A 57,384-nucleotide genomic window follows, 5' to 3' on the forward strand; every position below is an offset into this window, starting at 1 on the left:
GGCGATCCTCGCAGTGGCGCTCGGCGTGATGGGCGCTTTGGCGTGGGCTGTCGGGCTCGTGCTCGACGGCGTCCTCAAGGCACGGCGTGAGGCCAGCCGCCTCAACTACCTCCAATACGCGGCACCTGTCCACGAGGGCTGAGGACGCGTCCGTGTCGCGGACTAACACGGCGGCGCGCGCCATCCGCGGAATGAGCAGTGCCGGCGGTTGGCTGCTGGCGGTCATCGTCGTCACGGTCCTGGCCGCCTACGCCACGGCCGGCTGGCTCCGTCGGCGCTTTGAGGCGAGCCACGCGGGGGAGTACCCCCTTTTCACACAGCTCATCGGGGATGATCCACTGCTCACCGTCGCTGTGTTCGGCGGGACGGCGGCCGGCTACGCCTTCGTCCTCTTCATCATCCGGTGCGTCGCGACCCGCGCGCTCCGTCGGCGCGTCGGCGCGACCCCCAGCCCGGGGCGGGCTGCCGTCGCGGTCGAATGGGCGTTTGCGGCGTGGTGGCGGCTCGCGCTCATTCTGGTCGTCCTATGGTCGCCCCTGCTCGTCTTGCGCTGGCCGGGGGCGGTCAACCCGGACTTCGCGCTTATGGTGACGGAGATCACGACCGCTCGTTCTGAGTATGCGCCCGACGCCTTCAAGCCCTACGACGTCTATCCGATCGCCTACTCGCTGATCCCCGAGGGGGACCTCCTCTGGTCGAACCACCACAACGCGTTCCTGACACTGCTCTACGGGCTCGTGACGGGGGCGAGTGGCGTGTTGCTTCATTCGTACATCCCCGCGATCGTCCTGCTGGCCTCGTCCCAGGCCGCTTTCACGATCTTCGCCCTGGCGCGTGCACTTCAGCTGGTGGGGCGCCATGTTGCGAAGTCGTGGCCGAAGGCCGTTGCACTGGCGCTGACCGTCGGTTGCGTGATGACTCCGCTGTGGTCGATGGATCTCTCGAAGAACCCGCTCTTCGCCGCCGCGTTCGTGTGGTGGTTCGGCTTGGTGGTGCATGCCGTGCTGTCACGCGACGCCGTGCGCCGCGGTTGGGTGTGGGAGATCGCGATCGCGACGACCGTCATGATCGTCAGCGCGAAGTTCGCGGTGTACATCGCGGTAGTGGGCGCATTGTTCCTCGTGTTTCGCCGTCGCCGCTGGCTGGGCGTTGTCCTCGGCATGCTGCTACCGGTGCTCGTGTTCCAGATCGCGTTGCGCGGACTCATCGGGTTCGGTGTCGTAATCTCCGATGACCCTGTCGAGGCGAGAGTTCTGCAACTGCAGCAGGTCGCGCTCACCCTGCGCGAACACCCGGAGGCGTTGAACGACGACGAGCGAGCCGAAGTGGAGAAGATCTTCGACATCGAGCAGATGACAAAGGTCTACAATCCGGAGAACGCCGATCCGGTCAAGTCGAGCGGTTACGCGGACAACGGCAGTTACCGGTGGCGATCGGCTGAGCAGGACGACTGGGCCAGCTTCGATGCCGTTTGGGCGAAGCTGGCTGCACGCTACCCGGACACCTACCTCGACGCGCTGCTTCTGAAATCCGACCGCTACCTCGACAGTCGCGCGCTCGTCAACCCGGCACCCCCGCTCCATACGCTCGACTGGCAGCTCCGGTACACGTTCGACCTCACGGGGCTGAACGACGCAGGACGGAAGGCCTTGGCTCAAACCGTTGCCGCTGTCAATGACTCAGCCTTCCGATACCTCATCTCTTTCGCGCCGTGGGCGGTGCTGACAGTTCTGTTGTGCACTGCTGCCGTCATGATGCGACGCCGAGGAGCGTTGGCCTGGACCGTGCCGCTCGCCGTTCAGGTCGGCGTGGCGATCCTGTCTCCCCTTAATGGATCCGGCCGCTATCTCTTGGGGCTCACATACACCGCCGGAGCTGTCCTCTTGGCGCTCGTGGCGGGGCGCGATGACGAGCTGCCGTCTGCCGATGAGGCTTCGGCGGCGGAGGCAGAAAGCCGGGCCCCGCTGTCCGCAGGCGATGTCGCGGCCTGGGAGAATGGACCCCATGACTGATCTCCTCGTCGTCGGATCCGGCTTCTTCGGACTCACCATCGCCGAACGGGCCGCGCAGGCCGGCCGCAAGGTCACTGTGATCGAGCGCCGTCACCACATCGGCGGCAACGCCTACAGCGAGGCCGAGCCCGAGACCGGCATCGAGGTGCACCGCTACGGCGCGCACCTGTTCCACACCTCGAACGAGAGCGTGTGGGAGTACGTCAACCGGTTCACGACCTTCACGAACTACGTGCACCGCGTGTACTCCACGCACAAGGGCCAGGTGTTCGCGCTTCCCGTCAACCTGCACACGATCAACCAGTTCTTCCAGGCGGCGTACACGCCCGACGAGGCGCGGGCGCTCGTGAAGGAGCAGGCCGGCGAGTTCGACGTGAAGACGGCGCGCAACTTCTACGAGAAGGGCATCGCGCTCGTGGGCCGCCCGCTCTTCGAGGCGTTCTTCGCGCACTACACGGCCAAGCAGTGGCAGACCTCGCCCGAGAAGCTCTCGGGCGACATCGTCAGCCGCCTGCCCGTGCGCTACAACTACGACAACCGCTACTTCAACGACACGTACGAGGGGCTGCCGACCGACGGCTACACCGCGTGGCTCGAGCGGATGGCCGACCACCCCAACATCGAGGTCAAGCTGAACGTCGACTTCTTCGACGAGTCGCAGCCGCTCAGCAAGAAGGCCGTCGTCGGCCAGCTGCCCGTCGTCTACACCGGCCCGGTGGATCGCTACTTCGACTACGCCGAGGGCGCCCTGAGCTGGCGCACGCTCGACTTCGAGGAGGAGGTGCTGAACGTCGGCGACTTCCAGGGCACCCCGGTCATGAACTACCCGGACCCGGACGTGCCGTTCACGCGCATCCACGAGTTCAAGCACTTCCACCCGGAGCGCAAGGACGTCTACCCGACGGACAAGACGGTCATCATGCGCGAGTTCTCGCGCTTCGCCACGCGCGACGACGAGCCGTACTACCCCGTCAACACGGACGAGGACCGCAAGGGCCTGCTGGCGTACCGCGAGCTCGCCAAGGGCGAGAAGGACGTGCACTTCGGCGGGCGCCTGGGCACGTACCAGTACCTCGACATGCACATGGCCATCGGCTCGGCGCTGTCGATGTGGCGCAACGAGTTCGGCGGATCCGACGACTGACGCATGAGGGGTGGCACGCGCCGACGCGAGGCCTCGCTCGTCACCTCCGCGTTGCTCATCGCGGACCTCGACAGCACCGCGCAGCGTGAGATCTTCGAGCGCTCGTCGACGCGTGCGGAGGCGGTCGCCACGATCACCGGTCTGCTGCGCACCGCGTTGCTCATCGGCGACGCGATCTACGTGACTGACGCGATGATCCTGGACGGCGCGTACTTCTCGGAACTCGATCCCTTCGATGTCGCCCGCGAGCTCGGGATGAGTTCGCGCAATGTGCCGTTCGTCGTCCTCTGTCAGCCGGGCGAAGACGGCAAGGCCGATCTGGCTTGGAGCCTGGCGAGCCGATTGCAGAAGGGGGACGGGTTCATCTGGCAGCTTGCGGCGCTGGGCTGCTCGCGGGACGACATCGTGGCCCACGGGGAGCGATGGATCGCGGCGCAGCGCGCCGGGCTGTTCGAGGTGCGGCCGTGGGGCGCCGCGAAGGACGCACCGATGCGCGAGAAGGGCTTTCTCAGCGCCGCCGCGACGAACGGGATCCCCGACGGCCTCGTGACCGCAGCCGGTCGCGCGCTTGCCGACCGGATGCTGGGCGTCGCGGCGCGCAGCGACCTGCTGAGGGAGCTGAAATCGGCGGGCGCGAACGCGGACGACGCGCTGCGGAAGGACCTCGAGATCATCGAGGAATGGTGGCTCGACGCGTACCTGCGCGAGCTCGCCATCCGCAACGGCGCGGGCTGGGTGCGCTTCGTCGGTGATGAGGGGGAGCCCGGCGGCGACGCCAGACAGCGTGTGCTCGATGCCAGGAAGCGCGAGGACCGTGCGGGCGGCATGCTCGCCCTGCGCGGCAGGATCGTTGAGCTCGTCACCGCCGCGTCGCCTCCAGCGTTCGGCTCCATGCGGTTCGCCGTCAGAGCGCAGCGGGAGCGGCTGCAGGCCAGGCCCACGCGCTGGCACCTGACCTCGCTCACCTTCGCGGCCCTCTCGTGCCTCGAGGCGCCCGATCGCACGGCCACGCTCGCCGCCTCCGTGTTCCGGGCGGGGCTCGCCACGGCCGCCGCGCTGGCCTCGTCCACGCTGTTCGACATCCAGGACGCCGGGATCGCGTGGTTGGTCGGTGTGCTCGTGCTCGTCACGACCCTGCCATGGGAGGACTTTCTCACGGCCGTTCGCGTGCTGCGGGTTCCCCCGGCGGCGCGCGTCAAGCTCCATGAGCTGGGCAGCCCGCCGCGCTCTGCGAAACTGAAACGGTGAGCGACGCCGAGGCCGAGAGCCTGTACTCCTGGGACGGCCCGCCGCTGGTCCGGCTGTGGGGGCGGCGCGTGCGCGGAGGCGACGGGGACGACCGCATTCAGCATTGGCTGCAGGTCGGTGATCGTCCCGGTGCCGTCGTGATCGCGGAGTCGGAGGAGCAGGTGCTGTTCGTGTCCGTCCGGCGCCCTGCGGCGGGCGAGCGGCTTCTCGAGCTGCCCCGTGGATTCGGCGATCCTGCGGACGGTCCTACCGGTGCCGAGCAGACGGTACTCGCGACCGCGATGCGGGAGCTGTGCGAGGAGACCGGCTTCGTCGGGTCGCGCGCGCGGGTCCTGGGGTCATACGTCATCGACTCGGCCGTGTATCCCGCGACGACGTGGGTCGTGGTGTGCGATGTGGAGCGTGGGGCAGCCGAGGCCGCGGGTGACGGCGAGGTCGACGGCGTCAGCTGGGTGCCTGCGCGCGAGGTCGACGGCCTCCTCAGAAACGGCGCCGTCCGCGATGCACACTCGCTGAGCGCGCTGGCACTGTGGAGGGCGGCGTGACCTGGGTCGCCGCCGTGCCGTCGATCCTCGTCGCGGTGGCGCTCGCCGTCGTGCCGGGGCTCGCGGCCACGGCCCCGCTGCGCCTGGGCGTGCTCGCGCGCGTCGCGCTGGCCGGCCCCGTGAGCGTGTGCATCGCGGGGATCGCGGCGATCGCCTTCGGGGCGGCGGGCCTGCCGTACCAGGCATGGCAGCTACTGCCGGTCACGGCGCTCGCCGCGGGTCTGGCTCTCGCCGCCCGGCGGGCGGTGCCGCGCGTCGGGACGACGCGGCGCCTCGGGATGCGCTGGGCGCTGGGCGTCGTCTGGGCACTGTCGGCGCTCGCCGCGGCCGCCGTCGCGTTCTGGCGCGTGCCCGATCCGGATCGGATCTCGCAGACGTACGACAACGTCTTCCACCTCTCGGCCGTCGCCGCGATCCTCGACGGGTTCTCCGGGTCGTCGCTCACGCTGCGCTCCCTCAACGAGACCGCGGACGCGGGGATCGCGTACTACCCGGCGGCCTGGCACGATCTCGTGGCGCTCACCTCCCAGCTGTCGGGCGCGAGCGTGCCGGTCGCGTTCAACGCCGCGTGGCTGGCGATGGTCGCGGCCGTGTGGCTGCCGGGCGTCGCGTGGCTCGCGCACGTGCTCGGGCGCAACCGTCTCGCCGCCCTCGTGGCGCTCCCGCTCGGGGTGTCGTTCGGCTGGTTCCCGTACGGCCTGCTCACGTGGGGCACGATCTACCCGACGGCCCTCGCGCACGCGCTGCTGCCCGCCGCCGTGGCCGCGACGGTGGTCGCGGTGCGCGCGGCGTCGGCGGCCCGGCCGGGGCGGCGGGTGCGGGCCTGGCTCCTCGGGGCGGGCGCCGTGGCGCCGACGCTCGCGGCGATCGCCCTGGCGCACCCGCGCGTGCTTCCCACGTGGGCGCTGCTCGTCGCGCCGTTCGTGCTGTGGCGGCTCGGGTCCGGCTTCGCGCGCGCCTGGCGCGCGGGCGGCCACGCCCGGCGCAGGGCCGTCGTGGCGCTGTCGGCGTTCGGCGGCGCCGTGCTGCTCGCCGCCGCCGCCGCGTTCGCCTACGCTGTCGTGGGCCTCGGCCTGTTCGACGAGCCGCTCGAGGACCGCCTGAGCGGGCCGCAGGCTCAGGCCGTGCAGTCGGTGGGCGAGGGCGTCGCGCAGGTGCTGCTGCTGCGGTCCATGACGGGGGTCGACGGCATCGTGACGCTCGCGTCGCCGCTGCTCGCGCTCGCCGTCGCCGCGGGCGTCGTCGTCGCGATCCGCCGCCCGAGAGCCCGTTGGATCGTCGTCTCGTACGCGATCGCGGCGGCCCTGTTCGTCCTCGCCGCCGGATCGGACGACGTCGTCACGAAGCTGGCCACCGGCGTCTGGTACAAGGATCGGTTCCGGCTGGCGGCCGCCCTGCCGGTGCTCGCCGTGCCGCTGGCGGCGATGGGGATCCTCGCGGTGATGAGGCGCATCGTGCCCCGGGCGGCGGCTGCGCCGCGCCGCGCGTCGGTCGCGGCGGTCGGCGCCGCAGCGGTCATCGCGCTGACCGCGACGATCGCGCTGGCGGCCTCCGGGGTCACGCACTCGGTCGCTCGGGTGTTCCATCAGCCTGCGAGCGGCGCGCAGGGGGAGGTGGTGTCGACGGCGCAGATCGCGTTCATGCGCGATGTCGTCGCCGGCGAGGTGCCGCGGGACCAGCGGGTGCTCGGCGACCCCTGGGACGGCAGCGCCCTCACGCAGCTGTTCGCGGGGCGCGAGCCGGTCTTCCCCCACGTGAACGGCCAGTGGGACTCCGCGCGGCTCGAGCTCGCGTGGCGGCTGCAGGAGATCGAGACGAACCCGGCGGTGTGCGCGGCGCTCGACGAGCTGCGCGTGCGGCACGTGCTCTACAACCCGCACGAGTTCGGCGGGGGAGACCCCGCGGGCAACCACTTCCCGGGGCCCCATGCCGCCGTCGAGGCGGGGCTGTTCGCGCCCGTCGACACCGACGGGGAGTCTGTTCTCTACCGGATCGACCAGTGCGGACCGCTGCCCTGATCCGCGCCGAGTCTGAGCAACTCAGTCCTCGTCGGCGGATGGCCGTTCTGCTGCGATGCCATGCTGTCCCAGCGCCGGTGCCAGCAGCAGGAAGGGCAGCGCGACCGCGATGGCAAACACGTACCGAAGGCTGAATGCAGTGGGCGTCGCGGCGAGTCCGGCGAGCCAGAGCAGCACGAATGGAACGAAACCCACTGCGGCCCGGCGGCCGGGCGAGCGAAGCACCGCGAAGCAGGAGATCAGCAAGATCCATGCGAGGGTTCCGCTCCCGAGGAAGTCGACGCTCGCTGACAGGTCCTCATCGTCGACCCCGAAGATCGCGTCCACGCGCGGGGCGCGCTCGATGCCGAACGGATTCTCCGTCACGGCGGTGTCGATGAAACCGTAGTCATTCTTCACGCCCGGCGCCCAGAAACCGAAGGTCTCGAGAATCCACGCTTCGACGTAGTCGTCGAGGTTGCGTACTCCGACGCTTGCCCAGGCCTGCAGAAAAGCGCCGCGATTCTCGTCCAGATAGTCGTCGTTGAACTGTGGCGACCACTTGACAGCATCAACCCGTGCCGGTGTGTAGAGCGTCGCCCACTGCTCAACAGGCAGGATGCGAGTGAGGACGTCCGCCTCGGCTTCTGAGAGTGAGCCGCCCTCGTAGATGACTCGCGCGACCTGCTGAAGAGGGATGGCCAGTTGCTCAGCCGACGGCGCCGGTTTCACACCCGATGCTTCGAGTGCGGCGATACCGCCGGTCGCCACCACGACGGCCAGCGCGCCAGCGACCACCGCCTTCCAAGCCGCCTTCCTCCACACGACGAGCACGACAAGAAGCGTCGCTGCGACAACAAGCGAGCCACCGTTGCGCCACACGCTCACCCAGAGAGCGAGGAGAGCAATACGGAAGACGAACCATGGTTGCCGTAGGGGACGGGCACCGCGTATGGCGATTTCGGCGATGTGCAACGCGAGTACGAGGACCGCGACCGAGAACAGCGGGTCCTTCTGGACATTCACGGCGTAGATCGCGTACACCGGTGTGAATGCGAAGAACGACGCGACCAACGAGGCCGTGAGCGCGGTTGACGGAGTGCGGGTGGTCAGCCAATAGCACGCCCACCCGAGACATGTGGCCATGATCGCCATCTGCGTGATGGAGAACATCGCCAGTGATGTCGCGAGAGACAGGCCGAGAAGCTCTCCCACCCGAATGAACGCGCCGACGAACAGCGTGAACGCGACCGGGTGATGGTTCTCGAGCGCCCGCTCGCCGATCATGGGGCCAATCGAGGCGAACGAATCAGGGACGATGACGCCTGGCCAGAGAAGGAGCAGGTACGGCACCCAACTGACAAAGATGCCCACTGACCAAAGCGGCCACCACCACACTCTCGGGCGCGGACGTGAGCGATCGGCCCGGAACAGGAGTCCGAACCTTGCCACAACGCGTCCGACGATCGGGAGCACCGTGAGAATCGCCGTCAGCGACAACGTGAGGAGCAGCCAGATGACCACATCGAGCACCCCGAGCGGCTGGAGGAAGGTGTCATCCGGGCGCGCGCCAAGCCAGTCGTCCCAGACAATGCGCCTCGCGATGGTCGCAAAGGCGGCAAGGAGAGCAGCGAGCGGCAGCGCCGGGACAGCGGATGACATCGCATCGCGGACGGACAGGGAAGAATACCTGCGGAGCGAACTCATTGGCTTGCCGCTTCGGCGTTGGACGCCATGCCACGCCCGCGTGAGGCGCTGCGCGAGACCAGCAGGACCGTCACTGCGGCGGCGAGGACAACGCCTGCAGCAGCGGGGATCGCGCGATACATGAAGAACGCGTGAATCTGCGAGTGGTTGCTCATGACCTCGTACCAGAGCGGAACGACGAGCGAGGGAGAAGCAGCGGCCAGGAACGTGAGGGCGGCGGTGCGCCCGGCGCCGCGTATCGCCAAGGCGAGACAGACGACGGTGACGAGGAGCACGAGTGCGGTGCCGATGCGTGACAGGGGCATGTCTGCGTAGAACATGACATTGGCCCAGCTCCCATGCCCGAAGCCCGTCTCGACCGGCTGGCCCGACTGATCACCCAGGCCGCTTCGGTTCGCCACGTTCTCGACCACCTGCTCGAGCGCTGCATCCGGGCCGGCCGCCAAGATGGCCGTGATCCACCGCTCTATGAACGCTGCGGCGAAGCCCGTCATCCAGCCGGCAGCTGCAACTCCGGCGCTCGCCGCGACGGACGACGCGGAGGCGCCCCTCGCGGCCAGGCAGAGCGCTCCGGCAGCTGCCGCCAGCGTCCACGCAAGGTTCGGATTATTGAGCAGATCGAAGAAGTTGAAGACCGCCCCGGCCCCCACGCTGGTGAGGAAGATCATCGCGAGACCGCGGGATGACGCCCAAGCGACCGCGGCGACCCCGCCGAACGCGACGCCGAGCGAAAGTGCGTGCTCGGAGGACCCGCCCGGTGTCGCCAGCACGTCCGAGGTGAGCAGGAGCGGCAGAGACAAGGCAGCCGCGATGAGCGGCGAGGTACGACGCGACAGCGCGGTCCACATCGCGAAGAGTCCCAAAGCGAGCGCGGACAGGGCCACCGTGTTCATCGCAGCCATGCCACCGACGGCCAGCGCGGGGCGGAAGACGGCCGCGTACCCGGCCCAGTACCGCAGATAGAGCTGGTGGGCCGGGTCCTCGCCGGCAGCGATCGCGTTGATCGCTTCTACGCCGCCGTTCGTGCATGAGGCGATGCGCGGCATCATCAGCGCCCGCTCCCAGACGCTCATCGCTTCCTCGCCCAGCCCGGTTCCTGCTGCCACACAATCGGTGTAGGCGTCGTGTTGTCCGCCGACGCCGTTGGGCGGATAGGACCTCTCGTAGAGGCCGTCCGCGATCGACTGCTGCAGTTGTTGTGCGATGGGTCGATCGGGTACGGCCGCGCCGATCAGCTGAGCACCGATGAAGGCCACCCACAAGACCAGCAGCAGGATCACCGCATTCCGGATCGGCCGTAGCGCGCTTCTCAGGTTCATCCCGCTCCGTTCCGAGGATCCCACGCTGATCACATGACCCCCGGGCGTCGATTCTTTCATGTCCGCGATGGCGTCCTTGTCGCCCTGATCGAGGCGTGGCGCGGCGCCATACGGGTTGGATGGGAGCGGCGACCGTAGGATCGTCCTGTGACAGCCACACGAGCGGGAGCGCCGCGATCCCTGCGCCGCTACGCGCACTCGCTCTGGCTGCTGTCGGCTCGCGACCTGCGCGTGCGCTACGCGACCAGCTGGCTCGGGTACCTGTGGAGCGTGCTCGATCCGCTCATCATGAGCGCGATCTACTGGTTCGTCTTCACGCAGATCTTCCACCGCTCGGTCGGTGAGGAACCGTACATCGTCTTCCTCATCGCGGCGCTGCTGCCGTGGGCGTGGTTCAACGCCGCCGTCGGCGACTTCACGAAGGCGTTCAGCAAGGACGCGAAGCTCGTGCGCTCCACGTCGATCCCGCGCTCGATCTGGATCGGCCGGATCGTGGTGTCGAAGGGTGTGGAGTTCCTCTGCTCGCTGCCGGTGCTCGCCGTCTTCGCGATCTGGGGCGGGGCGACGGTGGGATGGGGGCTGCTGTGGTTCCCCGTCGCGATCCTCGTCCAGCTCGCGCTGCTCGTGGGGCTCGGCCTCATCGTGGCGCCGCTGTGCGTGCTGTTCAGCGACCTGGAGCGCACGACCCGCCTCATCCTGCGCGCGCTCTTCTACGCCTCGCCGATCATCTACAGCGTGAAGGACCTGCCGGACGGGTTCGGCTGGCTCGAGGTCGCCAATCCGCTCGCCGGCATCTTCACGATGTACCGGGTGGGCTTCTTCCCGGGGCAGTGGGACACCGCCGCGGTCGTGGGGAGCGTGCTGTTGAGTCTCATCGTCCTCGTCGCCGGCGTGCTGACGTTCCGCGCCCTCGAGCGTCCGGTGCTGAAGGAGCTGTGATGGCGGAGCAGGGCAGCGAGAACGCGATCGAGGTGACGGGCCTCGGCGTGCGATTCCGGCGCAACCGGCGCGGGCGGCGCAGCATCAAATCGCTGTTCGCGGGTGCCCGCCGCCGCATGCCCAAGGGCGAGTTCTGGGCGCTGCGCGACGTGTCCTTCTCGGTGAAGCCGGGGGAGTCGATCGGCGTGATCGGGCGCAACGGCCAGGGCAAGTCGACCCTGCTGAAGCTCGTCGCCGGCGTGCTGCTGCCCGACGAGGGCCGGGTGCGCGTGAACGGGGGAGTGGCGCCGCTGATCGAGCTCACGGGCGGTTTCGTCGGCGACCTGACGGTGCGCGAGAACGTGCGCCTCACCTCGGGCCTGCACGGCATGACGCGCACGGAGGTCTCGGCGCGCTACGACGAGATCATCGCGTTCTCTGAGCTGGAGGAGTTCCAGGACACCCCCTACAAGCACCTCTCGAACGGCATGAAGGTGCGCCTGGCCTTCGCCGTCGTTTCGCAGCTGGACGAGCCGATCCTCCTCGTCGACGAGGTGCTGGCGGTGGGCGACAAGGCCTTCCGGGCCAAGTGCTACGCCCGCATCGACGAGCTGCTCTCGGAGGGACGCACGCTCTTCTTCGTGAGCCACAACGAGCGCGACCTGCAGCGCTTCTGCACGCGTGGCCTCTACATCCGCGAGCACCGCCTCGTCATGGACGGGCCGATCGACGAGGTCATCGCGCAGTACAACGCCGACAACGCTGGCTGACGAGAGAGGGGTGTGCCCTCGTCTGAGTGCCTCAGTCGCGAGGCTGGTAGACGCCCTGCAACTCCTTCAGCTCGTTCCAGTATGTGAGGGACTCGGGAAGGTCGAATCGTTTCGCGAACTCCTGTGCCATCCCCCGCTTATCGTCTCCCGTGAAGTGCACGAGGAAGTGCTCGCGAGGGCCGGTCACGAAGTGCTCGGGACGCGTGTTGAACTGTTCGAACGGCAGCCTGGTGAGGAACTTCCGGCCGCTGTACGACGGGTTGGTTGCGAGCTGGTAGACCATGGCGTCCTGGTCGCCCTTGGTGTAGTGGCCGAACTTCTCCGGGTCCCACCACGACGAGACGACCGAGAGGTCTGTCCGTTGCACGTCGCGCAGGAAATCGGCGGCCCTCCGGGTGTTCCGGATGAGAAAGTTGCCGGAGCTGATCCAGGTCCACTTGCCGTTGCGGTTCGGGGATTCGCACATGATCAGTGAGGCCCGTGGTGACTGGCGGATGAACTGCTCCAGTTGGATCGAGCGGTCCATGATGAAAGCGTCGTCGTCGATCCAGAACACCCAGTCGAAGAGTGGCAGGAGTTTCAGGATCTTCTCGATCTTCGCGAGGAACCGGTGTTGCGTGGTTGGCGCGATGTCGAAGATATAGGTGTACCCGTGCTGCCGCGCGTACAGCTCGTGATTGACGTGCGCGAGCGTGCGAATCCGGTCGCAATAGCTCACGATGCCGATGCGCGGTGTTCTCATCCGGGGCTCCTTTTCGGGAAACTCTACAGTTCGACCAGGACCGGCGGTCGTCAGCGGGAGCTTTCGAGCACCTGCTGGAGCCTGTCGATCAGCGGGCGCGCGAGGGAACGCGCGTAGGTCGCGGTGAGGTGGTGCGTATCCCGGTAGACGATGACGTTGCCGATGACGGCAGGGCAGCGACCCTGTGTGCAGTACAGATCGCGGAGATCCACGACGTCAAACCGATGTCCTGATTGCTCCGCCGCTGCGAGCATGAGGTCAGGTCCCGAGTAGCCCTCATCCTCGCCGAACGTGCAGGAACCGGAAGCGACCTCTGCGAGGGGCCGAGTGGCAATGCAATCGGCTGTCGACTCGGAGAGCCCAGGATTGTCCGTGACGACCACCACTTGGGTACCCCGCTCCTCGAGACGCTCCCAGGCGCTGGTGTATTCGTCGACGCGGGCCTGGCTGAAGGTGTCAGCGCGCTTCGTCGTGGCGAGTAGGACGTCGTACGGTTCTCCCTGAAGGAGGGCGTCGTCCATCTGCGACAGTCGTTCGCGGCACCGGGGAGAGTTGTCCTTCTCCCCCCATACGCAACCGTTGCCTACGAAGGTGTCCAACCGCCAGTTCAAACCCTCGAGCTCGTCATAGAGGGCCTCGACGATCATCGCGGCGTGAGAGTTCCCGACGATCGCCACGCGCAGCGCGTCATCGCGCTGTGAACCGATACTGCATCTGTCAATCTCCGTTGCCTCCGCCACGGTGTAGCACTGGTAACCGCGGCCGTTGTCGTCGAGGAGGCTGAACTGGCTCGGGACGACCAGGTCTGGGTCGGCGGGACCGCAGGTGCCCGCGGGGGCGAGCAGCGCCGCGGCCCCGAAACACTCGGCGTTCTCCTCGATCTGCTCTTGGTTCTGCGCGTCCTCTCGCTGTTGCAGTGCTTGAGTCATCTGGACGGCGCCGGCCGAGACGGACAGCACGATCACCATGCCGGCCGCGCTCCAAAGAGCCACCGTACGAGGCCGCCTTCCCTTCAGAAGTCGTGGCGAAGTGCGCAGTACATCCTCGTAGTAGGTGGTCGACAGCCACGCGAGACCTACGCTCGCCGCCGCGATGCCTGCCTTCTGCGCCGTTGTGAGAGGGGTGCCGGTCATGAAGGGCACGAGCACGATCAAGGGCCAATGCCAGAGGTAGACCGCGTAAGAAACACGGCCGAGCATCGCGATCGGAGGGACGCGGCCGACCGACTCGAGCCACGTCCTCGAACCGGCCCAGATCGCGAGTGCGGTGCCGACGACGGGAAGCAGCGCCGCGGCCCCGGGGAACGGAGTCGTCCCCGAGTAGAGGACCACCGATGCGAGCACCGCTGCGACCCCGGCGAAAGCGATCGCGCTGCTCACCCTCGTCGAGCGGAGCGCAGGCAGGAAAGCGAGCAGCGCCCCCGCGCCGAACTCCCAGGCTCGGCTGAAGGTCGAGAAGTAGGCGTGGCTCGGCGCATCGCCGAGCAGCCACACGCTGTAGAGGAATGACGTCACGCTGACGAGAGCGATCGCCGCGAACGCTACGCGACGCCATGGAAGTCGTCGGAGCATCCACATCGCTGCGACAAGCAGGAGCGGGAACAGAACGTAGAACTGCTCTTCGGCCGAAAGTGTCCAGAAGTGCTGTACAGGGGACGGGTCGTTCTCTGCGGCGAGGTAGTCGACACTGTCGAAGAGCAGGCGCCAGTTCTGCACGTACAGAGCAGAAGCGGCGACCTCGCCGAGGAACTGCTGCCAAAGAGTGCGAGGCAGCCAGAGCAAGACCGCGATCGCCGTGACGAGCAGCACAAGCAGAGATGCGGGCAGAAGACGGGCAGCGCGTCGTGCCCAGAACTTCCCGAGCGCAATGCGCCCGGTCGTGGCCCGCTCGCGAATCAGATGTGAGGTGATGAGATAACCGCTGATCACGAAGAAGACGTCGACGCCAACGAACCCCCCGGTCAGGCGGTTGGGCCAGAGGTGATACAGGAGGACGCTGACGACGGCGAGAGCGCGGAGCGCCTGTATGTCCGCGCGGAATTCGCTCGTCGTGCGAGGGGAAGGCCCTGTCGATATCGAAGCGGATGGGCGGGACACCGGTCGATCTTAGAACAACCAGGCGGGACACCGCCCGGCGCTCACGCCTTCAGCGGCGCGGGCGGAGACGGTGGAACGCCGATCGCACGACGATCCGCACGGGACCTGGGAGACGCATCGACGCTCCTCGCGCGGCATCCATTGCGCGGTTCACGGCGCGGCGGCCCACCCGGCGGGCGGCGTGCGCCGCGGCATGTACATCATCGAGCGCGTGGCGTGCGGCGCGCACCGGCAACCGCGGTCCCGGCGCTGCGGAAGAGAGGTGGTCACGGACGGCTTCAGCGCCGCGCGCGGGATCCGCTGAAAGCAGGTAACGTTCGTCCCGTCGCAGGTGCCAAGCCCGTACGTGCCGTCGGGCGAATCGCCTCGCGGCCCGGAGTGAGCCGAGCAGTGCATCATCAGGGAGGCCGCCCGGGCGCGAAAGCTCGCTGAGGTGCAGCACACGGAGGGCTTCCACGGATGCCGAGGCTCGACTCGCACCAGCCCGCCCGAGTGCGCGGGCGACCTCTGTCGCAGTGATCTTGCGCTCGGAGAAATCTCGCTTCAGCTCGCTATGAAGCTGCGCCGCGTCACTCCAACGACCCGCGATTGCCATCGTGTACACGGCGCGCTTGCTCGGATCCAGCGCCCCTGCTCCACTTGGCATGGTCTGGCGGACGAAACGGAGCGCAGCTTCGCGCGCAGCGTCGTAGGCGTTGTCCTCGGCATACGCGATGTCGACGAGGGGTGTGAAGTGCGCCCAGACATCGTTGGCCAGCATCTCGCGGCTGTAGGACTCCCAGACCGTGGGGCTTTGGAGGCGGCGGACCGATGCGAGGCATCCGAGCTCCTGCTCGAAGTGCGCGGTGACAGAGTCAGGTGCGCTCTTGCGTGCGGTCATCGACGATGCCCCGGAGCGCCTGCGGTACATGTAGACGACGTCAGGGATCACATCGAACGCGAAGGCGCAGTACGCATCCGTCATGGCCTGGATGTCGTTTGACCGGGGAGAATCCGCGAAGCGGATGCCGGCCGACTCCCATGCCTTCCTCAGGAAGATGCGGTTCCAGCACACGCGATCTCGCAGGAAGATCGGCTCGTCCTCGATCGTGATGCCTTCGCGCACGCGCCCATAAAGGGGAAACCACTGGTGCCGTGAGTTGAGCTGAGTCGGGGAGAAGATGACGTAATTCGCGACCACCATCTCCGCCCGCGTGCGATTGGCCTGGGACAGCAGCGCCTCGTAGCCCTTCTCGGGAAGGACGTCGTCGCCGTCCGCGAAGGCCAGATAGGTGCCGCGAGCGAGCGAGGCGCCGTAGTTTCGTGCGGTTCCTCCGCCTTCGCCCGGATTCGAGACGACGCGGAGCCGCGGGTCCTCGATGCGTCGCAGCACATCGAGTGTGCCGTCCGTCGAACCGTCGTCGACGACGATCAGCTCGACGTCCGGCACGCTCTGCGACAGGACCGATTGTGCTGCTTCAGCCACCCACGCCGCCACGTTCTTCGTGGGCATGACCACCGACAGCTCCGGCGTCTCCTTCGCCGTTGCCTGTTGTGAGTACACGTCACCCCTCGCCGTCGTCTCTTCAGAGACTGCTCGATCTCGCCTCGGTACACTAATGCTCTCATCCCCCACCCGATCGCGAGGTTCAGCAACGTGCCAGCAGGATCGCCGAGCCAGCCGTCGGTTGCGATCATCGTCCCGGCATACGAGGTCGAGAGGTACCTCGCCGAGTGTCTCGAATCGATTCGCGCGCAGGATTACCCGAACTGGCAGGCGGTCGTCGTCATCGACGGGGCGACGGACGGCTCAGAGGCCATTGCTCGGCGTTTCGCGGACGATGACGGCCGCTTCACCGTCATATGCGTCCCCAACGGCGGGCTCGGCTCGGCGCGCAACATCGGGCTCTCCCACGCGCACAGCGACTATGTCTTCTTCGTAGACTCTGACGACGTCGTACCTCCGGGAACGATCTCGACGCTCGTGTCGACCGCGCTGAGGACAGGGTCCGAAGTCGTCGCAGGGTTCGCCGAAGATTTCGGCGAGTCTTGGTCTCCGTCTCGGTACTGGACGCAGAGCGGCTCGATCTATCAAGGCAGCGAGGTCACGGTCAATCCGACTCAGGATCCTCGAGTCCTCGAGGACCACGTCGTCTGGAACAAGCTGTATCTCCGCGACCACCTCGACCGTCACCGGCTCCGGTTTCCGTCGAGGGCGCACTGCGAGGACATGGTGTTCTCGGCACGCGCCGCACTTCTTGCGCAGTCAATGACAGTCGTTCCGCGGCTCGTCTATCGTCACCGTCGACACGACCAGGCCATCTCTGCCTCCTACACACGCGCTCGCACCCTGAATGACTGGATAGGCGAGTCGCTGCGAACCGTTGAATCGGTTCGGGAGCTCGGGACGGAGGCGTCGCTCCGGCACTATCTGGTGCACTTCGTGCGAACCCAATGGTGGACGCGGGCGCGGGGCGTCGGCCGTGGGACAGCGCCCGCGTTGCTTGCGCGCCTGCGTCAGCTGTCGTCGCTCATCGCGGGGAAGCTGGATGCGCCGGGCAGGCAGGCGCTCGGACCGTGGTACACCGCATGCCTCGACTTCTTTGCCGCCGGCTCGCCTGCAACATTCATCGACGACCGGCTTGGTATCGACAACCCGCTCCGGCTGGATGCGGGACGTACTGTCGAGGAGGCGCGCGCGATCCTGCACGGGATGCTTCTCCTCGGTGATCACGGCGATGTCTCACGGCGCATGGCCGCGGCAATCGTCGTAGAGCGTGTCCTCCGCCCGATCGCGGACGGCTATCTCGACCCTCGCAGCGAGGTGCGCGATCAGGCCCTCGCGACGTATGTCGCGTTGCAGGGCACGTATCTCGATCACGTCATTCCAGGTGGGGCGTCGACGGAAGCCAGGATCGACCGATTCCTCGGCCAACACGGCTATGCGAAGGTGGCTCTCCTCAGCGTGCACCGCGAGCGTCGGGGATTCGTTCTCCGCGGGACCGTCGTGCCCACGTACGGTGCGCAGCAGGCTGTCGGCGCAACGGCGGTGCTCACGGACGTCAGCTCCGGTCAGCCGTCGTACTTTCCCGTCACCTGGACACAGCTTGCGGATGCGCGGCTCTGGCGATGGCAGGTGGTCGTTCCGTCACAGGAACTCACGTGGAGCGCCCGCTACCGCCTCGAAGTGCGCTTCGACGGGGAGCACGGCCCGCGAGGGCGAGGAACCGCGGAGCTTTCGCCACATGCACTGCCGGAGATCGCGCGCGGCGCGAACACGCTCTCGTTTCCGGAGCACTTGGGGGCCGACGCTCGCCCGGTCAAGCAGCTCTTCATGTTCCCGGCGTGGCGTGACAACCCCTACACGAACTCGTTGCAACTTGAGCTGTTCGCGCGAGGATACGCGCTCCGTGGCACCAGTAAGTTGGCGGAGTTCGTGGGCGAGGCGGCCAATCCACGCGGCGGCGTCGTTCACATCCAGTGGCCAAGCGTCGTGACGGACGAAGCCCTTTCTGAGGTGGACGCTCATCGGCGGGTTGAGGAGTTCCTCGGCGCTCTCCACACCGCCAAGCGTCTCGGCCGCGGGATCGTCTGGACCGTTCACAACGTGCTGCCCCACGACACGGAGTACACGGAAGCGGCGATCCGCCTGCATCAAGGACTGGCTGATCTCGCCGATGTGGTCCACGTGATGAACTCGCAGACGGTGGATGTCGCGTCGGAGTACTACCGCATCGATCCCGCGAAGGTCGTCGTGGTCCCGCACGCGAGCTATGCGGGAGTGTACGGTGCCCCTCTGGCGCGGGATGAGGCACGCGCGGCGATCGCAGCGTCGCGAGACTCGACGGCGGTTCTCTTCTTCGGCCAGGTACGACCCTACAAGGGACTCGACCACCTCGTTGACGCGCTGCGTGATCTGAGCGCGTACCGTGATGACTTTGAGCTCCTTATCGCGGGGAAGCCGATCGCGGGAGGAGAGCAGTCGCTGGAGAGCATTCGCCGCTCGGGGATCCGCGCGACGACGCATCTGGAGTTCGTGCCCGACAGCGAGGTGAGTGCGTGGTTCTCCGCGGCAGACGTCCTCGTGCTGCCCCATCGGCGAGTTCTCAACTCCGGCACGCTGTACCTCGGAGCCACGTTCGGTCTGCCGACGGTGCTGCCGGACGAATCTCACTTGCGGGCCGACTTCGGCGATCAGGCCTGGGTGCGGTTCTTCGATCCATCGCAACCTGCGCGATCGATCGCTCGTTTGCTTGACGATGGGTGGTACCGATCGGCCGAGGTGCGAGATGCTGCCCTCGCGTTCGCCGAGGCTAACCCGCCGATGCTCATGTCGCGGCGCTTCGCGACTGTCGTGGAGGAGCTGGCCGCGAAGGCATGACCGCCGGTCGAGATCACGCGCCGCGGACGCGGGCGAAGACTCGACGTAGTCTTCCTGTCAGGGTGCGCTCGGATGCGAGCCGCTTCTTGGTTGTTGCCGGGACCCCGGCCACCAATGTCGAGGGCTGCACGTTCGAGGTCACGACGGCACCCGCGGCGATGACGGCGCCCTCACCTATGGTGACGCCGGGTAGGACGATCGCTCCCGCGCCGATCCATGCACCGTCCCCGATGCGCACCGGCTTGACGAGAGGCGTTCCCGCGCGACGGCTCACGGGGCCGAGCTCGTGAGTGTCGGTGAGTATCTGCACACCGGGCCCGATCGAGACATTCCGGCCTATCGTTGTCCTGCCTTGAATGAAGCAGCCGCGGTTGATGAAGACACCGTCGCCGAGGGTTGCGGGGCCGATGAGCTGGGTCCCCCGAAAGACCCGCGCATCCCCCTCGAACACGATCTGCCGCCCATCGCCCTCGAGCAGCTCCACGCCCGCTTCCAGCTGCACTCCGTCCCGGTCGTGCTCGTAGTCCAGCCACGCCGTGCGCCCCGGCACGCGCTTCTCAACGGCGATGAGGCGTCGATGCAGCGATTCGATCCACCGCTCGACATCAAGTCCGTCGGCGTCAGGCACTACGCCTCCAGCGGCGGCATGATCCGGAAGCTCCTGTCGCGCGCGAGGGCAATCCCGTCGCGCATGCCGCGCCACAGGTTGCTCCAGCCCTTCTTCGTCACCTTGCGCTCCACGAAGACGAGTCGCAGCAGCTCCTTCGCGAATGTGGCGGCGGTACCGATGGCGAAGTAGAACGGGTGGTACCTGCCGTGCGCGGCGTAGTAGTGCTTCATGATTCCGCGGTTGCGCATGATGTAGTACCGGTACATGTCGCTCGAGGCATTGAAGTGCCTGATGCCCATATCCCACTGCTTGATCTCACGCGTGCGCTGCAGCACGAACTCGTCCACGATCGCGCTGCGGGTCACGCGCGAGGCCAGCCAGCCGTAGATCGTGTCGTCCCAGTAGATGAAGAAGCGCGGGTCGGGCAGGCCGATCTGCCGCACGATGCTGCGGTGGATGAACATCCCCTCGAAGCAGCCGGAGTTCATGGGGCGGTACCCAGAGGCGTCGAAGTCGGCGGGGGCGAACGGGATCGGGATGCCGAGCGGCACCGAGACGCGGTACTGCCAGTAGAACTCGCTGCCGTCGTAGTCGTAGCGACGCCCCTGGATGCTCTTGAACTTCGGCGTCCATGCGCCCATGCGCGCTAGGCCCTCCGGGAGGACCTCCACGTCGTCGTCCATGAGCCACATCCACTCGGATCCGAGCTCGTAGGCGACCCGCATGCCCTCGCTGAAGCCGCCCGACCCCCCGGTGTTCTCCTCGAGGCGGCGGTAGACGATCCGCGTGCCCACCCGATCCTCGTACGACGCGACGACCTCGGAGGTGTCGTCACTCGAGGCGTTGTCGACGATCACGACGTGGCCGGGCTTCGGATCCATCCGCTCGATGGAGTCGAGCAGGCGCGAGAGCAGGTGGGACCGGTTGTAGGTGACGACGACGATCGTCGCGGTCGCCGGGTCGAATGCGGGGCTCATGCGTTGTCCTCGGGGGCTGCGAAAACCGGCGCCCATGCGTCGGGCGAGACGAGCTGCGGCAACGCTTCGCGGTAGCGCTTCGCGAGCCTCGGCCACTCGCGACGCAGCTGTGCATGCAATCGCAGCGACTCACGCAGTTGGCGGCGGAAGGCCGCCCGGTCGCGGGTGTAGACGTTCTTGCCCGAGCCATCCGCGGCGCTCACCAGGGCGCTGTCGTAGAGCGGCACGCGCCACCAGTGCGCGTCGTGCTTGCCGAACTCGACCTCCGGCAGCTCGAGGTTGCGCGGATCCGGCTTGTGGAGCCAATGCGAGACGAGCGTCGTCGCCGTGAACAGGCGCAGGCGCAGGCCGGTCGGGCTGTCGAAGATGCCCTTGCGCATGCGCTTGAACACCTGCCGGCCCTTGCGAGAATGCAGCACGACCTCGGGATCGCGATGCACGACCGTCTCGGGGAACTCCGTCGCCAGCGCCCGCGCGCCGGGCATGGCGGTCGCGAGGTTGCGGAACATGTGCTCGGGACCGCTCAGCACGTCGCGCAGGGCGCGCAGACGCAGCTCGACGGGGTAGTACTGCATCATCATGAGGTGCTTCAGATCCACCCGCCTGCTGTGGCGTAGCAGGGTACCGCCCTCGGGCACGTTCGAGTGCAGCAGCCCGGCGACGATGCGGTTGCGCGCGTGGAAGTACGCCTGCCAGTCGATCGAGTCGTCCTTGCCCATCCAGGACACGTGCCACAGCGCCACACCGGGGAGCGATACCGTGGGGAAGCCCGCCTCCCGTGCTCGCAGGCAGAACTCGGCGTCGTCCCACTTGATGAAGGCGGGAAGCGCCAGCCCCACGCGCCGGATGACCTCCTTGGGGATGAGGCACATCCACCACCCGTTGTAGTCGGCGTCCATCCGCATGTGCAGGGTGGGGCTCTGCCGCAGGTTGGCCTCGCGGAAGTCGTGAGGGAACTCCTCCTGGAACAGGTTGCGCCACATGAACGGGTGCTCATCGACCACCTCGGCCCACGCGTGCAGCTTGGGACGATCCAGCAGGTCGAACATGTGGCCGCCGACGAGCATCGGCGTGGTCGTGTACCGCCCGAATGTCACCGAGCGGCGGATCGACTCGGGCTCGACGAGCACATCGTCGTCGAGCAGCTGGACGAAGTCGCTCTCGTCGCGCTGCAGCGTCTCGTGCATCGACCGGGCGAAGCCGCCCGATCCGCCGAGATTCGGCTGGGCGATCGTCTGCAGCGTCTCGCCGAGGGCCGCGGCGACCTCGGGGTAGTCCGGCTGCGCGTCGACGCGATCGGTGCCCTGGTCGACGAGGAAGATCCGGTCGATCACCTCGAGCGCGTCGGGCGACTGGCCCAGCGCTCGCAGCGTCTCGATGCAGTACTCCGCCTTGTTGAAGGTCGTGATCCCCAGCGACGCCTTGCCGGTGCGGACGGGCTCCTGATCGGTGGTCCACTCCGCACCGTCAAGGACGACATCGTCGGCGTCGGAGGTGATCTCGAACCAGAGCCACCCGCCGTCGCTGAACTGCGTCAGCGACAGGTCGAAGTGTGTCTCTGCGTCGCCCGTCACCTCCGCGAAATCGACGCGCTGCGTGGCCCCGCTTCCATTGGATCGGTACACGAGCACAGTGCACACGCCGCTCGTGCGCACCGTGAGGCGGACGGAGCGGATCGATGTCCAGTGCTGCCAGTACGATGCGGGGAACGCGTTGAAATACGCCGCGAACGACGTGCGGCGCCCCGGCCGGATCCGCAGGCGGTGCCGGCCCAGCACGTCGCTCAGATGGGCGCGGTTCGAGACGCGCACGGGCTTCTCGTCGATGACCGACCAGGTGTCGGCATCGAGATACAGCGGCAGCAGGTCGGGGTCGCGGTCGAGGGGAAAGACCACGTTCTGCAGTACGTGCACCAAGGCGGAAGTCTCCGTACGAGAGGCGGATGGGAGCGACATCGAGCCTAAGCCATCGGCCCCTGAGGGCGCGGTGAGGGCGCGGGTCGCCCGTCAGCGATGCGGTTCGTGCGGCAGCTCGAGCGGATTGGTCGGGGGATGGGCCGTCTCGCCGATCCGGGTGCGCCACGATCGGGCCTGCCCCGCGCGCACGAGGCACAGCGCGAGCAGCAGCCAGCCCGCGCCGTCGAGGGCGAAGCTCTCGAACATCGACTCGCTCAGGATGACGACGAGCAGCAGGGGCGTCCACGCGTAGACGCTCGAGCGGCGCTCGCTCGCGGTGGCCCAGGACCGCACGAGAGCCACGGCGCACATCCCGGTGAACAGGATGACGCCCACCCAGCCGAGCTGCAGCGCCACGTCGAGGTACGCGTTCAGCGCCGAAGCGTGCTGGTCGCGCAGCTGCCAGTTGATGGAGTTGAACGGGAAGACGTCGTCCGACCAGCCGCCGTGCCAGCCCCAGCCCGTGATCCATCGCCGCCGGATCCACTCGAACAGCTCGAGCCACACCCTCGATCGGTTGGAGAAGTCGGTGGCGGCGCCCACCACGTCGACGATGCGCGACCGCAGCAGGTAGGCCGCGAGCGCGCCGACGGCCACCACCACGCCGAGTCCGAGCTGCACGTCCTGGCGGCGCGCGGGGTCGACGCGGCGGACGAGCGCGAGCGCCGACACGGCGGCGGCCGCCACGACGGCGACCACGAACGCCGTGGGCGACGCCGAGAGCACCGCGAGCAGGCCCGCCAGGGCGATCGAGAAGACCGAGCGGCCGAGCGAGATCGACTGCGTGCGCCACTCCACGAGGAACGTGACGAGCGCGAGCACGGCGACGAAGCCGAGGTAGTTGCGGGTGCCGAACAGCCCCTGCACGGGGCCGCCCACCGCGATGTTGCCGGCGATCTGCAGGACCGGGATCGGCATGTCGATGAGGATGCCCGACAGGATCTCGGCGGCCAGCGACGCGGCCAGCAGCGCGCGCAGCACGTCGCCGAGCGCGCGCACCGTCTGGAGCGTGTCGCGCGTGTGGGCGATCACGACGGCCAGGAAGGCGTAGGCGAGCAGCGAGAGCCACGATCGCAGGGTGTCGCCGCCATCATCGGCCCAGAACGCGCTGGCGAGGGCCCACAGCACGAACGCCATGAGCATGGTCGGCGCGAGGTGCAGCAGCGACAGCTCCCGCCGCCGCGCCACGAGGATCGCCAGGCCCAGGATGCACAGCCCCGCGACCATGGCGCGGAGGGTCCACGGGCCGGAGAGGCGCTGGATCGCGAAGCTCGAGAATGCGGTGCCGAAGGCCACGAGGGCGAACACCCGCGCCATCTCGGCCGAGCGCAGCCCGCGCCGGATCATGCGCCGCAGCTCGACGGGGATCACGCGCGCCTCGCCCCGCCCGCCGCGACGCCGCTCACCGGCTCGGCCTCTCCGCGATCGAGCGCGCCCGCTCGCCCGGCTCGTCCGCCCGCTCGGCCGCGCCATGGCCCACGACCGGGGCGAGCTTGATGCGGAACGCGATCATCGTGACGAGCAGCCACCCCCAGAGCATCAGCGGCCCGGACTCGGTGAGCCCCTGCGTGAGCAGCAGCGCCATGGTCAGGGGGGCGAGCAGCGTGAGGGGCGAGTACGGCCGGTCCGCGACGAGGTCCCACCGCGGCCGGTCCACCGCGAAGAACCACGAGCGCCACGTCGCCGCGCCGAACACGACGGCGATCACGGCGACCCCCACGACGCCCAGCTGCAGGAAGACGTCGAGCCACATGTCGTGCGCGTGGAAGACGGTGATGCCGTGGTCGATGATCCAGCCGTCGAACATCGGATCCCACGGCACCCACGGGGTCGAGAAGCCGTTGCCCAGCACGGGGCGCTCGCTCGCGCGCTCCCACACCGCCGCCCAGATGTCGTCGCGGCCCGTGAGCCCCGAGTCCCGCCCGAGCGCGCCGAGCACGCGCTGCCACAGCAGTGCCACCGCGACGACCGCCGCCACGCCCGCCGCCGTGAACGCGGCGTACAGGCGAGAGCGGGCGCCGGGCGTGGTGGCCCGGCGCATCAGCAGCGCGGCGAGCAGCACGACCGCCACCGCCGCGGCCGCGACCAGCGCGGTCGCCGACCCGGAGCGCGCGAGGAGCACCACGGCCAGGAGGATCCACGCCGCGAGCAGCGCTCGGCGCCGGGGCGCCATCGCGAGCCGCACCGCGAACACGATGAGCGCGAGCACGCACACGATGCCGAGCACGTTCGCGTTGCCGACGATCCCCTGGATGCGCTCGCCCGGGTCGAACAGCGCGCCGCGGGTCCAGTACCAGTGCGGATCCGGATCGGCCGGCGCGTCCGAGAAGTTCGGCAGCAGGGGCGCGCGGTGAATGAGGGCCGCCCACAGCTCGAACAGCAGCGACAGGCCGAGCACCCACTTCAGCGCCACCTCGAGCGCGCAGGTGAGCTCGCGCCACGTGAGCACGTGCGCCAGGAACAGGCCGTTCACGGTGGTGGCGAGCAGTCCCGCCCACGTCAGGGCGGTGGCCGCGGGCCAGCGCGACCACAGCAGCGACAGGCCGGCCAGCAGCACGTAGCCGAGCGTCGCCCACGGCAGCCGCCGCCACTCGAGGGCGGGCACCCGCACGCGCGACGCATCCGGATCGCGGCGTCGCCCGGCGCGCGCGATGAGCGGGATCCAGATCGCCAGCGTGGCCACGGAGAGCACCGCGAGCACGACGAAGCCGAAGCCGCCGAGCAGGTTCCACCACGCGGTGTGCGCGAACGCCGAGAACAGGACGAGGATCGCGTAGGCCCGCAGCGCCATGCGGCCCGTGGCGACACGCGGGGGCGCGGCGGGCGCCGGCGCGACCGGGTGACGCGTGATCTGGGCCATCGTCTGCCCAGCGTACCGCGCGGCTTCGGCCTATCCTGGGCTGCGTGCTGATGCCGCTGACGAACCAGCCGCGCGACTACGCGTGGGGATCCCGCACCCTGATCGCGGCGCTGGAGGGGCGCGAGCCGTCCGCCGGGCCGGAGGCCGAGGTATGGTTCGGCGATCACCCGTCCGATCCCGCCGAGCTGGACGGCGGCATCACGCTGGATCGCTGGATCGCGCAGGACGGGCCGTCGCGCGGTGTCACCGGGCCGCTGCCCTACCTGCTGAAGCTCCTCGCCGCCGACTCGCCGCTGTCGATCCAGGTGCATCCGTCGAGGGAGCAGGCGCAGGAGGGCTTCGCGCGCGAGCGGGGCCTGCCCGAGGGGGCGCCGCGCAACTACGCCGACGACAACCACAAGCCCGAGATGCTCGTGGCGCTCAGCGACCGCTTCGAGGCGCTGTGCGGGTTGCGCGAGGTGGCGGCCTCGCGCCGGCTGCTCGAGGCACTCGGCCCCGCCGCCCATCCGCTCCTCGAGCGGCTCACAGGCGACGACGCGCTGCCCGCCGTGCTGGCCTGGCTGCTGTCGGGCGACGCGCAGCCCACGGTCGACGCGATCATCGCCGCGCTGCCGGAGACGCGATCGGACGAGTTCGCCGACGCGCTGGGGAACGCCCGCCGGATCGCCGCGTCGTATCCGTCCGATCCGGGCGTCATCGTCGCGCTGCTCATGAACTACGTCGTGCTGCACCACGGCGAGGCCGTGTTCCTGCGCGCCGGCATGCTGCACGCCTACGTGTCGGGGCTGGGCGTGGAGATCATGGCGGCCAGCGACAACGTGCTGCGCGGCGGCCTCACCCCGAAGCACATCGACGTCGACGAGCTCGTGCGCGTGCTCGATGCCCGACCCGGGCCGACCGAGCTCGTGCGGCCGGTCTCGGTCGCCGCGGGCCTCGAGGAGTTCCCCGTGCCGGTGCCGGACTTCGCGCTGCTGCGCGCGCGGGTCTCGGACGGCGACGCGGCGGCCGTGACGCCTCGGGGCCCGGCGATCGTGCTGGCGACGGCGGGGGAGGTGCGCGTCGCATGCGGCGAGGAGCAGCTCGAGCTGCGCCCCGGCGCGGCGGCGTTCGTCACCCCGGACGGCGGCGAGCTGCGCATCTCGGGCGACGGCGAGGCGTTCCTCGCCCAGCCGGGGCTGTGAACCGGATCGGTTGCTGAACGGAGCGCCGCAGGCGCGGAGATGAAGCGACCAGCGCAACCGTCGTGGACTTGCTGTGGTCGCTTCATCTTCGTTCGCTGGCGCTCACTTCGTTCAGCAACCGTGGGGTCGCACCCGATCGGTTGCTGGGAGCGGCCGGCGGCCGCGGAGATCAAGTGACCACCGCAACCCGGGTGGACGGGGTCCGGCGTGTCGGGGGACACGCCGGTCGCGGCGGCAAAACCCTCGATCCGACGTTCAGGGTTTACGATCCGCGACTTGACCTTCGCGAATGACACCGGTGTAATTAACGGCATCGGATCCGTCCGCGGGGCGGCGTCAAAGGGGGCAGGACATGGCTGAGTATCGTTCGGAGGTTCCGGGCAACTGGTTCGTCGACCCCGTCGATCTCGGCGTCCCCGGGGTGCGTCAGCCGACGGGCGACGACAACGCCCTCGCCTGGCAGTCCGACGCGCTGTGCGCGCAGACCGACCCCGAGGCGTTCTTCCCGGAGAAGGGCGGATCCACCCGCGACGCCAAGCGCATCTGCACCTCCTGCGAGGTGCGCGCCGAATGCCTCGAGTACGCGCTGCAGAACGACGAGCGCTTCGGCATCTGGGGCGGGCTCTCCGAGCGCGAGCGCCGCAAGCTCAAGCGCCGCGCCAGCTGATCCTCCTCCCTCGCGCGTGGCTCCCGGGTCCGTCGCGCCGCGCGCTTAGGCTGACGAGGTCATGTCGGCCCCAGTACACGCCATCGTCGTCGCGCGAGCGACCCCCACGGCCGCCCTCGCCGCGGAGCGGCTGACCCGCACCCTCGAGGCCCTGGGCGCGCAGACCCACAGGGTCGACGCCGTCACCATCGTCACGTGCGGACGCGCGCCCGAGATCGACGCGGTCATCGCCCGCTCGCGCGCCGAGGGCGTCATCCACGCTCCGGAATCGGCCGGCTTCGCCGCGGCCGTCGCGCTCGCGCAGGTGCGTGCCCCCGCCGATCGCGCGCTGTGGTTGCTGGCCCAGGACACGACGCCGCGGCCCGATGCGCTCGCGGCGCTCGCGGGCGCCCTCGAGCGCGCCCCGTCCGTCGCTCTCGCCGCGCCCAAGCTCGTGGACGCCGACGACCCCGACCTCATCGTCTCGCTCGGCGTGAGCATGACGCGGTTCGGGCGCACGGTGCCGCTCGCGAACGGCGAGTACGACCAGGGCCAGCACGACGTGGACGACGACGTGCTCGGCGCCGACGTGCGCGGCGTGCTGCTGCGCGCCGACCTGCGCGCGCACCTGCTGCCCGACCCCGCGCTGGCGGGCGTGGACGAGGGCCTCGACATGGGGGTGCGCGCCCGCCTGGCCGGCCGTCGCGTCGCCCTCGCTCCGCGCGCCCGCGTGCTCGTCGTCGACGGCGGGGTGGCCGGCGCCCCGCGCGGCGCGGTGCGGCGCGCGTACGCCGTGCGGACGGCGCAGCTGCACCGCCGCCTCGCCTACGCGCCGGCGTTCGCCGTGCCCCTGCACTGGCTCTCGCTCCTGCCGCTCGCGCTGTGGCGCACGCTCGTGCTGCTCGTCGCCAAGACGCCCGCGCGCGTGCCTGCCGAGTGGGGTGCGGCCCTCACGGTGCTCGTGCGCCTCGGCGCCCTCGCGCGGTCCCGCCGCCGGATCCGGGACATCCGCCGCGGCGGATGGGAGCAGATCGCGCCGCTGCGCGCGACCACGGCCCAGCTGCGGGAGCGGTACGACGACGCGGGAGCGGACGGGGCCGCCTACGGCGAACTGGGCTTCTTCTCGGGCGGCGGAGCATGGACCGTGCTGGGTGCCCTCGTCGTGAGCATCGCGGCGTTCACCTCGCTTCTCACGTGGCCCGGCATCGGCGGCGGCGCGCTGCTGCCGCTGCACGACACGCTCGCCGGGCTGTGGCAGGAGGCCGCGTACGGCATGCGCGCGCTCGGCCTCGACACGGTCTCGCCGGCCGATCCGTTCGCGTCGGTGGTCGCGCTGCTCGGCTCGCTGTGGCCGGTCGCGCCGTCGTACACGCTGCTGCTGCTGTGGCTGCTCACGCTGCCGCTGGCCGTGCTCGGCGGCTGGTTCGCCGCCACGCGCGTCTCGGACCGCCCGGGCGTGCGCGCGGTCGTGGCGGTGCTGTGGGGCCTCGCGCCGCCGCTGCTCGCGGCGCTCGTCGACGGTCGCCCCGCGGCCGTCATCCTCCACCTCCTGCTGCCGTGGCTGCTCTTCACCGCCGCGGCGGCGCACCGGTCCTGGGCCGCGGCCGGCGGGGCGTCGCTGCTGCTGCTCGGCGTGCTCGCGTGCGCGCCGTCGCTCGCCCCGGCGCTCGTCGTGCTCTGGGCGCTCGCGCTCGTCCTCGCGATCGCCTTCCGCGCGCGCCGCGGGATCGCCAGGGTGGCGTGGATCGTCGTGCCGTCGGTCGTGTGGTTCGCCCCGGTGGTCGCCGCCCAGGTCGTGCGCGGCACGCCGTGGGGCGCGTTCGCCGATCCCGGCGCCCCGTGGACCGGGCCCGCTCAGGCGCCCCGCTGGCAGCTGGCCACCGGGATCCCGTGGGCCGACCCGGGCGGCTGGGCCGCGTTGATGCCGGGGGCGCCGGTGTGGTGGGTGCCGCTGCTCGTGGCGCCCGTCGGGCTGCTCGCCGTCGTCGCGCCCCTCACGGTGCGCTGGCGCGCCGGCACCGCGACCGTCGTGATCGCGCTCCTCGGCATCGCGACCGCCTTCGCGGCCTCGGGCGTGCAGGTGTCGTACGCGGCGGGCGAGCCCGTGCCGCTGTGGACGGGCTCCGCGCTGAGCCTCGCGTGGATCGGCGCGCTCGGCGCCGTGGGCGTCACGCTCGACACCGCCCCCGCCGCGCGGCCGCTGCGGGTCGGCGCCGGCCTGCTGGCCGCGGCCTGCGTGGCCGTGCTGGCGATCCCCGCGCTCACGGCCGTGCACCGCGACGCCGCGAGCGTCGCGAGCGGGCCGTCCTCCACGCTGCCCGCCTACGTGGGCGCGCAGGCGAGCAGCCAGCGCGACATCGGCACCCTCGTGCTCACCCCGCGCGGCGACGGATCGCTCGCCGCGAAGGTCGTGTGGGGCGGGAGCGAGACCCTCGGCGGGCAGTCGACGCTCGAGAGCACCGACGTGCGCGTGTCGGACGACGATCGCCGCCTCGCCGAGATCGCCGTCGACCTCGTCTCCAGCTCGGACGCGGCGGCCACCGAGGCGCTCGGGGCGGCGGGGCTGCGGTTCGTGCTGCTGGGCGGCGCGGGCGACGACGATGCCCTGCGGGCCGTGCGCCTGGGCGCCATCGCCTCCATCGACCAGCGCGCCGGCTTCGTGCGGGTGGGCGAGACGCCGCGCGGCGTGCTCTGGCGCCTCGACGCGGAGCCCGCCCCGCGCCCGCAGGCGTCGGCCGCCGAGGCGGCGCTGGCCGCGTCGACGCTCGCCGCGCAGGCCGCCGCGCTCATCGTGGCCCTGCTGCTCGCGGTGCCCACGCGCGCCACGCGCAGGGCGGCACGGGCGCTGCCCCGCGTCGTCGGCGGGGGCTACGAGGACGAGCGCGAGACCGCGCGTGCCGGGCGGACGGAGCCGAAGTGAACGACGAACCGCGCAACCCCCTCGTGCCGGACGCCACGCAGGCGGAGTTCGGCCAGCCGGAGCCGCTCGAGCCCGATCCCATCGAACCCGCGCCGCCCACCGCGCGCGTGGTGGACGAGCCGGCGCCGCCGCGACGGATGCGCCGGGCCTGGGGGCGCGGCGTCGCCGGGTTCGGCGTCTCCGCGGTCGCGGTGCTCGCCGTCGTCGCCGCGGCCTTTGCGCCGTGGCCGAGCCTGGGCGGCTCGGCCGCGTCGCTCGAGGTCACGCCCGCGCCGTCCGAGACGGTTCTGGCGTGCGAGGGGCCCGTGCTGGCCCTCGGTCGCGACGTGTCGGCCGCGACGTCCATCGGCGCGGCGCAGCCCGTGTCCGTCACGGCGGGCACCGCCTCGGGCGGGGAGCCGTCGTCCCAGCCGCTCGCCCATCCCGACGTCGCGGGCGAGGACGCTCCGCTCCGGTTCGCGCAGGCGCCCGACGGCCGATCCGTGGAGCGGATCGCGGCGGCCACCTCGGCGGCCGTCGACGAGGAGGACCTCGCGGGATTCGCGGCGTCCGCCTGCCGCGCGCCGCAGCTCGAGTCGTGGGTCGTCGGCGGCGACACGTCGGTGGGTCAGACCGACATCCTGCTGATCTCGAACCCCGGTGCGGCGAGCGCGACCGTGCAGCTCACCGTGTACGGCGCGATGGATCCCGTGGTGCCTCCGGGCTTCGAGGCGGTGCCGATCCCCGCGGGCACGCAGCGCGCGATTCCGCTCGCCGGCATCGCCGGCGGCGAGGCGGCCCCCGTCGTGCGGGTGACCGCCACGGGCGCGCCCGTGCGCGCCGCCCTCCAGTCCAGCCTGGTGCGCACGCTCGACCCCGTCGGGCTGGATCGGCAGGGCTCCGTCACGGCGGACGAGCGGCAGTCGTTCCCCGGCGTCGTCGTGACCGAGGCGGGCGCCGAGGCGGAGGGCGCGTCGACGGCCGTCGTGCGCGTGATGTCGCGGGGCGCCGGATCGGCCGTGATCACGGCGACGGCCGAGGGGCAGGACGAGGCCGCCGTCGAGCCGGTGAGCGTGGCGCTCGAGGCCGACCGGCCCGTCGCCGTCGACCTCGGCGAGCTGCCGGCGGGGCGCTACGAGGTCACGGTGGCGGGCGACGGTCCGCTCGTCTCGGCCGTGTGGCAGGCCACGGGCTTCGGGCGCGACACCGACTTCGCGTGGCAGACGCCCTCGCCCGCGTTCGCCGACGCGACGCTCGTCGCCGTGCCGCCCGGTCCCGGCGCCCGGCTGCACGTGTCGAGCGGCGAGGACGCGACGGTCACCGTCACGGACGCGTCCGGCGGGTCCCGCGAGCTCGCGGTTCCCGGCGGGTCCTCGGCGTCGCTCCCGCTCGACGACGGCGGGGTGTACCTCGTCGATCCCGGCGGCGCGTCGGTCCACGCCGCGGTCGGCTACCTCGGCGAGGCCGCGCTGGCGACGGTCCCGGTGTGGCCGGACCCCGCGTCTCCCGCGCCGGTCACCGTCTATCCCTAGAACCGGAAGCGATCCGGCCCCAGGTCCCACGGGTCGCGGTCGAGATAGTCGCCCGCGGCGCGGAACACGGCGCCCTCCACGATCATGCGACGGTGCAGGTCGTCGTTGCGGTGCAGCCGGCTGAAGCGCTCGATCGGCACGCGGTAGAGGGTGATCCGCCGCGCCTCGCGGTCGATCGTCCACCGCGGCACGCCGTCGTCGGAGGCGCCGGTCGGCATCCAGGCGATGAGGAAGTCGACGTCGCGCAGCTCGGGCCACGTGCCGCGCAGATACTCCACGGTCGAGCCGACCGTGAGGTCGAACCTCTCGGCGCGCGTGTCGATCTGGGGCAGCGGCGGGCGCAGGAGCTGGCTGCGTCCCGCGCGGCCGTGGCGCCCGTGGCGAGGTGCGCGTCCGCGCGGTACGGGCTTGCGCATCCGACCCCATATCGCCATGCCCCCAGCCTACGCGGCGTGGGTCACGGGGATCGCGCCGATCGCGGCGTACGCTCGAACGCGATGGAAAGACTCTGCTCGAAGGTGGGCTGCGCCCGCGAGGCCGTGACGACGCTGACGTACGACTACGGCGACCAGATGGCCGCGCTGGGCCCGCTGGGCGCGACGCGCGACCCGCACGCGCACGATCTGTGCGCTATCCACACCGAGCGCATGTCGGTGCCGAAGGGCTGGACCGTCATCCGCCACGCGACGCTGGTCTGAGGCGCGTCGCGCCGACGGCAGGGCCGCCGCCGACGGATCAGCGGGTCAGCGACGCGACGCGCTCGGCCTGCAGGGTGAGCGCCCGCAGCTCGCGCTCGCGCCGCACTGCGACCACGGCGTGGATGAGCGTCTCGGCGTCGACCGGCGGGATCGGCGCGACGAAGGGGCTCACCTCGTCGGCGAGCTCCGCCGCGATCCGCGCGCGCGAGACCGGCACCATCTTCGCGGCGCCGGCGGCGAACTGGGTGAGGCGGCGGCCGAGGCGGTCGGGCACGCGCGCGACGTCGGCGGTCGCGGCCCAGCCCTCCATGCCGGGCGGCAGCCGGCGCTCGTCGGGCGGCAGCGACGGCGTGCGCGTGCGCTCGGCGTAGGTGCCGGCGACGAGGTCGCCCAGGCGCTGGGCGCGCGGCGTGAAGATGCCGACGATGAGCGCGATCGATCCGAGCGTCATGTACACCTCGAGCACGCCGAGCAGCGCCCGGATGAACGCGTGGCGGAAGCCGATGGCCCCGCCGTCGTTGCGCACGATCCGGCCCCCGACGGCGAGCTTGCCGAGGCTGCGCCCGCGCGTGAGCGTCTCGATCGAGGCGGGCAGGATCACGAAGATCACCACCATCATCGCGATCGGCGCGATCCGCGCGGTCACCTCGTCGACGAGCCCGGCCTGGCCGAGCGCCCCGAGCAGCAGATAGCACGCGAGCAGCAGCAGGAAGGAGGCGACGATGTCGATCGCGGCCCCCGCCGCGCGCAGCAGCAGCCCGATCGGCTGCACGTCGAGCGCGACGGCCTCTCCGGTGAGGACCTCGTCGTGATCCACCTGCGGACGCAGGTGCGGGCGTGCCGATGCGGACGACATGCGTATAGTCAAGCACGTGGACCTCGACGCCCTCACTGCCGCCCGCCGCGAGGAGTGGCGCCGGCTCGATGAGCTCTCCCGCACGCGCGGCCTGCGCGGCACCGAGGTGGACGAGTTCGTCGCCCGCTATCAGTCGGCCTCCGCCGATCTCGCCGACATCAAGACGTCGGCCGGTCGCACGCCGCAGGGCGACCACGTCTCCACCATCCTGTCGCGCGCCCGGCTGCGCCTCACGGGTGCCCCCGACAACGTGCTGCGCCAGCTGCCGCGGTTCTTCCTGCTGCAGCTGCCGGCGGCGCTGTACCGCCTGCGCTGGACCGCGCTCGTCGTGACGCTCGCGTTCATCGGGATCGTGGCGCTCACCGGCGCGTGGATCGCCCAGGATCCCCGCCTCGTCGCGACCCTCGGCACGGAATGGCAGCTCGAGCAGTACGCCGAGGAGGACTTCGTCGCGTACTACAGCGAGCACAGCGAGGTCGCCTTCGGCGCGCTCGTGTGGACGAACAACGCCTGGATCGCGGTGCAGTGCGTGCTCTTCGGCATCACCGGCATCTGGCCCGTGTACGTGTTCGTGCAGAACGCCGTGGGGCTCGGCACCTCGGCGGCGATCATGTTCGCGTACGACCGCGGCGCCGACTTCGTGCTCTACATCCTTCCCCACGGCCAGCTGGAGATGACGAGCATCTTCGTCGCGTGCGCCGCGGGCCTGCACATGTTCTGGTCGTGGGTGGCGCCGGGCCGGCGCACCCGCATGGACGCCCTCGCCTCGGAGGGGCGCGCGCTCGCGACCGTCGCGGTCGGGCTCGTGCTCTCGCTCGCCCTGTCGGGCGTCGTGGAGGGCTGGGTCACCCGGCAGGACTGGCCGTGGGCGATCAAGATCGGGATCGGCACGCTCGCGCTGGGGGTGTTCCTCTTCTACATGCTCGTGGTCGGCCGCCGGGCCGCCCGGGCGGGCGAGACGGGCGACCTCACGGAGTACGAGGCGGGCACGCCGCGCCTCGTCGCCGGCTGAGCGCGCCCGATCCCGCGCCCGCGGCCGTCACCGCTCGGCGTCGAACAGGGCCTTGTAGGCGAAGCCCGCGAGCATCGCTCCCACGATCGGGAACACGATGAACACCCACAGCTGCAGGAGCGCGTCGCCGCCGCCGTAGATCGCCGCGGCGATGGAGCGCGCGGGGTTCACCGACGTGTTGTCGACGGGGATCGAGATGTAGTGGATGAGCGCCAGCGTGAGGCCGATGACGAGCCCCGCGAGCGGCGTGCCGCGGGTGGGGTGCGTGACGCCGAGGATGACGAGCACGAACAGGGCCGTCAGCACGAGCTCGACGATGATCGCCGCCATCATCCCGAACCCGGCGGGCGAGTTCTCGTCGAAGCCGTTGCTCGCGAACCCGCCCTCCTGCGCCGTGGTGAGCCAGCCGTCCGGCCCGAACAGCCCGATGAGCACGAGCAGCGTCGTGGCGACGACGCCGCCGATCACCTGGGCGATGATGTACCCGATCACGTCGCGCCACGGGAAGCGGCCGGCGGAGGCGAGGCCGAGGGTCACCGCGGGGTTGAAGTGGCCGCCGGAGATGGGGCCGAAGGCGTAGGCGCCGACGACCACCGTGAGGCCGAACGCGAGCGCGACGGCCGCGTACACGGTGCCGGTCGGGCCGCCCTCGAGGAAGAAGTTCGACGCGAACACCGCCGTGCCCACGCCGCCGAGCACGAGCAGCAGCGTGCCGAAGCCCTCGGCGACGAGCTTCGCGACGGTCGTGGGAGCCGGCGGGGGCGTGTGCGCCAACTCCGTGGGCTCGATCGGCGATTCCGGATTCGGATCGGACATGGGGTCTCCTTCGGGGAGGCCGGGACGGCTCTGCTCGCATCGTGTCAGCGGCGAGGCGCCGACGGCAAGAGCCGCGCCGAGAAGAGCGCTGGCGCCCGTCCGCCGCGGGCGGTAGACACGAGGGCATGTGGATCGGCTGGATCGCCTTCGCCCTGCTCCTCGGCGACGTGCACTCCCTCAAGCAGCGCGAACCCGCCCCCGTTCCCCGAACCCGCCCCGGATGGGGTGCGGGCTCGGCGAACGAGGGCGGGTTCGGCGGAAGCGGGAGCCTCAGGCCGTGACGGGCTCGGCCTCGTAGCCGATCGGGTCGGCCGAGGCGTCCTGGGCGGCCAGCTTGGCCTTGATGCCGGCGACGATCTTCTCGTCCACCTGGCCCCAGTACCAGAAGAAGCGCTCCTTGACGACGTCGACGGTCAGGCCGGAGTACTGCCCGGCGAGCGTCTCGTGGAAGCGGTCCTTCGCGCCCTCGTCGAAGACGTCGTTGTACAGCGTGCGGGCCTGGCCGAAGTCGTCGTCCTCGCTGTGCAGCGAGTACGCGCTGCGCACGAGCTCGCCGTCCGACTCCCACGACGCCTCGACGGCGCGCTCGGGCTCGGCGTGCGGGGCGCCGAACGAGTTCGGCGCGTACACGGGCGTGCCGGCCGCGTTGAAGTGGTAGGCCATGTTGCCCTGGTGCATGTAGTTGAATGCGGGCGCGGCGTGCGGCTGGTTGACCGGCAGCTGGTTGTAGTTCGTGCCGATGCGGTAGCGCTGCGCGTCGGGGTACGAGAACACGCGCGCCATGAGCATCTTGTCGGGCGAGATGCCCGTGCCCGGCACCTGGTTGCCCGGCGAGAACGCGGCCTGCTCGATCTCGGCGAAGAAGTTCTGCGGGTTGCGGTTGAGGGTGAACTCGCCGACCTTGATGAGCGGGTAGTCGGCATGCGGCCACACCTTCGTCATGTCGAACGGGTTGAAGCGGTAGGTCTTCGCATCCTCGTAGGGCATGACCTGCACCTTGACCTCCCACGCGGGGAAGTCGCCGCCCTCGATCGCGTTGAAGAGGTCGCGGCGGTAGTAGTCCGCGTCCTCGCCCGCGATGCGCTCGGCGTCGGCGGCCGACATGTGCTCGACGCCCTGCTTCGAGATGAAGTGGTACTGCACCCAGAAGCGCTCGCCCGCGGCGTTCACCCACTGGTAGGTGTGCGAGCCGTAGCCGTTGAGGTGACGCCACGACTTCGACAGACCGCGGTCGCCCATGAGGTAGGTGACCTGGTGGGCCGACTCGGGGGAGAGGGTCCAGAAGTCCCACTGCATGTCGGCGTTGCGCAGGCCCGAGGCGCCCGTGCGCTTCTGCGAGTGGATGAAGTCGGGGAACTTCATCGCGTCGCGCAGGAAGAAGACCGGCGTGTTGTTGCCGACGATGTCGAGGTTGCCCTCGGTCGTGTAGAAGCGCAGCGCGAAGCCGCGCACGTCGCGCCACGTGTCGGGCGATCCCTGCTCGCCGGCGACCGACGAGAAGCGCAGCAGCACCTCCGACTCGGCGCCGGGCTGGAACACCGCGGCGCGCGTGTACGCCGAGACGTCCTCCGTGACGGTGAAGGTGCCGAACGCGCCGCCGCCCTTGGCGTGCGGGTTGCGCTCCGGCACGCGCTCGCGGTTGAACGACGCCAGCTTCTCGACGAGGTAGCGGTCGTGCAGCGCGGTGACGCCGTCGGGACCGGTGGTGAGCGAGTACTGGTCGCTCGCGACCGGGGTTCCGGTCTGGGTGGTGGTGTACGAGATGTCAGCCATTGCCGTTCCTTTCGCATTCGGGACAGATGGCACGGAAGGTCACGCTCGCCTCGAGGACGCGCATGCCGTGATCGTGGGAGGGGTGCAGGCAGGGGGCTTCGCCGACGACGCACGGGACGTCCTCGACCTTGCCGCAGACCACGCACTGCAGATGGTGGTGGTTGTCGCTCCGGTCCAGCTCGTATAGCGCGCTGGGCGCGCCGGGCAGACTCACGCGCTGGGCGATGCGTGCGTCGGTGAGGTCGTTGACGATGCCGTGCACGGTCTGCAGTGCGATGCCGGGGATCCGCTCGCCCACCGCCGCGTGCAGCTCGTCCACCGCGGCGTGCGGGCGCGACGCGAGGGCGTCGAGCACGGCCACGCGCTGCGCGGTGACGCGCAGGCCGGCGGCGCGGAGCGCATCCGCGGCGTCGGGGGGCGTGACCGTCGGGTTCATCCCCTCGAGTATAGCTGTTTTGAATGATTCGCAAAAAAGAACGATGAGGGATTACGGCTAGAGCCGGCCGGCCTTCTTCAGCGCCAGGTAGCGGTCGGCCACGCGCGGCGGCAGCGACTCGGGGTCGTCGGCGAGGGCCTCGGCGCCCGCGCGCTCGATCGCGGCCGTGACGCGCGCCGCCGACGCGAGCGTCGCCTCGGCCGCGGCGGCGTGGTACAAGGCGTCGACGTCGCCGCGGGAGCGGGCCAGCTCGGCGAGTCCGCCGTCGGTGGCCGTGCCCACGAGCACGACCGTGCCCGCCTTCACGGTGCTCGGCAGCGTGCCCAGGAACCCGCGCGACGCGTCGGGCGACTCCTGGGCGGTGAGGATGACGAAGAGGTTGGGTTTGGCGTGCAGCGCGCGCACCTGCGCGAAGGCGGCGTCCCAGTCGGTGTCGATCAGCTGCGCCTCCACGGGCGCGAGCGCGTCGACCATCGCGGGCAGCAGACCAGGCCCGTCCACGCCGGTGACCCGGGCGCGCACGACGCGGTCGAAGGCCACGAGGTGCACGTGGTCGCCCGCGCGGTTCGCGAGCGCGGCGAGCAGCAGCGCCGCCTCGAACGACGCCTCCAGGCGCGTGCCGTCGTCGACGCGCGTCGCGGCCGTGCGGCCGGTGTCGATGAGGATGACGACGTGGCGGTCGCGCTCCGGGCGCCACGTGCGCAGCATGGTCGTGCCGGCGCGCGCGGTCGCGCGCCAGTCGATCGAGCGCACGTCGTCGCCGCGCACGTATTCGCGCAGCGAGTCGAACTCGGTGCCCTGGCCGCGCACCTGCACGCTCGTGGAGCCGTCGAGCTCGCGCAGCCGCGCGATGCGGCTCGGCAGGTGCCGGCGCGCCTTGAACGGCGGCAGCACGCGGACGGCACCCGGTGCGCTGATCCGCCGCTGCCGGCCGGCCACGCCGAGCGGCCCGCGGGTGCGGACGACGACGAACTCGCTGCGCAGCTCGCCGCGGCGGCGGGGGAGGAGCGGCACGCTCGCGGTGCGCGATTCGCCCGCCGGCACGTCGATCCGGAGGCGCTCGGCCGGCGCGCCGGCGGTGGGCTGCCAGGCGTCGCGCACGAGTCCGCGGATGCGCCGGTTCGACGGGTTGGCGAAGCGGATGCGCGTGGTCGCGGGCTGGCCGAGCGACACGCGCGAGGTCGCGTCGCGCGAGACCCGCAGCACGCGCGCGTCGGGAGCGGCCAGCACGTCGGCGAGCACGAGCGCCGCGCACAGCGTGAGCCAGGCGAGCGCGAGCAGCCACGGTGAGGCCCCCGTCGCGCTCAGCAGCACGACGGGGACGATGCCGAGCGCGACGAGGATCGGCAGGCGGCCGGAGACGTACATGGATCAGATCGGGACGCGCGTCTGCTGCAGCACGGAGTTCAGCACGGCGTCGACCGAGACGCCCTCGATCTCGGCGTCGGGGCGCAGCTGGATGCGGTGGCGCCACACGGGCACGAGCATGGCCTGCACGTGGTCAGGCGTGATGGCGGGGTAGCCGCCCAGCCAGGCCCACGCCTTCGCCGCCGCGAGCAGCGCCGTCGCCGCGCGGGGGCTCGCGCCCACCTGCACCGACGGGCTCTGGCGCGTGGCCCTGGCGAGGTCGACGATGTACGCGAGCACGTCGTCCGTCGCCGTGACGCCGGCCGCGGCGTCCTGCGCGGCGCGGATCTCCTCGGGCGTGACGACGGCGTGGATCTCCTCGAGCAGGCGCGGCGAGAAGCCGTCGGCGTGGCGGCGCAGCACGGCGACCTCGGCGTCGCGCTGCGGCACGTCGATGATCAGCTTGAGGAGGAAGCGGTCCAGCTGCGCCTCCGGCAGCGTGTACGTGCCCTCGTGTTCGATCGGGTTCTGCGTGGCGCAGACGAGGAACGGCTCGGGCAGCGCGCGCGTGACGCCGTCCGACGAGACCTGTCGCTCCTCCATCGCCTCCAGCAGCGCCGACTGCGTCTTCGGGGGCGTGCGGTTGATCTCGTCGGCGAGCAGGATGTTCGTGAACACCGGTCCCTCGCGGAACTCGAACTCGCCCGTCTTCGCGTCGTAGATGAGCGATCCGGAGACGTCGCCCGGCATGAGGTCGGGCGTGAACTGCACGCGCTTGGTGTCGAGGCCGAGCGCGCGGCTGAAGGTGCGAACCATGAGCGTCTTGGCGACTCCGGGCACGCCCTCGAGCAGCACGTGGCCGCGGGCGAGCAGCGCGATGAGCAGGCCCGTGACGGCGCCCTCCTGGCCGACGACCGCCTTGCCGACCTCGTCGCGCACGCGTGCGACCGCCTGGCGCAGGTCGGAACCGCCCGATCCGCCCGGCGCGGCCGATCCGCTCGTCGCCGGGGGAGTGGCCGGCAGCGGGGGCACGGGGCCGGCCGGCTGCGGCGGGATCACCGTGGCGCGCTCGGGCCCGGGGCCGGAGGCGGGAGGGTATGCGTCGGTCATGGGTGGTTCCTCTCGGAATCGATGGCCGTTTCCAGGTCTCGCAGGCGCTCGCCGAAGGCGACGAGTTCCGCGTCGGTCGCGGGCTGGGTGTGCAGGATCTCGGACACGTGCGCCGGCGGGGTGCCGAGCCGCGCCGCCACCGCGGCGGCGACGTCGTCGACGGGCGCGCGGCGGTTCAGGCCGACGCGCCGCGCCATGCGTGCGGCCGCGCCGCGGCGCAGCAGGTCGGCGGCGTGCCGGGGATCGCGCGCGTGCTGGTAGAGCCGGGCGCGGCCCTCCAGCGTCTCGCTGCCGCGCACCGTGACGGGCAGATCCTCGGCCACGAGCGGGCCGAACCGCCTGCCCTGCCAGACCGCCGCCGCGATCGCGGTCGCACCGAGCAGGATGATGACGGGCGTCACCCACGGCGGCGTGAGCGAGCCGAGCGTGTCGGGTGCGTTGCCCGGCGCGATGTCGGCCTCGCTCGGGAGGTACCAGACGACGTCCTCGTGCGCGCCGAGCAGGTTCAGGGCGAGGGCCGCGTTGCCGCCGTCGGCGAGATGCTCGTTCGCGAAGACGGTGCCCGCGTCGAGCACGACGAGCTCGGTGCCGTCGAGGTCGGAGGCGAGGAGCCCGTAGCCGCCGGCGGTGCCCGGATAGCACGCGATGTCCGTGTCGCCGCGCGGGTAGAGGCGCCCGGGGGCGATCGCGCCGGCGCGCTCGGCCTCCGGCAGCTCGCAGGCCGGAGGGATCGGCTCGAGCGCGTTCCCGGCGAACTCGAACTCGCCGAAGAAGATCTCGAGGTCGCGCGCGGACGGCTCGATGAGCACCGTCCGCGCGGCGCGCCCGGCGATGTCCCGCAGCGCCCCGTCCTCGAGGTACCAGCTGGGCCCGATCACGAGTGTCTCGCCGCCGGTGAGGGCGCTCTCCGCGGCGGCGCGGGACTGGACGAGCTCGACCGCGACGCCCTGCTCCTCGAGGATCCGAGCGAGGGCGAGCGTGCCGGTGGGGGCCGCGCTCTCGGGGTCGTGCGCGCCCTTGGGGCGCCACTCCGGTCCGGTCACGAACGCGAGCGCGGTGCCGATCACCACGATCGCCGCGACGAGCGCCACCCACCCCCACACGCGGCGGCGGCGCGACGACGTGGGATCCGCGGGCGCCTCGATCGTCGTCATGCGCGCACCGGCTCCGCGTCCAGCGGATCGGCGAGGCGCGCGGGGCGCGTGCGCGCGATCTCGTCGTCGACGGCCGCGACGCCCTCGTACATCTGCGCGGTGCCCCGGCGGCGCAGGTAGCGCACGTCGTCGAAGGCGACGGCCCCGTCATGCAGCCGCTGTGCCTGCGCGGGGAAGAACGGCGCGGCGTTCGCGGCCAGCGCCTGCGCCGTGGTGCCCGGGAGCGCGTCGCGCTCCTCCATGCCGCGCGCGAGCGCCCGGTAGCGCTCGATCACGGCCTGGTCCCAGCGGCCGGCGGCCGCATGCTCGGCGGCGGAGGCGCGCAGCTCGGCCGCGCTGCGGGTCTCGTCCTCGCCGAAGAGCACCGAGGACGAGGCGGCCCGCGCGCGGTGCGCGGAGCGGGGGCGCCCCCAGATGAGCAGCCCGAGCACCACCACGGCCGCGATCACGACGATGACCACCAGGGTCAGCAGGGGGCTCCACTCGGCGCCGACGCCCACGCGCAACAGGTTCGCGAAGAACTCGCCGATCGCCTGGGCAATCCGGTCGATCAGCGTCGGCTCCGCGGCGTCGTACACCCGGTCGGCGAGCTCGCGCTCGGCCCATTCGCGCGCCTCGTCCGGGCCGGGCGTCACGGGGATCTGCAGGGGGCTCACGACGACGCGCGTCCTCCCTGCGGCGGCGCGCCGTCGCCCCACGGCGGCGTGAAAGGAGCGTGCTGGCCGGGCGCGGGCGGCGGGGGCTGCTGACCGTACGGGGGCGCGGGGGAGGGCGGCGCCGGGGTCGCGCCCTGCGGCGCGGGCGGGTACACGGGCGGGTGCTGCCCGTACGGCTGCGGGCCGGAGGGCGGCGGGGCGTAAGCGGGCGCCGGGGCATAAGCGGGCGCCGGCTGCCCGTAGGGCGGAACGGGCTGGCCGTACGCGGGCTGCGGCTGGGGCTGACCCGGGTAGCCGCCCGGAGCCGGGTACCCGCCGGGTGCCGCGTAGCCGCCGGGAGCCGCGTAGCCGCCGGGAGCGGGGTAGCCGGGAGCGGGGTAGCCGGGAGCCGGGCCGTACGCCCCGGGCGCGTAGGTCGGGGCGGACGGGCGGGAGGGGGCGACGGCGCGGGGGTCGTACGCGTACGGGTCCTCGATCATCGAATCGCCCGCGTCGCGGCGCTCCACATAACGCTGCATCCGCAGGTCGATCCCCTCCTTGCGCATGCGCAGATCGAGGTACACGAGGGCCGACGCGGTCGCCTGCACGACGACGGCGATGGACTGGATGAGGAAGGTCACGATCTGCCCCAGCACGAGGCTCACGATCGACGCGACGACCGCCGAGGTGATCTCGTCCCCGGTGGGCGCCAGTGTGGGCACGAGGAGGGATGTCAGCAGCGAGAACGGCATTCCGACGAGGGAGGCCGCGGTGCTCATGATGAGCGAGATCAGCACCATCACGCCGAACGTCGACCAGAACCTCCCGCTCGTGAGCGCCCAGGAGCGGCCGATCGCCCGGAAGATGCCCGCGCCCTCGAGGACGATGGCGGACGGGGTGACGTACAGCTTCGTCGAGATCCACGCGGCCAGGAACAGCGACGCGAGGAACGCGAGCAGGAGGAGCAGGACCGCGACGACGACGCCGCTGTCGCCGAGGGACACGGCGAGGCCCGCGATCGCCGCGATCGCGATGACGATGGCGGCGACGACCGCCAGCATGACGAGCAGCTGGTACCCGAACAGCCGCCAGAAGGCGGGCTTCACGCGGCGCCAGATCATTCCCAGCGTCGCGCGCTCACCCAGGGCCGCGTGCGACACCTCGCCGATCACGACACCCTGCACGATGACGCCCAGGACGCCCAGGCCGACCGCGACGAGCAGCGACGTGACGACCGTGATGAGGGTGGCGCCGGCGCTGATGGCCGCCCTGTCCGCATAGTCCGCGGTCTCGAGCCGCGAGAACGCCAGGAACGAGACGCCGCCGATGAGGAGGAGGCCGACGAGGGTGGAGACGATCTGCACGACCATGGCGAAGCCCAGCAGCACCTTGGGGTTGCCGCGCAGCGCCGCGAACGACTTGCCCAGGATCGTTCCGAACCCCAGGGGCTGCAGCGGGATCAGACCGCCCCTGGGGGCCGGCGTCCACGTCGATGTCCCGCTCATGTCGCCCTCCCCGTCGACCAGATTCGATGCCCATCGTTCCACACTTCGCGAGGCGGCAGAGGGCTCGAACGCGCGGGGGCTTCGGATACGCTGATCGGGTGACAGCCCGCATCCTCGTGGTCGACGACGACACCGCTCTGGCCGAGATGATCGGCATCGTTCTGCGCACCGAGGGATTCGACACCGCGTTCTGCGCCGACGGCGCCCTGGCGGTCGACGCGTGGCGCGACGAGCGTCCCGATCTGGTGCTGCTCGATCTGATGCTGCCCGGCAAGGACGGGATCGAGATCTGCAGCGAGATCCGCCGCGAGTCGGGCGTGCCGATCATCATGCTCACGGCGCGATCCGACACCTCCGATGTCGTCAACGGCCTGGAGGCCGGCGCCGACGACTACATCGTCAAGCCGTTCAACCCCAAGGAGCTCGTCGCGCGGATCCGCACCCGCCTGCGCCCCGTCGCCCAGGCGGCCAGCGAGAACCTCCGCGTCGGCGACCTCACGATCGACGTGGCGGCGCACGAGGTGCGGCGCGGCGACGAGCTCATCTCGCTCACGCCGCTCGAGTTCGAGCTGCTCGTCGCGCTCGCATCGAAGCCCAACCAGGTGTTCTCGCGCGAGATGCTGCTCGAGCAGGTGTGGGGCTACCACTACAAGGCCGACACGCGGCTGGTGAACGTGCACGTGCAGCGGCTGCGCTCGAAGGTGGAGCTCGACCCGGACGACCCCAAGATCGTGATGACGGTGCGCGGCGTCGGATACCGCGCCGGCGCCGTCGTCTGAGCGGGCGGTCCCAGGTGGCCATCCCATGCCCGTGACCCCCCGCGCCGAGCCGGTCGCGGGGCCGGCGTCCGCGCCTCTCACCGGTCCGGCGGCGACCGCGGCGATCGGCGTCATCAGGGGGCCGCGCGCGTGGGCGTCGCTCGTCGGGCGGATGTGGGGCAGCTCGCTGCGCTTCCGCACGACGCTGGTCGCCGTGGCGGCGACGATGGTCGCGGTGACGATCGCCTGCGTGTGGATGGCGGCGCAGATCCAGGCCGACCTGTTCGAGTCGCGCCGCGACCAGGTGCTGCAGGACGCGAGCCGCGCCATCAGCGCCGCGCAGGATCAGCTGGACTCGTCCGGCCAGGTGGAGCGCGAGCGCTCGGCACTGCAGGGCCTCATGACCCGCGCGCGCCAGACCCTGGTGGAGCAGTCGGGCACCTCGAGCGTGGCGTGGTTCCGGGTGGAGAGCACGCCGTCGCAGGTGGCGCCGCAGAACCAGGGCGCGCGCGATCTGCCCTCCGAGCTGATCTCGGCCGGCCTGCGCGAGCGCGTGGGCGCCTCGCCGGACGGGCAGTGGTGGCAGTCCGTCGAGCTACGCGACGCGGGCGGCCGCGCGGTGCCAGGCCTCGTCGTCGGGCAGCAGCTGAATCTGCCGGGCGTCGGCGCGTACGGCGTGTACTTCGGCTACGACCTGAGCGAGTCGGCCGAGACGCTCCTGTTCGTGCAGCGCACGCTGTGGATCGCGGGCATCGTGCTCGTGCTCATCATGGGCCTGGTCACGTGGCTCGTGCTGCGCTCGGTCGCCGAGCCGATCGTCGAGGTGGCCGACACGAGCCGTCGCCTCGCGGGCGGCGACCTCAAGGTGCGCATCGACGTGCGCGGCGACGACGAGATCGCCGTGCTCGGGCGCTCGTTCAACCAGATGGCCGACAGCATCGAGCGGCAGATCGGGGAGCTCGCGGAGCTCTCGCTCGTGCAGCAGCGATTCGTCTCCGACGTCTCGCACGAGCTGCGCACGCCGCTGACCACCATTCGGCTCGCGGCCGACATGCTCAACGACCGGCGCGACGCCTTCGACCCCGCCACCGCCAGGGCCGCCGAGCTCCTGCACCAGCAGGTGGCGCGCTTCGAGGAGCTGCTGACCGACCTGCTCGAGATCAGCCGGTACGACGCCGGGTCGGTGGAGCTCGCGCTGGAGGCCCGGTCGCTCGCGCAGCTGACCGAGGAGGTCGTCGAGTCGATGCGGCCGCTCGCGCAGCAGCACGGCACCGAGCTGCGCGTCGTCGCCCCCGGCGGGCACGGGGCCGTCGACATGGACCCGCGTCGCATCCGCCGCATCCTGCGCAACCTCATCGGCAACGCCATCGAGCACGGCGAGGGGCGCCCGATCGTCGTGACCGTCGACAGCGACGAGGACGCGGTGGCCGTGGGGGTGCGCGACTACGGGATGGGCATGTCGCCCGAGGCCAGCCAGCGCGTCTTCGATCGGTTCTGGCGGGCCGACCCGTCGCGGCGGCGGACGATCGGCGGCACGGGGCTGGGGCTGTCGATCGCGCTGGGCGACGCGAAGCTGCACGGCGGCATGCTCGAGGTGTGGTCGGCCGTCGGTCGCGGCACGAACTTCGTGCTCACGCTGCCCCGCACCCCGGGTGCGGAGCTGCTCTCGTCGCCCGTGCCGGTCGAGCCGCGCGACCAGGAGGCCACGCCGGAGCAGATCGTGGCGAGCGCGCGCCAGGCGGGGCCGCTCCACGGCACCGACGGCGCGGGCGACGACGGGGAGGACGCGCGATGAGGCGCAGGGGACGGATCGCGGCCGCGCTGCTCGCGCTCGCCGTGGCGCTGGCCGGGTGCTCGGGGCTGCCCACGAGCGGTCCGGTGAACCCCGGTCTCTCGGCCGACGAGGTCCCCGAGCACGACTTCCTCTACTACCCGGAGGGGCCGGCGCCGGCGGCAACCCCCGAGCAGATCGTGCAGGGCTTCGTGGAGGCGGCCACGAGCCCCGCGGGCGACTGGGCGACGGCGAGGGAGTTCCTCACCCCGGACTTCGCGGCCGAATGGGAGCCGGGATCGCACGTCGCGATCGACGCGACGAGTGCCCGCGAGTACGACGCGAGCGCGCTGGAGACGGACGGGATCGTGTCGCTGCAGATCTCCCAGGTCGCCGCTGTCGACGCGCGCGGCGTGTACCGCACGGCCACGGAGCCGGAGCAGGAGCTGCGGTACGAGCTCGTGCAGCGCGACGACGGCGAGTGGCGGATCGCGCAGGCGCCGGCGGGGATCGTGCTCGACCGCGACTACTTCCCGAACGTCTACAGCGACTTCAGCCTCACGTTCTACGACCCGGCCCAGCGGTACCTCGTCCCCGACGTGCGCTGGTTCCCCGAGGCCTCGACGGGACCCACCCGGCTCGTCGCCGAGCTGCTGCGCGGCCCCAGCGCCGCGCTCGAGGGCGCCGTGACGACGGCCTTCCCGTCGGGCGCGCAGCTGCCGGATGCCACCGTGATCGCGCTCGACGACTCGGGCGTCGCCGACATCGCGCTGCGCGGCATCGCCGCCGACGTCGACGGATCCATCGTCTCGCGTATGCGGGCGCAGGCGACCGCGACGCTTTCGAGCCTCGGCGCCCAGGGCGTGCGGCTGAGGGTGGGCGGCATCGAGCTGTCGGCCGAGGAGTACGACCCGCTGCCGACGGGGCCCGATTCGCGCGCCCTCGTGCTCGGGGGAGAGGCATACGACGACGCCTTCGGCTTCCTCGAGAACGGGGAGATCAGGGGCATCGACGGGCTCTCGGAGGCCGTTCGGTCGTCGGCGGCGCCCGCGCCGGAGACGATCAGCGTGGCCCCGGATCGGGAGTCTGCGATCCTGCTCGGGACCAACGGCGCCGTCGTGCGGGTGGGGTCCGACGGCTCCGTGCTGCTGCTCGACGACCGCGAAGACCTGCTGGAGCCCGCGCTCGACCCCGACGGCTACACGTGGACGCTGCCCGACCACGACCCCGACCAGCTCACCGCGATCGGTCCCGACGGCACCGCGGTGCTGCAGACGGCGATCCCGCAGAGCGAGGAACTGGCGATCGCCACGGTCGAGTCGATCGCGGTGTCGCGCGATGGCACGCGCCTCGCGGCGCTCGTGACCGAGCCCGGAGGGGCGGCATGGGCGGTGGTGGCGCCCGTGGCGCGCGACGGCGACGGCGTGCCGACCGGCGTCGGCACCGCGACGGTGCTCGCGGCCCTCGACGGCCCCGGCATCGACGTGGAGTGGCTCGACGACTCGAGCATCGGCGTGGTGGCGCGCGACGGCACCGAGATCGAGATCCTCGAGCAGCGGATCGGCGGCCCCGGCACCCGCATGTCTGCCCCCGCCGACGCCATCGGGATCGCCGCGGGCACCCAGGACTCGTCGATGCGGCTGATCGACAGCACCGGCGGGCTGCACGTGCGCCGCGGCTCGGCGTGGGTCAAGGTCGCCGACGGCATCGCGGTGCTGGCGACCGATGTGGGGACGCCGCGGTCCGAGTGACCGCCGCGCTCGCTCACAGCCGCCGCGGGCGCGCGGGTCATCCACGATCCCCCCGGAACGGGGCCGTCGCCGCCGCGCGGTCGGGCACGCTGGCGGCATGCCGCTCCCACCCGCCGTCCGATCCGCGCTCGACGAGGCCGCCGCCCTCGTGATCCCGGTGTGGTGCGCGGGGTGCGAGGCGCCCGGCGTCGCGCTGTGCGGTGCGTGCCGCGTCGAGCTGTCGCCGGCGGTCGCCCGCACGGTGCTGGCCGACGGCACCCCGGTGCACGCCGCGCTCGTCTACGAGGGGGCGGTGGCGCGGGTGATCGGAGCGCTCAAGGAGCGCGGCCGCACGGGGCTGGCCACGACGCTCGCGCCGGCGATGCGGGCCGCGCTGGTCGCGGCGGCGCCGGCCGCCGGTCCGGTCGTCGCCGTCCCCGCGCCGACCTCGCGCGCCGCCTTCCGGCGGCGCGGCTACCGCGTGCCCGAGCTGCTCGCGCGGCGCGTGGGCGTGCCGGTCGTCCGCGCCCTGGTCTGGTCGCGCCGCGTGGCCGACCAGCGCGAGCTCGGCCGCGACGATCGGCTCCGCAACGTGGCCGGTGCGATGCGGGCGCGGGTGCGCGCGCTGGGCGGCGCACCGGTCGTGCTCGTCGACGACGTCGTCACGACGGGCGCGACACTCATGGAGGCGCGGAGGGCACTCAATGCGGCGGGCATCCCCGTGGCGGGTGCCGCGGTGCTCGCCGCGGCACAGCGGGGGAGCCGCGCATCCATATGAAACGCGCCGGATCTGGGTGGTGACATCGCGCCGGGCCGGGGCTACCGTGGGGGCACCAGACGACGGGAAGTCGTTCGAGAGGGGCTCGGCCCAGGGGCCGGGCCGGACAGGGAGGCTCAGATGGACATCAACATCTCGGGAGTCGGCGTGAGCATCAGCGACCGCTTCCGGACGGTGGTCGAGGAGAAGTCCGAGCGCATCGCGAACATCGCCCCGAGGGCGCTGACCCTCGACGTCAAGATCACCCACGACGTGCACCGCAGCCGGGTCGAGGAGGAGAAGGTCGAGCTCACCCTCACGGGCAAGACAGCCACGGCCAGGGCGGAGGCGCGCGACGGCGACAAGTTCGTCGCCCTCGACCAGGCGCTCGACAAGCTCGTCGAGCAGGTGCGCCGCGCCAAGGACAAGAGGGTCACGGGCCGCGCCCGCCCGAAGGGCGCGCACTTCGAGAAGAACTCGGGATCCCTCGCGGGGCTCGACGTCGAGCCCGTGCCCGCCGACGTGCTGCACGCCGTCACGACGGGCGAGATCCCCGTCGTCGAGGAGGAGAGCGAGCAGGACTACTCGCCGGTGGTCATCCGCACGAAGCACTTCGAGGCCGAGTGGATGACGGTCGAGGAGGCCGTGGACCGCATGGAGCTGGTCGGCCACGACTTCTTCCTGTTCATCGACGCGCGCACCGATCACCCCAGCGTCGTCTACCGCCGCCGCGGCTGGGACTACGGCGTCATCTCCCTCACGACGCAGGCGCCGCCGGAGGAGCAGCGCCTCGCGTCCTGACCCGACGCACGCGGACCCGGAGCCCCGGACGCTTGCGCTGACTGACCCGGTCACCCGTCCGGGGCTCCGCCCCGTCGCCCGAGTCACGGTGGTCGCTTCATCTCCGGCCGCTGGCGCGGCCTCCGTTCAGCAACCGGGGCGGTGTGACCCCTCGGTTGCTGAACGGAGCGGCCGGAGGCCGCGGAGATGAAGCGACCACCGCAAGCCTGCGGTTCCCCTCGGTTGCTGAACGGAGCGGCGGAGCCGCGGAGATGAAGCGACCACCGCAAGTTCGTCGGCTCGCTCACAGCGGGGTTCGCGCCCTCTGCGACATCCTTTGCTGTGGATCCGTGCAGACAAGCTCCGCCTCCTGCGTACGGTCGCGGCATGCCGTATCTCTACATCCTCGAGTGCCGGGATGGGACGTACTACACCGGCAGCACATGGGACCTTGACCGCCGCCTGTGGCAGCACGAGAACGGACTGGGAGCGGCGTACACGCGGCACCGGCTGCCGATCCGGCTCGCGTGGAGCGAGCACTTCGAGCGCGTCGAGGAGGCCTTCGCGTGGGAGAAGCGGATTCAAGGCTGGAGTCACGAGAAGAAGCGGCGCTTCATCGAGGGGAATGTGCCCTCGGTGCGCTTGTACCTGCGGGAGCGCCGGGAGCGCTGAGTCGCGTTGCGGTGGTCGCTTCATCTCCGGCCGCTTCGCGGCCTCCGTTCAGCAACCGATGGGTGTGACCCGGCGGTTCCCCTCGGTTGCTGAACGGAGCGGCGCAGCCGCGGAGATGAAGCGACCAGTGCAAGCCCGGGTGGAACAGGGGGGACGGTACCGCGCAAGCCCCTCGGCGGCGACGGGCCGATGTCGCAGGCTGGCGGCATGAGCAATCGAGATGACGCGAAGAAGCCGCTCGACCACCTGCCACCGAAGGAGGAACGCGAGGGCGACGAGATCGAGGAGCCGAGCTATCCCGGCAGCGATGCTCCGGAGGGCGGATCGCAGGCCTCGCCCGAGACCGCGGCGGAGCCGGACGAGCCCGCACGCCACGGCATGGCGAAGCTGCCGCCGCACTAGGCCGTGTGGATTAAGTCGGTCTTGATCCAGATCAGCGTTGCGGCGAGGGCTATCGCGGCGCGGTAGGAGCGGGCTGTCTTGTCTGAGCGCATCGCGATGCCGCGCCATTGCTTGAGTTTGTTGAAGCAGCGCTCGACGACGTTGCGTCCCTTGTACGCTCTTGCTGGGCTTCCCCGAAGTCGATGGGCCGGCCAGGTTTCCTGCGGCGGTGCGCGATCTGGTCGTCGCGTTCCGGGATCGTCGCGGCGATCTTCCGCTCCCGCAGCCACGCCCTGTTCTTCTTCGACGGGTAGCCCTTGTCGGCGAGCACCCGATCCGGGCGCCGCCTCGGACGGCCGACAGCTCGAGGGACGCGGATCTGCTCGAGTGTGGCGGTCATCATCGTGGTGTCGTTGATGTTCGCGCCGGTGATCACCCAGCTCAGCGGACGTCCACGCCCGTCGCAGACGAGATGCACCTTGCTCGTCAACCCGCCACGGGAGCGGCCGATCCCGTGATCAGGCGGCTCTTCCCGCGGATTCTTGTGATTCGACACAGCCCCCTGTGTCGCGGCTGAGGGTCGCGCCGTGCTGGTGCACGCGCGCGATCGTCGAGTCGATCGACACCACCCAGTCGAGCTTGCCCGCCGCGTCCGACTGCTTCTGCACCTCGGCGAGCAGCTTCTCCCAGGTGCCGTCCTCGGCCCAGCGCGCGAACCGCTTGTAGATCGAGTTCCACTTCCCGAACCGCTCCGGCATCCCGCCAGGGCGCCCCCGTGCGGTACTTCCAGGCCATGCCCTCGACCGCGAGACGATGATCCGTCCACGGCCGCGACCTGCCGACCGGCACCGGCATCAGCGGCGCCAGAACAGCCCACACCTCATCCGAGATCTCCTGACGCGTCACACCATCGAGACTCGCCGATCACCAACCCGAACCTCTTGATCAACACGGCCTAGGAGAGCGGCCCGCGCGGCGCGGCGGCTCGCTCAGTCGAAGATGTCGCCGATGAGGCCGCCGAGCAGGAGGCCGCCGACCACGGGGCCGAGGAGGTCGCCGCCCCCGCCATAGCCACCCCGGCGGCCGCCGCCGCGTCCGCCCCAGCCGCCCCAGTCGTCCGGGCGGTCCTGGTCGATGTCGCGCTGGGCCAGCTGCAGCGCCTCCTGCGCGAGCTGACCCACCCGGCGGGCCAGCAGCAGCGCCTGCTCGCGGGTGTCCTCGTCGGGGATCATCCGGTCGACGTCGAGGCGCAGCCGCTGCGCCTCCGCCAGGCGCGTGCGGGCGTCGGCGCCGATGTAGCCGCGATGACCCGAGATGAGGCTGTTGGCCACGCCGATCGTGCGGTCGGCCGAGTCGAGCTCGTGGCGCACGTGCTCGATGGACGGGATCGGGCGGGCGGCGCGCTCGCGCGCCTTCGCCACCGCGGCATCGAGCGCGGCGTTCGCGTCGCGCAGCTTCGCGAGGTCCTCGAAGGGATCGGACGGCGTGCCGGGTCCGGGCAGCGCCGCGAGCGCGCGCTCGAGGTTCGCCATCGCCTGGAGGACCTCGGGGGTCTGCGGGGCCGTGCGGGCCTCCACGATGTCGGAGCGCGAGTCGGCCACGACGTCGGCGAGCGTGGACTGCGCGCGCATCGCCTCGATCTCGAAGTCCTCGACGCCGTCGATGATCGTGCGGGCGCGGCGCACGGCCTCCGTCGCCGTCTCGAGCGCGACGAGCGCCTCCTCGGTGCGGCGGGCCTCGCGGCGGCGCGCGGAGACGTCGGCGGAGTGCACGGCGAACTCCAGCAGCTGCTCGGCCTCGTCGGGGTTGGCGGAGACGCGGTGAAGCGCCGCGGCGCTGTAGCGGCCCGACAGTCGTTCCACCGTCGTGCGGGTGCCGGGGATGCGGGCGCGCAGCTCCTCGGCCTCGCGGCGCACGGTCTCGAGGATCTGCGGGGCCTGGCGCACCTTGTCGACGGCGGCCTTCAGCTTCTCGGTGCGCTCGTCGAGCACGTCCTCGGCCCACTCGCACAGCTGGATGATGCGCGCGTTGCGCGTGCGCAGCTCCTCGGGGGTGTCCGGGATCTCGTCGTGGTTCAGCTGGTGCAGCTGGAACGCCTCGGCCATGTGCGTGCGCACCGCCTCGAGCCCGGCGCGGATGTCGGCCGTCGGGCCGTCGCCGAGTTCCGCCGCCGCGAACGCCACCTCGTCGGAGGTCGAGCGGATCCGCTCGTCCGTCGCGACAAGCGCCGCCTGCGCGCGGCGCGCGAGCGACGCGTCCTCGGCCGCCTGCTGCTCGTCAGCCTCGCGCTTCCGCCTGCCCCAGAAACCCGCCATGAGTCGATCCTACGGTCGGGTTGCGGTGGTCGCTTCATCTCCGGCCGCTGTGCGGCCTGGCGTTCCGCGACTGCGGCGCGTGGACCCGCCGTCCCGCACCCATCGCGCGATGGTCCGCGCTCATGCGCGCACGGCCTTCGCGGGGCGGCCGCGCTTGGGGCGCTCGGTGGACAGCTCCAGGTCGAGGGCGCGCTGCGGGTGGGCCCGCAGGCGCTGCTCCGTGTGGTCGAGCCACTGCACCTCCGCCTGCGCGGCGAAGATCATGGAATCCACGACGAGCGACCACGCCAGCTCCTCCGGGCCGTCCGGCGAGGCGCCCGCGTACTTCGCGCGCTGCAGCGTCTGCAGCTGCGACAGCGTCGCGCGCCGCTGGGTCTGGATGACCTCGGCGACGTCGACGCCGGGCAGCGTGGCGGCCAGGGCCAGCTTGATCGCGAGCTCGTCGCGCGTGCCCTGGCCCCGCTCCACGGGCGAGGCCAGCCACGAGGTGACCTCGGCGCGGCCCGCGTCGGTGATCCGCCAGAAGACGTGCCCCTGGTCGTCGGCGTCGTCGCGGCCGACGAGCCCGTCGCGCTCGAGGCGCTCGAGCGTGTTGTAGATCTGCCCCACGTTGAGCGGCCAGGTCGACCCCGTGCGGCGGTCGAACTCCGTCCGCAGCTGGTAGCCGTAGCAGGGGCCCTGATCGAGGATGGCGAGCAGGCTCTGGCGGACCGACATCGGCACTCCGTTCGCAAAGGATTTCCGGGTATGTATGTGCCGAGTATATGCATACTTGGAAAGCCCCGCTCGCTCGTGCGTGAGCGGCGAGCCTGAACCGCCATGCAGAGTTCCCCGGATGTTCACCCACGACGGCGGGGTGTCGGCACCGCCGCGCTCAGGCGCGGGTAACTTGGGGGCCATGGCTGAGACAGCCGGGTCGGCGCGCACCGCCGAGTACTCCCGCCCGAGTCACCTGCTCGTCCACCTGAGCGACACGCACCTGCGCGCGCACGGCGGCGTGTTCGACATCGACGCCGCCGCGCACCTGCGGCGGATCCTCGACCAGCTCGAGGCCTCCGGCGCCCGCCCCGACGCGATCGTGTTCACGGGCGACCTCGTCGACCTGGGCGAGCGCGAGGCCTACGCGCAGCTGCGGGCGATCGTGGAGCCCGCCGCCGAGCGGCTCGGCGCGCGGGTCGTGTGGGTGATGGGCAACCACGACGACCGCGACGGCTTCCGGCGCGAGCTGCTGGGCGCCTCGGGCACCGATCCCGTCGACGCGGTCTACGACATCGACGGCCTGCGCCTCATCGTGCTCGACACCTCGGTGCCCGGCGCGCACCACGGCGAAGTGTCGCAGGCGCAGCGGGACTGGCTGCAGCTGGAGCTGTCGATCCCCGCTCCGCACGGCACGATCCTCGCGATGCACCACCCGCCCGTGCCGTGCGTGCTGGATCTGGCCACGATCGTGGAGCTGCGGGATCAGCGCGCGCTCGCCGACGTGCTGCGCGGCACCGATGTGCGCTCGATCCTCGCCGGCCACGTGCACTTCTCGACGACCGCGACGTTCGCGGGCATCCCCGTCTCCGTCGCGTCGTCGAGCTGCTACACGCAGGACCTCGCCGTCGCCGACGGCGGCATGGCGCCGCGCGACGGCGCGCAGGCGTACAACCTCGTGCACGTGTACGACGAGACGATCGTGCACTCGGTCGTGCCGTTCAGCGACGCCCCGCCGGCCGAGGTGACGACGGCCGACGAGACGCGCCGACGCCTCGAGGCCGCCGGCGTGGTGATCCGCGACTCCACGCGCGCCCGCGCCGACCGCATCGCCCCGCCGACGGCGCCCCTTCCCGTCCTGGGCTGAGTCGCCGAACCCGCACTCGATCGCCGAACCCGCCCCCGATCCGGCGCGGGCTCGCGGATCGAGCGCGGGCTCGCGGACCCTCACCGTCTGGGCTGAGCCGGCTCAGCGCTCCCAGGGCGCCTTGACGGGGAAGTACGCCTCGAGGGTGTCGCGCACGACGCGCTCGCGCAGCTCCTCGGGGATCTCGGGCACGCTGCCGTCGTTGAGGCAGAACATGTCGGCATCGCGCCGCTCCAGCAGCTTCTCCAGCCGGGGCAGTGCCGCGGCCTGCGTGGTCTGGATGTAGCGCGTGCGCGGCACCGAGGTCGGCAGCGCGCGTCCCGTGAACGCCGCGTAGTAGTGGTACAGCGAGTTCGTGACCGACACGTCGGTCGCGCTGCGGAAGCGCGCGGCGGCCGTGCGGCGGATCTCCTCGGGGAACTCGCGCTCGAGCTCGAACATCACGCTGCGGCGGTGGGGCGTGGCGCAGTGCTGCAGATCGCGCGTGATGACGCGGCCGAAGCGGCGCTCGAGCACCTCCCGGTTGACCCTGGCGGCGTTGTCGTGGCCGCTGCGGTGCGTGCGCGAGGGGCCGATGCCGATGCGCACGTCGCACTCGACGAACTGCGTCAGCCCGGAGGCGGTGAAGAACAGCTCGGGGCGCACGGGGCGACCGAAGAACATGTCGTCGTTGGAGTACAGGAAGTGCTCCGCGATGCCGGGGATGCGGTGCAGCTGCGCCTCGACGGCGTGCGAGTTGTGCGTGGGCAGCACGCTCGGGTCGGCGAAGAACTCCTCGCTGCGCACGATCCGCACCTTCGGGTGGTCCTTCAGCCACGCCGGGGCGGGGCTGTCGGTCGCGATCCAGATCGTGCGGATCCACGGCGCGAACATGTGCACGCTGCGCAGGGCGTAGCGCAGCTCGTCCACCTGGCGGAAGCGGGCGGCGTGGTCGTCGCCGTCGCCCACGACGTAGGCGCCCATGCGCTCGGCGCGCTTGCGCTGGAACTCGCTGGAGGATCCGTCCACCCACGAGAAGACGATGTCGACGTCCTCGGTGAACTCGTGCGCGAGGGGCGTGAACATGCCCCGCAGCGTGCGCCACGAGCGGCCGTGCTGCTCCACCGTCTCGAACTCGAGGTCCTCGGCGGCCATGTGCCGGCGGGTGAGCGCGTTCGGCCGCGGCGCCGTGACCTGGCCGGCGTCGAAGTGCCAGAACTCCACGCGGATGCCCGTCTCGTGCCCGTAGCGGAGCGTGCCGGCCGCGGCCACCGACGCGGGGCGCTCGCCGGGGACGATGCGGGGCCGGAAAAGCGTGGCGACGTCGTGCCGGCCGAAGGCGCGCGCGGCGTCGCCCTGCAGCGGCACGAGCCGCCCGCCCGGCCGGCGCGCGACCCACGGCTCGCCGTCGGACGCGCGGGAGAGCGCGGTCAGCGCCGCCTGGCGCTCGGCGGCGGGCACGGCGAGTGCCGGCCGCCCGCTGGATCGGCGCAGCAGCAGCGGGGCGAGGCCGGCGTCCTCCAGGATGTCGGCGAGGGCGAGCAGATCGGACGTCTGGGCTTCGAGAGGCGTCGCGGATTCGACGAGGTGCGGGAGCCCCGTGAGCACGCGCGTGCGCGCGTCGGGGATGGTGTGGTCGCGTCGCACGTCGTCGAACGGCGTGTGCTCAGTGCCCAGAAACGTCATCGATCACCTCGGATTCTCCTCACGGCCGCGGCCGTCGTCGACAGATCATCGGCGCCGGAGGGCGCCGGGGAGGGCCGCCTGCGCGGCCCGCGTGCCGTCCCCGCGATCCGTCGTCGGTGACGCGGAGGGGAACGGTGGACGTACAGATCGTAAACGATCCAGGTTGCGCGCATATTTCCTGATGATGGGGGACCGCCGCCAGGCTGGGAAGCCACTGACGCGACCCCGGGTCACGACGGATAGCATGGCCGTGTATGCCCGTTCCCGGATGGGGCGGGAGGCGGCGCACCAGAGCGCTGCGATCTACGAGGAGATGTCACGTGGCGAACCCCTTCGAGAAGCTGCTCCGCGCCGGTGAAGGGCGCGTGCGCAGGCGGCTGCAGCAGGTCGTGCGCGCCGTCGGCGCCCTCGAGGAGGACTACGAGTCCCTCACCGACGACGAGCTGCGGAACGAGACGGTCGAGCTGCGGGCGCGCTACGAGGCCGGCGAGACGCTCGACCAGCTGATGCCCGAGGCCTTCGCGGCCGTGCGCGAGGCCGCCAAGCGCACGCTCGGCATGCGTCCCTACGACGTGCAGGTCATGGGCGGCGCGGCCCTGCATCTGGGCAACATCGCCGAGATGAAGACCGGTGAGGGCAAGACGCTCGTCGCCACGCTGCCCGCGTACCTCAACGCCATCGCGGGCAAGGGCGTCCACGTCATCACCGTGAACGACTACCTCGCGTCGTACCAGGCCGAGCTCATGGGCCGCGTGTTCCGCGCCCTCGGCATGACCACGGGCATCATCGTGTCGGGCCAGAAGCCCGCCGAGCGCCGCGAGCAGTACGCCGCCGACATCACGTACGGCACGAACAACGAGTTCGGCTTCGACTACCTGCGCGACAACATGGCCTGGCGCAAGGAGGACATCGTCCAGCGCGGCCACTTCTTCGCGATCGTCGACGAGGTGGACTCGATCCTCATCGACGAGGCCCGCACGCCGCTCATCATCTCGGGCCCCGCGCAGGGCGACGCGAACCGCTGGTTCACGGAGTTCGCCAAGATCGCGCGCACGCTCGAGGAGGGCGTCGACTACGAGGTCGACGAGAAGAAGCGCACCGTCGGCGTGCTGGAGGCGGGCATCGAGAAGGTCGAGGACTACCTCGGCATCGACAACCTCTACGAGTCGGCGAACACCCCGCTCATCTCGTTCCTGAACAACTCGATCAAGGCGCTCGCGCTGTTCAAGCGAGACCAGGACTACGTCGTCATGAACGACGAGGTCATGATCGTCGACGAGCACACGGGCCGCATCCTCGTGGGCCGCCGCTACAACGAGGGCATCCACCAGGCCATCGAGGCCAAGGAGGGCGTGCCGGTCAAGGCCGAGAACCAGACGCTCGCCACCGTCACGCTGCAGAACTACTTCCGCCTGTACGAGAAGCTCTCGGGCATGACGGGCACGGCCGAGACCGAGGCCGCCGAGTTCATGTCGACCTACCAGCTCGGCGTCGTCCCGATCCCGACGAACCGCCCGATGGTCCGCAAGGATCAGTCGGATCTCGTCTACGCGACCGAGCAGGGCAAGTTCGCCCAGGTCGTCGACGACATCGTCGAGCGGCACGAGAAGGGTCAGCCCGTGCTCGTGGGCACGGTGAGCGTCGAGAAGAGCGAGTACCTCTCGCGCCTGCTCGCCAAGAAGGGCATCCGCCACGAGGTGCTGAACGCGAAGAACCACGCGCGCGAGGCCGAGATCGTCGCGCGCGCCGGTCGCCTGGGCGCCGTCACCGTCGCGACGAACATGGCCGGCCGCGGCACCGACATCATGCTCGGCGGCAACGCCGAGTTCCTCGCCGTGCAGCGGATGAAGGA

General features: G+C 71.1%; 46 protein-coding genes and 1 pseudogene (1 of these 47 only partly in view). 23 read left to right on the forward strand and 24 right to left on the reverse strand.

The genetic code is table 11. The features are described 5' to 3' along the window. Positions 1 to 152 precede the first annotated feature (152 nt). The 5 genes from ACYVJ0_RS08015 to ACYVJ0_RS08035 are packed head-to-tail and all read left to right on the forward strand — an operon-like array spanning position 153 to position 6,967. On the forward strand, positions 153 to 2,012 hold the full coding sequence (locus ACYVJ0_RS08015; RefSeq protein ID WP_460817140.1) for a DUF6020 family protein: 1,860 nt from the start codon (positions 153 to 155) through the stop codon (positions 2,010 to 2,012). Further along, on the forward strand, positions 2,005 to 3,156 hold the full coding sequence (gene glf / locus ACYVJ0_RS08020; RefSeq protein WP_460817141.1) for a UDP-galactopyranose mutase: 1,152 nt from the start codon (positions 2,005 to 2,007) through the stop codon (positions 3,154 to 3,156). Before ACYVJ0_RS08015 ends, glf begins: the two co-directional genes overlap by 8 nt. A gap of 3 nt (positions 3,157 to 3,159) precedes the next feature. Then, positions 3,160 to 4,404, forward strand: coding sequence for a hypothetical protein (locus ACYVJ0_RS08025; protein ID WP_460817142.1), 1,245 nt, complete (start codon positions 3,160 to 3,162; stop codon positions 4,402 to 4,404). Next, positions 4,401 to 4,949, forward strand: a complete 549-nt coding sequence (locus tag ACYVJ0_RS08030; RefSeq protein ID WP_460817143.1) for an NUDIX hydrolase — start codon at positions 4,401 to 4,403, stop codon at positions 4,947 to 4,949. The genes ACYVJ0_RS08025 and ACYVJ0_RS08030 overlap by 4 nt, the downstream gene beginning before the upstream one ends. Continuing rightward, complete coding sequence (locus ACYVJ0_RS08035) at positions 4,946 to 6,967, forward strand: DUF6541 family protein (protein ID WP_460817145.1); 2,022 nt, start codon at positions 4,946 to 4,948, stop codon at positions 6,965 to 6,967. Before ACYVJ0_RS08030 ends, ACYVJ0_RS08035 begins: the two co-directional genes overlap by 4 nt. A 21-nt stretch (positions 6,968 to 6,988) precedes the next feature. Here the strand turns inward: ACYVJ0_RS08035 and ACYVJ0_RS08040 are convergent, their stop codons facing one another. Further along, positions 6,989 to 8,653: a DUF6020 family protein gene (locus ACYVJ0_RS08040; RefSeq protein WP_460817146.1), complete on the reverse strand. Its 1,665-nt coding sequence runs from the start codon at positions 8,651 to 8,653 to the stop codon at positions 6,989 to 6,991. After that, a complete protein-coding gene (locus ACYVJ0_RS08045) occupies positions 8,650 to 9,933 on the reverse strand; it encodes a hypothetical protein (RefSeq protein ID WP_460817147.1) in 1,284 nt (427 codons plus the stop codon). The genes ACYVJ0_RS08040 and ACYVJ0_RS08045 overlap by 4 nt, the downstream gene beginning before the upstream one ends. A 186-nt stretch (positions 9,934 to 10,119) precedes the next feature. On the opposite strand from ACYVJ0_RS08045, the gene ACYVJ0_RS08050 reads away from it, so the two are divergent. Both ACYVJ0_RS08050 and ACYVJ0_RS08055 read left to right on the forward strand, forming a co-directional pair. Next, entirely contained in the window at positions 10,120 to 10,911 is a 792-nt protein-coding gene (locus tag ACYVJ0_RS08050; RefSeq protein WP_460817148.1) for an ABC transporter permease, read from the forward strand. Then, positions 10,911 to 11,660: an ABC transporter ATP-binding protein gene (locus tag ACYVJ0_RS08055; RefSeq protein WP_460817149.1), complete on the forward strand. Its 750-nt coding sequence runs from the start codon at positions 10,911 to 10,913 to the stop codon at positions 11,658 to 11,660. The genes ACYVJ0_RS08050 and ACYVJ0_RS08055 overlap by 1 nt, the downstream gene beginning before the upstream one ends. A 31-nt stretch (positions 11,661 to 11,691) precedes the next feature. Here the strand turns inward: ACYVJ0_RS08055 and ACYVJ0_RS08060 are convergent, their stop codons facing one another. From ACYVJ0_RS08060 to ACYVJ0_RS08070, 3 genes are read right to left on the reverse strand one after another with little or no spacing between them, the layout of a single operon-like run. Beyond that, entirely contained in the window at positions 11,692 to 12,402 is a 711-nt protein-coding gene (locus ACYVJ0_RS08060; RefSeq protein WP_460817150.1) for a glycosyltransferase family protein, read from the reverse strand. Positions 12,403 to 12,452: 50 nt separating this feature from the next. Then, positions 12,453 to 14,498, reverse strand: coding sequence for an acyltransferase family protein (locus ACYVJ0_RS08065; RefSeq protein WP_460817151.1), 2,046 nt, complete (start codon positions 14,496 to 14,498; stop codon positions 12,453 to 12,455). Positions 14,499 to 14,547: 49 nt separating this feature from the next. Next, the gene (locus ACYVJ0_RS08070; RefSeq protein ID WP_460817152.1) at positions 14,548 to 16,041 is read right to left on the reverse strand and encodes a glycosyltransferase family 2 protein; all 1,494 of its coding nucleotides are present in this window, start codon (positions 16,039 to 16,041) and stop codon (positions 14,548 to 14,550) included. Between the two features lie 93 nt (positions 16,042 to 16,134). On the opposite strand from ACYVJ0_RS08070, the gene ACYVJ0_RS08075 reads away from it, so the two are divergent. Next, positions 16,135 to 18,858 carry a glycosyltransferase gene (locus ACYVJ0_RS08075; RefSeq protein ID WP_460817154.1) on the forward strand — a complete coding sequence of 908 codons (2,724 nt, stop codon included), beginning with the start codon at positions 16,135 to 16,137 and terminating at the stop codon, positions 18,856 to 18,858. Positions 18,859 to 18,871: 13 nt separating this feature from the next. Here ACYVJ0_RS08075 and ACYVJ0_RS08080 read toward each other — a convergent pair whose 3' ends face one another. From ACYVJ0_RS08080 to ACYVJ0_RS08100, 5 genes are all read right to left on the reverse strand, one after another. Continuing rightward, the gene (locus tag ACYVJ0_RS08080) at positions 18,872 to 19,486 is read right to left on the reverse strand and encodes a DapH/DapD/GlmU-related protein (RefSeq protein ID WP_460817156.1); all 615 of its coding nucleotides are present in this window, start codon (positions 19,484 to 19,486) and stop codon (positions 18,872 to 18,874) included. Further along, positions 19,486 to 20,445, reverse strand: a complete 960-nt coding sequence (locus tag ACYVJ0_RS08085) for a glycosyltransferase family 2 protein (protein WP_460817157.1) — start codon at positions 20,443 to 20,445, stop codon at positions 19,486 to 19,488. Before ACYVJ0_RS08085 ends, ACYVJ0_RS08080 begins: the two co-directional genes overlap by 1 nt. Then, on the reverse strand, positions 20,442 to 22,358 hold the full coding sequence (locus ACYVJ0_RS08090; protein WP_460817272.1) for a glycosyltransferase: 1,917 nt from the start codon (positions 22,356 to 22,358) through the stop codon (positions 20,442 to 20,444). Before ACYVJ0_RS08090 ends, ACYVJ0_RS08085 begins: the two co-directional genes overlap by 4 nt. 93 nt (positions 22,359 to 22,451) lie before the next feature. Next, the gene (locus ACYVJ0_RS08095; protein WP_460817159.1) at positions 22,452 to 23,771 is read right to left on the reverse strand and encodes an O-antigen ligase family protein; all 1,320 of its coding nucleotides are present in this window, start codon (positions 23,769 to 23,771) and stop codon (positions 22,452 to 22,454) included. A gap of 31 nt (positions 23,772 to 23,802) precedes the next feature. Next, complete coding sequence (locus ACYVJ0_RS08100) at positions 23,803 to 25,260, reverse strand: O-antigen ligase family protein (protein WP_460817160.1); 1,458 nt, start codon at positions 25,258 to 25,260, stop codon at positions 23,803 to 23,805. Positions 25,261 to 25,310: 50 nt separating this feature from the next. Between ACYVJ0_RS08100 and manA the strand changes: the two genes are divergently transcribed. From manA to ACYVJ0_RS08120, 4 genes are all read left to right on the forward strand, one after another. Then, positions 25,311 to 26,441: a mannose-6-phosphate isomerase, class I gene (manA, locus tag ACYVJ0_RS08105; protein ID WP_460817274.1), complete on the forward strand. Its 1,131-nt coding sequence runs from the start codon at positions 25,311 to 25,313 to the stop codon at positions 26,439 to 26,441. A gap of 352 nt (positions 26,442 to 26,793) precedes the next feature. Then, the gene (locus ACYVJ0_RS08110; protein WP_449855322.1) at positions 26,794 to 27,108 is read left to right on the forward strand and encodes a WhiB family transcriptional regulator; all 315 of its coding nucleotides are present in this window, start codon (positions 26,794 to 26,796) and stop codon (positions 27,106 to 27,108) included. A gap of 61 nt (positions 27,109 to 27,169) precedes the next feature. Further along, positions 27,170 to 30,007 carry a glycosyltransferase gene (locus ACYVJ0_RS08115; protein ID WP_460817162.1) on the forward strand — a complete coding sequence of 946 codons (2,838 nt, stop codon included), beginning with the start codon at positions 27,170 to 27,172 and terminating at the stop codon, positions 30,005 to 30,007. Continuing rightward, entirely contained in the window at positions 30,004 to 31,518 is a 1,515-nt protein-coding gene (locus ACYVJ0_RS08120) for a DUF5719 family protein (RefSeq protein WP_460817164.1), read from the forward strand. Before ACYVJ0_RS08115 ends, ACYVJ0_RS08120 begins: the two co-directional genes overlap by 4 nt. Here ACYVJ0_RS08120 and ACYVJ0_RS08125 read toward each other — a convergent pair. After that, the gene (locus ACYVJ0_RS08125; protein WP_449855126.1) at positions 31,515 to 31,952 is read right to left on the reverse strand and encodes a metallopeptidase family protein; all 438 of its coding nucleotides are present in this window, start codon (positions 31,950 to 31,952) and stop codon (positions 31,515 to 31,517) included. The genes ACYVJ0_RS08120 and ACYVJ0_RS08125 overlap by 4 nt on opposite strands. Before the next feature lie 63 nt (positions 31,953 to 32,015). On the opposite strand from ACYVJ0_RS08125, the gene ACYVJ0_RS08130 reads away from it, so the two are divergent. Then, positions 32,016 to 32,216, forward strand: coding sequence for a DUF3499 family protein (locus ACYVJ0_RS08130; RefSeq protein ID WP_449855127.1), 201 nt, complete (start codon positions 32,016 to 32,018; stop codon positions 32,214 to 32,216). A gap of 37 nt (positions 32,217 to 32,253) precedes the next feature. Here the strand turns inward: ACYVJ0_RS08130 and ACYVJ0_RS08135 are convergent, their stop codons facing one another. Beyond that, the gene (locus ACYVJ0_RS08135) at positions 32,254 to 33,072 is read right to left on the reverse strand and encodes an RDD family protein (RefSeq protein ID WP_460817166.1); all 819 of its coding nucleotides are present in this window, start codon (positions 33,070 to 33,072) and stop codon (positions 32,254 to 32,256) included. A gap of 16 nt (positions 33,073 to 33,088) precedes the next feature. Here ACYVJ0_RS08135 and ACYVJ0_RS08140 point away from each other — a divergent pair, with 16 nt between their 5' ends. Further along, positions 33,089 to 34,084: a stage II sporulation protein M gene (locus tag ACYVJ0_RS08140; RefSeq protein ID WP_449855129.1), complete on the forward strand. Its 996-nt coding sequence runs from the start codon at positions 33,089 to 33,091 to the stop codon at positions 34,082 to 34,084. 27 nt (positions 34,085 to 34,111) lie between these two features. On the opposite strand, the gene aqpZ is transcribed toward ACYVJ0_RS08140, so the two are convergent. The 8 genes from aqpZ to ACYVJ0_RS08180 form a co-directional block, all read right to left on the reverse strand. Then, positions 34,112 to 34,900, reverse strand: a complete 789-nt coding sequence (gene aqpZ / locus ACYVJ0_RS08145) for an aquaporin Z (RefSeq protein ID WP_460817168.1) — start codon at positions 34,898 to 34,900, stop codon at positions 34,112 to 34,114. A 270-nt stretch (positions 34,901 to 35,170) separates the two neighbouring features. Further along, on the reverse strand, positions 35,171 to 36,673 hold the full coding sequence (locus ACYVJ0_RS08150; RefSeq protein WP_460817169.1) for a catalase: 1,503 nt from the start codon (positions 36,671 to 36,673) through the stop codon (positions 35,171 to 35,173). After that, the gene (locus ACYVJ0_RS08155) at positions 36,666 to 37,109 is read right to left on the reverse strand and encodes a Fur family transcriptional regulator (protein ID WP_460817171.1); all 444 of its coding nucleotides are present in this window, start codon (positions 37,107 to 37,109) and stop codon (positions 36,666 to 36,668) included. The genes ACYVJ0_RS08150 and ACYVJ0_RS08155 overlap by 8 nt, the downstream gene beginning before the upstream one ends. Positions 37,110 to 37,166: 57 nt before the next feature. Beyond that, entirely contained in the window at positions 37,167 to 38,477 is a 1,311-nt protein-coding gene (locus ACYVJ0_RS08160; protein WP_449855133.1) for a DUF58 domain-containing protein, read from the reverse strand. A 3-nt stretch (positions 38,478 to 38,480) separates the two neighbouring features. Beyond that, on the reverse strand, positions 38,481 to 39,566 hold the full coding sequence (locus tag ACYVJ0_RS08165; RefSeq protein WP_460817172.1) for an AAA family ATPase: 1,086 nt from the start codon (positions 39,564 to 39,566) through the stop codon (positions 38,481 to 38,483). Then, positions 39,563 to 40,720, reverse strand: a complete 1,158-nt coding sequence (locus ACYVJ0_RS08170) for a DUF4350 domain-containing protein (protein ID WP_460817174.1) — start codon at positions 40,718 to 40,720, stop codon at positions 39,563 to 39,565. Before ACYVJ0_RS08170 ends, ACYVJ0_RS08165 begins: the two co-directional genes overlap by 4 nt. Then, positions 40,717 to 41,376 (reverse strand): DUF4129 domain-containing protein, encoded by a 660-nt coding sequence (locus tag ACYVJ0_RS08175; protein WP_460817175.1) that lies wholly within the window; start codon positions 41,374 to 41,376, stop codon positions 40,717 to 40,719. Before ACYVJ0_RS08175 ends, ACYVJ0_RS08170 begins: the two co-directional genes overlap by 4 nt. Next, positions 41,373 to 42,860: a glycerophosphoryl diester phosphodiesterase membrane domain-containing protein gene (locus ACYVJ0_RS08180; RefSeq protein WP_460817177.1), complete on the reverse strand. Its 1,488-nt coding sequence runs from the start codon at positions 42,858 to 42,860 to the stop codon at positions 41,373 to 41,375. Before ACYVJ0_RS08180 ends, ACYVJ0_RS08175 begins: the two co-directional genes overlap by 4 nt. A 98-nt stretch (positions 42,861 to 42,958) precedes the next feature. On the opposite strand from ACYVJ0_RS08180, the gene mtrA reads away from it, so the two are divergent. The 7 genes from mtrA (at position 42,959) to ACYVJ0_RS08215 (ending at position 49,730) form a co-directional block, all read left to right on the forward strand. Continuing rightward, positions 42,959 to 43,639 carry an MtrAB system response regulator MtrA gene (gene mtrA / locus ACYVJ0_RS08185; protein WP_449855138.1) on the forward strand — a complete coding sequence of 227 codons (681 nt, stop codon included), beginning with the start codon at positions 42,959 to 42,961 and terminating at the stop codon, positions 43,637 to 43,639. A gap of 25 nt (positions 43,640 to 43,664) precedes the next feature. Beyond that, positions 43,665 to 45,413, forward strand: a complete 1,749-nt coding sequence (mtrB, locus tag ACYVJ0_RS08190; RefSeq protein WP_460817179.1) for an MtrAB system histidine kinase MtrB — start codon at positions 43,665 to 43,667, stop codon at positions 45,411 to 45,413. Further along, entirely contained in the window at positions 45,410 to 47,140 is a 1,731-nt protein-coding gene (locus ACYVJ0_RS08195; protein WP_460817181.1) for an LpqB family beta-propeller domain-containing protein, read from the forward strand. The genes mtrB and ACYVJ0_RS08195 overlap by 4 nt, the downstream gene beginning before the upstream one ends. Positions 47,141 to 47,237: 97 nt before the next feature. Next, a complete protein-coding gene (locus ACYVJ0_RS08200; protein WP_449855141.1) occupies positions 47,238 to 47,897 on the forward strand; it encodes a ComF family protein in 660 nt (219 codons plus the stop codon). Positions 47,898 to 48,017: 120 nt separating this feature from the next. Beyond that, on the forward strand, positions 48,018 to 48,677 hold the full coding sequence (gene hpf / locus ACYVJ0_RS08205) for a ribosome hibernation-promoting factor, HPF/YfiA family (RefSeq protein WP_449855142.1): 660 nt from the start codon (positions 48,018 to 48,020) through the stop codon (positions 48,675 to 48,677). A gap of 366 nt (positions 48,678 to 49,043) precedes the next feature. Continuing rightward, a complete protein-coding gene (locus ACYVJ0_RS08210; RefSeq protein ID WP_460817183.1) occupies positions 49,044 to 49,328 on the forward strand; it encodes a GIY-YIG nuclease family protein in 285 nt (94 codons plus the stop codon). Positions 49,329 to 49,535: 207 nt separating this feature from the next. Next, on the forward strand, positions 49,536 to 49,730 hold the full coding sequence (locus ACYVJ0_RS08215; RefSeq protein ID WP_460817185.1) for a hypothetical protein: 195 nt from the start codon (positions 49,536 to 49,538) through the stop codon (positions 49,728 to 49,730). Here the strand turns inward: ACYVJ0_RS08215 and ACYVJ0_RS08220 are convergent. The 3 genes and pseudogenes from ACYVJ0_RS08220 to ACYVJ0_RS08230 all read right to left on the reverse strand — a co-directional run bounded on the left by ACYVJ0_RS08220 (position 49,727) and on the right by ACYVJ0_RS08230 (position 52,741). Then, positions 49,727 to 50,615: pseudogene (locus ACYVJ0_RS08220) on the reverse strand (IS5 family transposase). The gene ACYVJ0_RS08215 and the pseudogene ACYVJ0_RS08220 overlap by 4 nt on opposite strands. 83 nt (positions 50,616 to 50,698) lie before the next feature. Next, positions 50,699 to 52,024: a hypothetical protein gene (locus ACYVJ0_RS08225; RefSeq protein ID WP_460817187.1), complete on the reverse strand. Its 1,326-nt coding sequence runs from the start codon at positions 52,022 to 52,024 to the stop codon at positions 50,699 to 50,701. A gap of 120 nt (positions 52,025 to 52,144) precedes the next feature. Further along, positions 52,145 to 52,741, reverse strand: a complete 597-nt coding sequence (locus ACYVJ0_RS08230; RefSeq protein WP_460817189.1) for a PadR family transcriptional regulator — start codon at positions 52,739 to 52,741, stop codon at positions 52,145 to 52,147. 181 nt (positions 52,742 to 52,922) lie between these two features. Between ACYVJ0_RS08230 and ACYVJ0_RS08235 the strand changes: the two genes are divergently transcribed. After that, positions 52,923 to 53,867, forward strand: a complete 945-nt coding sequence (locus ACYVJ0_RS08235) for a phosphodiesterase (RefSeq protein WP_449855193.1) — start codon at positions 52,923 to 52,925, stop codon at positions 53,865 to 53,867. A gap of 102 nt (positions 53,868 to 53,969) precedes the next feature. Here the strand turns inward: ACYVJ0_RS08235 and ACYVJ0_RS08240 are convergent, their stop codons facing one another. Continuing rightward, a complete protein-coding gene (locus ACYVJ0_RS08240) occupies positions 53,970 to 55,532 on the reverse strand; it encodes a stealth family protein (protein ID WP_460817190.1) in 1,563 nt (520 codons plus the stop codon). A gap of 320 nt (positions 55,533 to 55,852) precedes the next feature. Between ACYVJ0_RS08240 and secA the strand changes: the two genes are divergently transcribed. Further along, positions 55,853 to 57,384: the 5' portion of a preprotein translocase subunit SecA gene (gene secA / locus ACYVJ0_RS08245; protein ID WP_460817192.1), read on the forward strand. 1,243 nt of this gene lie beyond the right edge of the window; only the first 1,532 of its 2,775 coding nucleotides appear in the window; its start codon is at positions 55,853 to 55,855; its stop codon lies off the right edge, out of view.

It is taken from the genome of Microbacterium petrolearium, assembly GCF_054782875.1.

Excerpts from the sequence above, each read along its gene's own strand:
- ACYVJ0_RS08135 (WP_460817166.1), bottom strand. The coding sequence starts at position 33,072 with ATGTCGTCCGCATCGGCACGCCCGCACCTGCGTCCGCAGGTGGATCAC.
- ACYVJ0_RS08200 (WP_449855141.1), top strand. The coding sequence starts at position 47,238 with ATGCCGCTCCCACCCGCCGTCCGATCCGCGCTCGACGAGGCCGCCGCC.
- ACYVJ0_RS08225 (WP_460817187.1), bottom strand. The coding sequence starts at position 52,024 with ATGGCGGGTTTCTGGGGCAGGCGGAAGCGCGAGGCTGACGAGCAGCAG.
- ACYVJ0_RS08170 (WP_460817174.1), bottom strand. The coding sequence starts at position 40,720 with ATGACGACGATCGAGGCGCCCGCGGATCCCACGTCGTCGCGCCGCCGC.
- ACYVJ0_RS08235 (WP_449855193.1), top strand. The coding sequence starts at position 52,923 with ATGGCTGAGACAGCCGGGTCGGCGCGCACCGCCGAGTACTCCCGCCCG.
- ACYVJ0_RS08180 (WP_460817177.1), bottom strand. The coding sequence starts at position 42,860 with ATGAGCGGGACATCGACGTGGACGCCGGCCCCCAGGGGCGGTCTGATC.
- ACYVJ0_RS08085 (WP_460817157.1), bottom strand. The coding sequence starts at position 20,445 with ATGAGCCCCGCATTCGACCCGGCGACCGCGACGATCGTCGTCGTCACC.
- ACYVJ0_RS08025 (WP_460817142.1), top strand. The coding sequence starts at position 3,160 with ATGAGGGGTGGCACGCGCCGACGCGAGGCCTCGCTCGTCACCTCCGCG.
- ACYVJ0_RS08130 (WP_449855127.1), top strand. The coding sequence starts at position 32,016 with ATGGAAAGACTCTGCTCGAAGGTGGGCTGCGCCCGCGAGGCCGTGACG.
- ACYVJ0_RS08150 (WP_460817169.1), bottom strand. The coding sequence starts at position 36,673 with ATGGCTGACATCTCGTACACCACCACCCAGACCGGAACCCCGGTCGCG.
- ACYVJ0_RS08040 (WP_460817146.1), bottom strand. The coding sequence starts at position 8,653 with ATGAGTTCGCTCCGCAGGTATTCTTCCCTGTCCGTCCGCGATGCGATG.
- ACYVJ0_RS08210 (WP_460817183.1), top strand. The coding sequence starts at position 49,044 with ATGCCGTATCTCTACATCCTCGAGTGCCGGGATGGGACGTACTACACC.
- ACYVJ0_RS08100 (WP_460817160.1), bottom strand. The coding sequence starts at position 25,260 with ATGGCCCAGATCACGCGTCACCCGGTCGCGCCGGCGCCCGCCGCGCCC.
- ACYVJ0_RS08240 (WP_460817190.1), bottom strand. The coding sequence starts at position 55,532 with ATGACGTTTCTGGGCACTGAGCACACGCCGTTCGACGACGTGCGACGC.
- aqpZ (WP_460817168.1), bottom strand. The coding sequence starts at position 34,900 with ATGTCCGATCCGAATCCGGAATCGCCGATCGAGCCCACGGAGTTGGCG.
- ACYVJ0_RS08230 (WP_460817189.1), bottom strand. The coding sequence starts at position 52,741 with ATGTCGGTCCGCCAGAGCCTGCTCGCCATCCTCGATCAGGGCCCCTGC.
- manA (WP_460817274.1), top strand. The coding sequence starts at position 25,311 with ATGCCGCTGACGAACCAGCCGCGCGACTACGCGTGGGGATCCCGCACC.
- hpf (WP_449855142.1), top strand. The coding sequence starts at position 48,018 with ATGGACATCAACATCTCGGGAGTCGGCGTGAGCATCAGCGACCGCTTC.
- glf (WP_460817141.1), top strand. The coding sequence starts at position 2,005 with ATGACTGATCTCCTCGTCGTCGGATCCGGCTTCTTCGGACTCACCATC.
- ACYVJ0_RS08055 (WP_460817149.1), top strand. The coding sequence starts at position 10,911 with ATGGCGGAGCAGGGCAGCGAGAACGCGATCGAGGTGACGGGCCTCGGC.
- mtrB (WP_460817179.1), top strand. The coding sequence starts at position 43,665 with ATGCCCGTGACCCCCCGCGCCGAGCCGGTCGCGGGGCCGGCGTCCGCG.
- ACYVJ0_RS08215 (WP_460817185.1), top strand. The coding sequence starts at position 49,536 with ATGAGCAATCGAGATGACGCGAAGAAGCCGCTCGACCACCTGCCACCG.
- ACYVJ0_RS08160 (WP_449855133.1), bottom strand. The coding sequence starts at position 38,477 with ATGTACGTCTCCGGCCGCCTGCCGATCCTCGTCGCGCTCGGCATCGTC.
- ACYVJ0_RS08165 (WP_460817172.1), bottom strand. The coding sequence starts at position 39,566 with ATGACCGACGCATACCCTCCCGCCTCCGGCCCCGGGCCCGAGCGCGCC.
- ACYVJ0_RS08125 (WP_449855126.1), bottom strand. The coding sequence starts at position 31,952 with ATGGCGATATGGGGTCGGATGCGCAAGCCCGTACCGCGCGGACGCGCA.
- ACYVJ0_RS08060 (WP_460817150.1), bottom strand. The coding sequence starts at position 12,402 with ATGAGAACACCGCGCATCGGCATCGTGAGCTATTGCGACCGGATTCGC.
- ACYVJ0_RS08110 (WP_449855322.1), top strand. The coding sequence starts at position 26,794 with ATGGCTGAGTATCGTTCGGAGGTTCCGGGCAACTGGTTCGTCGACCCC.
- ACYVJ0_RS08155 (WP_460817171.1), bottom strand. The coding sequence starts at position 37,109 with ATGAACCCGACGGTCACGCCCCCCGACGCCGCGGATGCGCTCCGCGCC.
- ACYVJ0_RS08195 (WP_460817181.1), top strand. The coding sequence starts at position 45,410 with ATGAGGCGCAGGGGACGGATCGCGGCCGCGCTGCTCGCGCTCGCCGTG.
- ACYVJ0_RS08115 (WP_460817162.1), top strand. The coding sequence starts at position 27,170 with ATGTCGGCCCCAGTACACGCCATCGTCGTCGCGCGAGCGACCCCCACG.